The organism is Pseudomonas sp. NPDC086251, from assembly GCF_044746405.1.
In the GTDB taxonomy this organism is placed as follows: Bacteria; Pseudomonadota; Gammaproteobacteria; order Pseudomonadales; family Pseudomonadaceae; genus Aquipseudomonas.
This window is the reverse complement of sequence record NZ_JBIVBY010000014.1, coordinates 108199-162789: the sequence shown is the minus strand read 5'-3', so window position 1 is coordinate 162789 and position 54591 is coordinate 108199. Positions and strand designations below refer to the sequence as shown.

61 protein-coding genes and 1 pseudogene (1 of these 62 only partly in view) are annotated in these 54591 nt (G+C 61.0%); 15 read left to right on the top strand and 47 right to left on the bottom strand.

The features are described from left to right. The 8 genes from gcl to ACIPL2_RS18460 form a co-directional block, all read left to right on the top strand. A protein-coding gene (gene gcl, locus ACIPL2_RS18495; protein WP_401358414.1) for a glyoxylate carboligase crosses the window boundary here: on the top strand, positions 1-1065 show its 3' portion. Its footprint begins 711 nt before the window's first position; 1065 of the gene's 1776 nt are visible here — the last part of the coding sequence; its start codon lies beyond the left edge, outside the window; it ends in the stop codon at positions 1063-1065. A 135-nt stretch (positions 1066-1200) separates the two neighbouring features. Continuing rightward, positions 1201-1983 (top strand): hydroxypyruvate isomerase, encoded by a 783-nt coding sequence (hyi, locus tag ACIPL2_RS18490; RefSeq protein WP_401358413.1) that lies wholly within the window; start codon positions 1201-1203, stop codon positions 1981-1983. Positions 1984-2130: 147 nt separating this feature from the next. Then, entirely contained in the window at positions 2131-3021 is an 891-nt protein-coding gene (locus ACIPL2_RS18485) for a 2-hydroxy-3-oxopropionate reductase (protein ID WP_401358412.1), read from the top strand. A gap of 152 nt (positions 3022-3173) precedes the next feature. Next, on the top strand, positions 3174-4454 hold the full coding sequence (locus ACIPL2_RS18480; protein ID WP_401358411.1) for a glycerate kinase: 1281 nt from the start codon (positions 3174-3176) through the stop codon (positions 4452-4454). Then, positions 4444-5859 carry a pyruvate kinase gene (gene pyk / locus ACIPL2_RS18475; protein ID WP_401358409.1) on the top strand — a complete coding sequence of 472 codons (1416 nt, stop codon included), beginning with the start codon at positions 4444-4446 and terminating at the stop codon, positions 5857-5859. Before ACIPL2_RS18480 ends, pyk begins: the two co-directional genes overlap by 11 nt. Positions 5860-5974: 115 nt before the next feature. Further along, entirely contained in the window at positions 5975-6889 is a 915-nt protein-coding gene (locus ACIPL2_RS18470) for an urea transporter (protein WP_401358408.1), read from the top strand. Positions 6890-6910: 21 nt separating this feature from the next. After that, a complete protein-coding gene (locus tag ACIPL2_RS18465; RefSeq protein ID WP_401358406.1) occupies positions 6911-7735 on the top strand; it encodes an ion transporter in 825 nt (274 codons plus the stop codon). 92 nt (positions 7736-7827) lie between these two features. Beyond that, entirely contained in the window at positions 7828-8826 is a 999-nt protein-coding gene (locus tag ACIPL2_RS18460) for a sulfate ABC transporter substrate-binding protein (protein WP_401358405.1), read from the top strand. A gap of 242 nt (positions 8827-9068) precedes the next feature. Here the strand turns inward: ACIPL2_RS18460 and ACIPL2_RS18455 are convergent, their stop codons facing one another. Next, positions 9069-9698: a hypothetical protein gene (locus tag ACIPL2_RS18455; protein WP_401358404.1), complete on the bottom strand. Its 630-nt coding sequence runs from the start codon at positions 9696-9698 to the stop codon at positions 9069-9071. A gap of 234 nt (positions 9699-9932) precedes the next feature. Here ACIPL2_RS18455 and ACIPL2_RS18450 point away from each other — a divergent pair, with 234 nt between their 5' ends. Continuing rightward, positions 9933-11138: an MFS transporter gene (locus ACIPL2_RS18450; RefSeq protein WP_401358403.1), complete on the top strand. Its 1206-nt coding sequence runs from the start codon at positions 9933-9935 to the stop codon at positions 11136-11138. A gap of 98 nt (positions 11139-11236) precedes the next feature. Here ACIPL2_RS18450 and ACIPL2_RS18445 read toward each other — a convergent pair whose 3' ends face one another. Both ACIPL2_RS18445 and ACIPL2_RS18440 read right to left on the bottom strand, forming a co-directional pair. Next, positions 11237-11641, bottom strand: a complete 405-nt coding sequence (locus tag ACIPL2_RS18445) for a type II toxin-antitoxin system HicB family antitoxin (protein ID WP_401358401.1) — start codon at positions 11639-11641, stop codon at positions 11237-11239. Continuing rightward, on the bottom strand, positions 11641-11853 hold the full coding sequence (locus ACIPL2_RS18440) for a type II toxin-antitoxin system HicA family toxin (protein WP_401358399.1): 213 nt from the start codon (positions 11851-11853) through the stop codon (positions 11641-11643). The genes ACIPL2_RS18445 and ACIPL2_RS18440 overlap by 1 nt, the downstream gene beginning before the upstream one ends. 279 nt (positions 11854-12132) lie before the next feature. On the opposite strand from ACIPL2_RS18440, the gene ACIPL2_RS18435 reads away from it, so the two are divergent. From ACIPL2_RS18435 to ACIPL2_RS18425, 3 genes are all read left to right on the top strand, one after another. Further along, positions 12133-13020 (top strand): LysR family transcriptional regulator, encoded by an 888-nt coding sequence (locus tag ACIPL2_RS18435; protein WP_401358397.1) that lies wholly within the window; start codon positions 12133-12135, stop codon positions 13018-13020. A gap of 84 nt (positions 13021-13104) precedes the next feature. Next, complete coding sequence (locus tag ACIPL2_RS18430; protein WP_401358396.1) at positions 13105-13572, top strand: helix-turn-helix domain-containing protein; 468 nt, start codon at positions 13105-13107, stop codon at positions 13570-13572. After that, on the top strand, positions 13569-14144 hold the full coding sequence (locus ACIPL2_RS18425; RefSeq protein WP_401358395.1) for a PIN domain-containing protein: 576 nt from the start codon (positions 13569-13571) through the stop codon (positions 14142-14144). The genes ACIPL2_RS18430 and ACIPL2_RS18425 overlap by 4 nt, the downstream gene beginning before the upstream one ends. Before the next feature lie 9 nt (positions 14145-14153). Here the strand turns inward: ACIPL2_RS18425 and phnP are convergent, their stop codons facing one another. The 23 genes from phnP to ccmA form a co-directional block, all read right to left on the bottom strand. Then, positions 14154-14903, bottom strand: coding sequence for a phosphonate metabolism protein PhnP (gene phnP / locus ACIPL2_RS18420; protein ID WP_401358394.1), 750 nt, complete (start codon positions 14901-14903; stop codon positions 14154-14156). Beyond that, a complete protein-coding gene (gene phnN, locus ACIPL2_RS18415; protein WP_401358393.1) occupies positions 14894-15463 on the bottom strand; it encodes a phosphonate metabolism protein/1,5-bisphosphokinase (PRPP-forming) PhnN in 570 nt (189 codons plus the stop codon). The genes phnP and phnN overlap by 10 nt, the downstream gene beginning before the upstream one ends. Next, positions 15463-16608: an alpha-D-ribose 1-methylphosphonate 5-triphosphate diphosphatase gene (locus tag ACIPL2_RS18410; protein WP_401358392.1), complete on the bottom strand. Its 1146-nt coding sequence runs from the start codon at positions 16606-16608 to the stop codon at positions 15463-15465. Before ACIPL2_RS18410 ends, phnN begins: the two co-directional genes overlap by 1 nt. After that, positions 16598-17317 carry a phosphonate C-P lyase system protein PhnL gene (phnL, locus tag ACIPL2_RS18405; RefSeq protein ID WP_401358390.1) on the bottom strand — a complete coding sequence of 240 codons (720 nt, stop codon included), beginning with the start codon at positions 17315-17317 and terminating at the stop codon, positions 16598-16600. Before phnL ends, ACIPL2_RS18410 begins: the two co-directional genes overlap by 11 nt. Before the next feature lie 28 nt (positions 17318-17345). Continuing rightward, the gene (gene phnK, locus ACIPL2_RS18400) at positions 17346-18155 is read right to left on the bottom strand and encodes a phosphonate C-P lyase system protein PhnK (RefSeq protein WP_401358388.1); all 810 of its coding nucleotides are present in this window, start codon (positions 18153-18155) and stop codon (positions 17346-17348) included. After that, on the bottom strand, positions 18152-19024 hold the full coding sequence (locus tag ACIPL2_RS18395) for an alpha-D-ribose 1-methylphosphonate 5-phosphate C-P-lyase PhnJ (protein ID WP_401358387.1): 873 nt from the start codon (positions 19022-19024) through the stop codon (positions 18152-18154). Before ACIPL2_RS18395 ends, phnK begins: the two co-directional genes overlap by 4 nt. Then, positions 19017-20093: a carbon-phosphorus lyase complex subunit PhnI gene (locus tag ACIPL2_RS18390; protein WP_401358385.1), complete on the bottom strand. Its 1077-nt coding sequence runs from the start codon at positions 20091-20093 to the stop codon at positions 19017-19019. The genes ACIPL2_RS18395 and ACIPL2_RS18390 overlap by 8 nt, the downstream gene beginning before the upstream one ends. After that, complete coding sequence (phnH, locus tag ACIPL2_RS18385) at positions 20093-20683, bottom strand: phosphonate C-P lyase system protein PhnH (protein WP_401358384.1); 591 nt, start codon at positions 20681-20683, stop codon at positions 20093-20095. Before phnH ends, ACIPL2_RS18390 begins: the two co-directional genes overlap by 1 nt. After that, the gene (gene phnG, locus ACIPL2_RS18380; protein WP_401358382.1) at positions 20683-21132 is read right to left on the bottom strand and encodes a phosphonate C-P lyase system protein PhnG; all 450 of its coding nucleotides are present in this window, start codon (positions 21130-21132) and stop codon (positions 20683-20685) included. The genes phnH and phnG overlap by 1 nt, the downstream gene beginning before the upstream one ends. A gap of 11 nt (positions 21133-21143) precedes the next feature. Further along, positions 21144-21848, bottom strand: a complete 705-nt coding sequence (gene phnF, locus ACIPL2_RS18375; RefSeq protein WP_082378001.1) for a phosphonate metabolism transcriptional regulator PhnF — start codon at positions 21846-21848, stop codon at positions 21144-21146. 37 nt (positions 21849-21885) lie between these two features. After that, entirely contained in the window at positions 21886-22668 is a 783-nt protein-coding gene (phnE, locus tag ACIPL2_RS18370; protein WP_059407529.1) for a phosphonate ABC transporter, permease protein PhnE, read from the bottom strand. A gap of 155 nt (positions 22669-22823) precedes the next feature. After that, positions 22824-23834, bottom strand: a complete 1011-nt coding sequence (gene phnD / locus ACIPL2_RS18365; RefSeq protein WP_401358381.1) for a phosphonate ABC transporter substrate-binding protein — start codon at positions 23832-23834, stop codon at positions 22824-22826. Positions 23835-23876: 42 nt separating this feature from the next. Further along, on the bottom strand, positions 23877-24710 hold the full coding sequence (gene phnC / locus ACIPL2_RS18360) for a phosphonate ABC transporter ATP-binding protein (RefSeq protein WP_401358379.1): 834 nt from the start codon (positions 24708-24710) through the stop codon (positions 23877-23879). Positions 24711-25134: 424 nt separating this feature from the next. Continuing rightward, positions 25135-25539 (bottom strand): hypothetical protein, encoded by a 405-nt coding sequence (locus tag ACIPL2_RS18355; protein WP_401358378.1) that lies wholly within the window; start codon positions 25537-25539, stop codon positions 25135-25137. A gap of 14 nt (positions 25540-25553) precedes the next feature. After that, positions 25554-26756, bottom strand: a complete 1203-nt coding sequence (ccmI, locus tag ACIPL2_RS18350; protein ID WP_401358377.1) for a c-type cytochrome biogenesis protein CcmI — start codon at positions 26754-26756, stop codon at positions 25554-25556. After that, complete coding sequence (locus ACIPL2_RS18345; RefSeq protein WP_401358375.1) at positions 26749-27222, bottom strand: cytochrome c-type biogenesis protein; 474 nt, start codon at positions 27220-27222, stop codon at positions 26749-26751. The genes ccmI and ACIPL2_RS18345 overlap by 8 nt, the downstream gene beginning before the upstream one ends. Next, positions 27219-27755, bottom strand: a complete 537-nt coding sequence (locus ACIPL2_RS18340) for a DsbE family thiol:disulfide interchange protein (protein WP_401358373.1) — start codon at positions 27753-27755, stop codon at positions 27219-27221. The genes ACIPL2_RS18345 and ACIPL2_RS18340 overlap by 4 nt, the downstream gene beginning before the upstream one ends. After that, on the bottom strand, positions 27752-29755 hold the full coding sequence (locus ACIPL2_RS18335) for a heme lyase CcmF/NrfE family subunit (RefSeq protein WP_401358371.1): 2004 nt from the start codon (positions 29753-29755) through the stop codon (positions 27752-27754). Before ACIPL2_RS18335 ends, ACIPL2_RS18340 begins: the two co-directional genes overlap by 4 nt. Before the next feature lie 3 nt (positions 29756-29758). Beyond that, positions 29759-30214: a cytochrome c maturation protein CcmE gene (gene ccmE / locus ACIPL2_RS18330; RefSeq protein WP_401358369.1), complete on the bottom strand. Its 456-nt coding sequence runs from the start codon at positions 30212-30214 to the stop codon at positions 29759-29761. After that, positions 30211-30387, bottom strand: a complete 177-nt coding sequence (ccmD, locus tag ACIPL2_RS18325; RefSeq protein WP_008145547.1) for a heme exporter protein CcmD — start codon at positions 30385-30387, stop codon at positions 30211-30213. Before ccmD ends, ccmE begins: the two co-directional genes overlap by 4 nt. Continuing rightward, positions 30384-31139, bottom strand: a complete 756-nt coding sequence (locus ACIPL2_RS18320; protein WP_059407538.1) for a heme ABC transporter permease — start codon at positions 31137-31139, stop codon at positions 30384-30386. The genes ccmD and ACIPL2_RS18320 overlap by 4 nt, the downstream gene beginning before the upstream one ends. A gap of 79 nt (positions 31140-31218) precedes the next feature. Beyond that, entirely contained in the window at positions 31219-31887 is a 669-nt protein-coding gene (ccmB, locus tag ACIPL2_RS18315) for a heme exporter protein CcmB (protein WP_401358368.1), read from the bottom strand. After that, positions 31884-32519 carry a cytochrome c biogenesis heme-transporting ATPase CcmA gene (gene ccmA / locus ACIPL2_RS18310; protein ID WP_401358367.1) on the bottom strand — a complete coding sequence of 212 codons (636 nt, stop codon included), beginning with the start codon at positions 32517-32519 and terminating at the stop codon, positions 31884-31886. The genes ccmB and ccmA overlap by 4 nt, the downstream gene beginning before the upstream one ends. Before the next feature lie 197 nt (positions 32520-32716). On the opposite strand from ccmA, the gene ACIPL2_RS18305 reads away from it, so the two are divergent. Next, complete coding sequence (locus tag ACIPL2_RS18305; protein ID WP_401358365.1) at positions 32717-34291, top strand: flagellar hook-length control protein FliK; 1575 nt, start codon at positions 32717-32719, stop codon at positions 34289-34291. Beyond that, positions 34288-34617: an EscU/YscU/HrcU family type III secretion system export apparatus switch protein gene (locus ACIPL2_RS18300; RefSeq protein WP_401358363.1), complete on the top strand. Its 330-nt coding sequence runs from the start codon at positions 34288-34290 to the stop codon at positions 34615-34617. The genes ACIPL2_RS18305 and ACIPL2_RS18300 overlap by 4 nt, the downstream gene beginning before the upstream one ends. 113 nt (positions 34618-34730) lie before the next feature. Here ACIPL2_RS18300 and ACIPL2_RS18295 read toward each other — a convergent pair whose 3' ends face one another. From ACIPL2_RS18295 to flhA, 14 genes are all read right to left on the bottom strand, one after another. Then, the gene (locus tag ACIPL2_RS18295) at positions 34731-35123 is read right to left on the bottom strand and encodes a DUF2802 domain-containing protein (protein WP_059407543.1); all 393 of its coding nucleotides are present in this window, start codon (positions 35121-35123) and stop codon (positions 34731-34733) included. Further along, a complete protein-coding gene (locus ACIPL2_RS18290; RefSeq protein WP_131061597.1) occupies positions 35124-35609 on the bottom strand; it encodes a chemotaxis protein CheW in 486 nt (161 codons plus the stop codon). A gap of 73 nt (positions 35610-35682) precedes the next feature. Next, entirely contained in the window at positions 35683-36558 is an 876-nt protein-coding gene (locus tag ACIPL2_RS18285) for a CheW domain-containing protein (RefSeq protein ID WP_401358361.1), read from the bottom strand. A 117-nt stretch (positions 36559-36675) separates the two neighbouring features. Then, on the bottom strand, positions 36676-37464 hold the full coding sequence (locus ACIPL2_RS18280) for a ParA family protein (protein WP_401358360.1): 789 nt from the start codon (positions 37462-37464) through the stop codon (positions 36676-36678). Between the two features lie 39 nt (positions 37465-37503). Then, a complete protein-coding gene (gene motD, locus ACIPL2_RS18275; protein ID WP_401358358.1) occupies positions 37504-38394 on the bottom strand; it encodes a flagellar motor protein MotD in 891 nt (296 codons plus the stop codon). Between the two features lie 15 nt (positions 38395-38409). Continuing rightward, positions 38410-39150 (bottom strand): flagellar motor protein, encoded by a 741-nt coding sequence (locus ACIPL2_RS18270; RefSeq protein WP_401358357.1) that lies wholly within the window; start codon positions 39148-39150, stop codon positions 38410-38412. Then, on the bottom strand, positions 39150-40280 hold the full coding sequence (locus ACIPL2_RS18265) for a chemotaxis response regulator protein-glutamate methylesterase (protein ID WP_401358356.1): 1131 nt from the start codon (positions 40278-40280) through the stop codon (positions 39150-39152). The genes ACIPL2_RS18270 and ACIPL2_RS18265 overlap by 1 nt, the downstream gene beginning before the upstream one ends. A 49-nt stretch (positions 40281-40329) precedes the next feature. Next, positions 40330-42579 (bottom strand): chemotaxis protein CheA, encoded by a 2250-nt coding sequence (locus ACIPL2_RS18260; RefSeq protein WP_401358355.1) that lies wholly within the window; start codon positions 42577-42579, stop codon positions 40330-40332. Between the two features lie 13 nt (positions 42580-42592). Next, positions 42593-43381, bottom strand: coding sequence for a protein phosphatase CheZ (locus ACIPL2_RS18255; RefSeq protein WP_401358354.1), 789 nt, complete (start codon positions 43379-43381; stop codon positions 42593-42595). 22 nt (positions 43382-43403) lie between these two features. Further along, complete coding sequence (locus ACIPL2_RS18250; protein WP_003183998.1) at positions 43404-43775, bottom strand: chemotaxis response regulator CheY; 372 nt, start codon at positions 43773-43775, stop codon at positions 43404-43406. A 168-nt stretch (positions 43776-43943) separates the two neighbouring features. Next, on the bottom strand, positions 43944-44684 hold the full coding sequence (fliA, locus tag ACIPL2_RS18245; RefSeq protein ID WP_007975362.1) for an RNA polymerase sigma factor FliA: 741 nt from the start codon (positions 44682-44684) through the stop codon (positions 43944-43946). Continuing rightward, on the bottom strand, positions 44681-45511 hold the full coding sequence (fleN, locus tag ACIPL2_RS18240) for a flagellar synthesis regulator FleN (RefSeq protein WP_008001746.1): 831 nt from the start codon (positions 45509-45511) through the stop codon (positions 44681-44683). Before fleN ends, fliA begins: the two co-directional genes overlap by 4 nt. A 115-nt stretch (positions 45512-45626) precedes the next feature. Beyond that, positions 45627-46955, bottom strand: a complete 1329-nt coding sequence (gene flhF / locus ACIPL2_RS18235) for a flagellar biosynthesis protein FlhF (RefSeq protein ID WP_401358353.1) — start codon at positions 46953-46955, stop codon at positions 45627-45629. Between the two features lie 11 nt (positions 46956-46966). Next, positions 46967-49096 carry a flagellar biosynthesis protein FlhA gene (gene flhA / locus ACIPL2_RS18230; protein WP_059407553.1) on the bottom strand — a complete coding sequence of 710 codons (2130 nt, stop codon included), beginning with the start codon at positions 49094-49096 and terminating at the stop codon, positions 46967-46969. 322 nt (positions 49097-49418) lie between these two features. Between flhA and ACIPL2_RS18225 the strand changes: the two genes are divergently transcribed. Next, positions 49419-49973, top strand: coding sequence for a cytochrome b (locus ACIPL2_RS18225; protein WP_401358351.1), 555 nt, complete (start codon positions 49419-49421; stop codon positions 49971-49973). A 107-nt stretch (positions 49974-50080) separates the two neighbouring features. Here ACIPL2_RS18225 and flhB read toward each other — a convergent pair whose 3' ends face one another. From flhB to ACIPL2_RS18190, 7 genes and pseudogenes are all read right to left on the bottom strand, one after another. Further along, positions 50081-51220 (bottom strand): flagellar biosynthesis protein FlhB, encoded by a 1140-nt coding sequence (gene flhB, locus ACIPL2_RS18220; RefSeq protein ID WP_401358349.1) that lies wholly within the window; start codon positions 51218-51220, stop codon positions 50081-50083. Between the two features lie 3 nt (positions 51221-51223). Further along, on the bottom strand, positions 51224-52009 hold the full coding sequence (gene fliR, locus ACIPL2_RS18215) for a flagellar biosynthetic protein FliR (protein WP_401358348.1): 786 nt from the start codon (positions 52007-52009) through the stop codon (positions 51224-51226). Between the two features lie 3 nt (positions 52010-52012). Continuing rightward, the gene (gene fliQ, locus ACIPL2_RS18210; protein ID WP_007948918.1) at positions 52013-52282 is read right to left on the bottom strand and encodes a flagellar biosynthesis protein FliQ; all 270 of its coding nucleotides are present in this window, start codon (positions 52280-52282) and stop codon (positions 52013-52015) included. Further along, complete coding sequence (gene fliP / locus ACIPL2_RS18205) at positions 52279-53037, bottom strand: flagellar type III secretion system pore protein FliP (protein WP_401358347.1); 759 nt, start codon at positions 53035-53037, stop codon at positions 52279-52281. The genes fliQ and fliP overlap by 4 nt, the downstream gene beginning before the upstream one ends. Further along, positions 53037-53483 (bottom strand): flagellar biosynthetic protein FliO, encoded by a 447-nt coding sequence (fliO, locus tag ACIPL2_RS18200; protein ID WP_401358346.1) that lies wholly within the window; start codon positions 53481-53483, stop codon positions 53037-53039. Before fliO ends, fliP begins: the two co-directional genes overlap by 1 nt. Next, the gene (gene fliN / locus ACIPL2_RS18195) at positions 53484-53942 is read right to left on the bottom strand and encodes a flagellar motor switch protein FliN (RefSeq protein ID WP_008151080.1); all 459 of its coding nucleotides are present in this window, start codon (positions 53940-53942) and stop codon (positions 53484-53486) included. It lies immediately after the preceding gene. 70 nt (positions 53943-54012) lie between these two features. Continuing rightward, a pseudogene (locus tag ACIPL2_RS18190) lies at positions 54013-54591 on the bottom strand (FliM/FliN family flagellar motor switch protein); the annotation flags it as partial.

The following is a 54591-nucleotide window of genomic DNA, read 5'->3' as shown; positions in this document are numbered from 1 at the left end:
CTGATGGGCTGGGGCACCATCCCGGACGATCACCCGTTGATGGTCGGCATGGTGGGCCTGCAAACCTCGCACCGCTACGGCAATGCGACGATGCTCAAGTCTGACCTGGTGCTGGGTGTCGGTAACCGTTGGGCCAACCGCCACACCGGTTCGATCGACGTTTACACCGAGGGCCGCAAGTTCATTCACGTCGACATCGAACCGACCCAGATCGGCCGCGTGTTCACCCCGGACCTGGGCATCGTTTCCGACGCCGCTGCCGCGCTGACCGTGTTCATCGAAGTCGCTCGCGAATGGCAAGCCGCCGGCAAGCTGAAAAACCGCAGCGCCTGGTTGCAAGACTGCCAGCAGCGCAAATCCAGCCTGCAGCGCAAGACTCACTTCGACAACGTGCCGGTCAAGCCGCAACGCGTCTACGAAGAGATGAACCAGGTGTTCGGCAAAGACACCTGCTACGTCAGCACCATCGGTCTGTCGCAGATTGCCGGCGCGCAGTTCCTGCACGTCTACAAGCCGCGTCACTGGATCAACTGCGGTCAGGCCGGCCCTCTGGGCTGGACCATTCCGGCGGCACTGGGCGTGGTCAAGGCTGATCCGACCCGCAAGGTCGTGGCGTTGTCGGGCGACTATGATTTCCAGTTCATGATCGAAGAATTGGCGGTGGGCGCGCAGTTCAAGCTGCCGTACATCCACGTGGTGGTGAACAACTCGTACCTGGGGCTGATCCGTCAGGCGCAGCGCGGTTTCGACATGGATTATTGCGTGCAGCTGTCCTTCGACAACCTGAACGCACCGGAACTCAACGGTTACGGGGTCGACCACGTCGCAGTGGCTGAAGGCCTCGGCTGCAAGGCGCTGCGTGTGTTCGAACCGGCTCAGATCCAGCCTGCCCTGCGCAGGGCTCAGGAGCTGATCGAAGAGTTCAAGGTGCCGGTGATCGTCGAGATCATCCTGGAGCGCGTGACCAACATTTCCATGGGCACCGAGATCAACGCCGTCAACGAATTCGAAGACCTGGCACTGGTCGGCAACGATGCGCCGACTGCCATTTCGCTGCTGGACTAACAGCTGACCGCTCCCCCTGTGGGAGCGGGCTTGCTCGCGAAGGCGGTCTGACATTCACCATTGATGTCGACTGACACTCCGCCTTCGCGAGCAAGCCCGCTCCCACAAGGGACCTCACATATATGGGAGACCACCATGCCGCGTTTCGCAGCCAACCTGTCCATGCTGTTTACCGAGCAGGATTTTCTTGCCCGCTTCGAAGCGGCCGCCAAGGCCGGCTTCAGTGGTGTCGAATACCTGTTCCCTTACGACTTCAGCTCCGCCGACATCAAAGCCAAGCTCGACGCCAACGGTCTGACTCAAGTGCTGTTCAACTTGCCAGCCGGTGACTGGGCCAAGGGCGAACGCGGTATCGCGTGCCTGCCGGACCGGGTTGAAGAATTCCGCGCCGGGGTCGACCTGGCCATCGCTTACGCCAACGTGCTGGGCAACACTCAGGTCAACTGCCTGGCCGGTATCCGTCCACAAGGCGTCGACGCTGCCAGCGTGGAAAAAACCTTCGTCGCCAACCTCAAGTACGCGGCCGACAAGCTGCAAGCGGCGGGCATCAAACTGGTGATGGAAGCGATCAACACCCGCGACATCCCGGGTTTTTACCTGAACAACACGGCGCAAGCCCTGTCGATTCGCGAACAGGTCGGCAGCGCCAACCTGTTCCTGCAATACGACATCTACCACATGCAAATCATGGAGGGCGACCTGGCCCGCACCCTGCAATCGCACCTGAGCGAAATCAATCATGTGCAATTGGCGGATAACCCAGGACGCAACGAACCGGGCACCGGAGAAATCAACTACCGCTTCCTGTTCGAACACCTGGACCGCATCGGCTATCAGGGTTGGGTTGGCTGTGAATACAAGCCGCTGACCACCACGGAAGCGGGTTTGGGCTGGCTGAAAACCCATAACGCGATCTGATCAGGGACCGCGTCATCGTTCTTCGCGGGCAAGCCTCGCTCCTACGGGGGCCGGGTTGTCTGTAGGAGCGAGGCTTGCCCGCGAAGGCGTCCTCGCTGACACCCCACGAATTTTGCGAACAGAGCAATAAAACAAGAGGATTTTCTCATGGCTAAAATCGGATTTATCGGCACCGGCATCATGGGCCACCCAATGGCGTTGAACCTGCAGAAAGCCGGTCACAGCCTGTTCCTGTCGGCGCACCACGATGCTGCCCCGGCCGACCTGATCGCCGCTGGCGCGGTCGCGCTGGCGAACCCGAAAGAAGTCGCGCAAGAAGCCGAATTCATCATCGTCATGGTGCCGGATACCCCGCAGGTCGATGACGTGCTGTTCCGCGCCGACGGCATTGCGGCGGGTGTTGGCAAAGGCAAAATCGTCATCGACATGAGCTCGATTTCGCCCACCGCCACCAAAGCCTTCGCGGCCAAGATCAACGAGAAAGGCGCGCAGTACCTCGACGCGCCGGTGTCCGGCGGTGAAGTCGGCGCCAAGGCGGCGACCCTGAGCATCATGGTCGGCGGCGATGCCGACGCCTTCGAACGCGCGCTGCCGCTGTTCCAGTCGATGGGCAAGAACATCACCCTGGTCGGCGGCAACGGCGACGGTCAAACCGCGAAAGTGGCGAACCAGATCATCGTTGCGCTGAACATCCAGGCCGTGGCTGAAGCCCTGCTGTTCGCGGCGAAAAACGGTGCCGATCCAGCCAAAGTGCGTGAAGCGCTGATGGGCGGTTTTGCTTCGTCGAAGATCCTCGAAGTGCACGGCGAACGCATGATCAAGGGCACCTTCGACCCAGGCTTCCGCATCAGCCTGCACCAGAAGGACCTGAACCTGGCCCTGCAAGGCGCCAAGGAACTGAACATTAACCTGCCGAACACCGCCAACGCCCAGCAAGTGTTCAGCACCTGCGCGGCCATCGGTGGCAGCAACTGGGACCACTCGGCGCTGATCAAGGGCCTGGAACACATGGCGAACTTCTCGATTCGCGATAAGTAAGCCCTGCACAAAACCCTGTGGGAGCGGGCTTGCTCGCGAAGGCGGCTGTCCAGTCAATGAATAGGTTGACTGACACACCGCTTTCGCGAGCAAGCCCGCTCCCACAAGGAACCGAGTTGCCCTTCAAATAACAAGAATTCCGGGAGCCCGCCATGTCGGTCGATCCGCAACAATTCCTGCGCGCGCTGTTCGCCACAGCCATCGACGCCGCCCATCCGCAGCACGTCCTCGAAGCCCATCTGCCCAAAGATCGCAGCGGTCGGGTGATCGTCATCGGCGCCGGCAAAGCCGCGGCAGCCATGGCTCAGGTGGTCGAGCGTTGCTGGCAGGGTGACGTGTCCGGTCTCGTGGTCACCCGCTACGGTCACGGCGCCCCCTGCGAAAAAATCGAAGTGGTCGAAGCGGCTCACCCGGTGCCTGACGCGGCTGGACAGGCCGTTGCCAAGCGCGTATTCGAACTGGTCAGCAATCTGACCGAAGACGACCGCGTGATCTTCCTGCTCTCGGGCGGTGGCTCTGCTCTGCTTGCACTGCCGGCCGAAGGCATCACCCTGGCCGACAAGCAATCAATCAACAAAGCCTTGCTCAAGTCCGGCGCCACCATCGGCGAGATGAACTGCGTGCGCAAGCACCTCTCGGCGATCAAGGGCGGTCGTCTCGGCAAGGCCTGCTGGCCTGCCACTGTGTATACCTACGCGATTTCCGACGTGCCGGGCGACCTCGCGACCGTCATCGCTTCCGGCCCCACCGTGGCCGACCCGAGCACCTCCGCCGAAGCGCTGGCGATCCTCAAGCGCTACAACATTGAAGTCCCGGCCTCGGTGCGCAACTGGCTGCAAAGCCCGGAATCGGAAACCGTCAAACCCGGTGATCCGAGCCTGGCGCGCAGTCATTTCCAACTGATCGCCCGCCCTCAACAGTCGCTTGAAGCCGCTGCGGTGAAAGCCCGTCAGGCCGGTTTCAGCCCGCTAATCCTCGGTGATCTGGAAGGCGAATCCCGCGAGGTGGCCAAGGTTCACGCCGGCATCGCGCGTCAGGTCGTGCTGCACGGCCAGCCGCTGGCGGCGCCGTGCGTGATTCTCTCCGGCGGCGAAACCACCGTCACCGTGCGCGGCAATGGCCGTGGCGGACGCAATGCCGAATTCCTCCTGAGCCTGACCGACAGCCTCAAAGGCCTGCCCGGCGTCTACGCGCTGGCCGGTGATACCGATGGCATCGACGGCTCCGAAGACAATGCCGGCGCGATCATGACCCCGCACAGCTACGCCCGCGCCGCCGCCCTCGGCCTGAGCGCCAGCGACGAGTTGGACAACAACAATGGCTACGGCTATTTCGAGGCGCTGGACGCCTTGATCGTCACCGAGCCGACCCGCACCAACGTCAACGACTTCCGCGCCATCCTGATTCTCGAGAGCACAAAAAATGACGCCTGATAAAAAGGTCAAAATCCTCGCCACCCTCGGCCCTGCCATCGACGGGATCGATGACATTCGTGAGCTGGTGCAGGCCGGGGTCAACATCTTCCGCCTGAACTTCAGCCACGGCGATCACGCCGACCATGCCCAGCGCTATCAGTGGATTCGTGAAGTCGAACGCCAGCTGAATTATCCGCTGGGCATTCTGATGGACCTGCAAGGCCCGAAACTGCGGGTCGGCAAGTTCGCTCAGGGCAAAGTGCAGTTGCATCGCGGTCAGGCCCTGCGCCTGGACCTGGATCCGACGCCGGGCGATGAGCGCCGGGTCAACCTGCCTCACCCGGAGATCATCGCGGCGCTGGAGCCGGGCATGGACCTGCTGCTGGACGACGGTAAGTTGCGCCTGCGGGTGATCACCAAGTACGCCGACGCCATCGACACCACGGTGCTCAATGGCGGGGAACTGTCCGACCGCAAAGGCGTGAACGTGCCGCAAGCGGTGCTGGAACTGAGCCCGCTGACCGCCAAGGATCGTCGCGACTTGAGCTTCGGCCTGGAGCTGGGCGTGGACTGGGTGGCGCTGTCGTTCGTGCAACGTCCGGAAGACATTCGCGAGGCGCGCGAACTGATCGGTGATAAAGCCTTCTTGATGGCCAAGATCGAGAAACCCTCGGCGGTGACTCAGCTGCGCGAGATCGCCGAGTTGAGCGATGCGATCATGGTCGCGCGCGGTGATCTGGGCGTGGAAGTGCCGGCCGAAAGCGTGCCGCAGATTCAGAAAAACATTATCAGCAGGTGCCGCGAGCTCGGTAAACCGGTGGTGGTGGCGACGCAGATGCTCGAGTCGATGCGCTTCTCCCCGGCCCCGACTCGCGCCGAAGTCACTGACGTGGCCAACGCCGTGGCCGAAGGTGCCGATGCGGTGATGCTGTCGGCAGAAACCGCGTCCGGAGAGTACCCGCTGGAAGCGGTGCAGATGATGAGCAAGATCATCCGCCAGGTGGAAAACGGCCCGGACTATCAGGCGCAACTGGACGTGAGTCGGCCGAAAGCCGAGGCGACTGTTTCCGATGCCATCAGCTGTGCGATTCGTCGCATCAGCAATGTGCTGCCGGTGGCGGTGCTGGTGAATTACAGCGAGTCCGGTACCTCGAGTTTGCGTGCGGCGCGGGAGCGGCCGACGGTGCCGATCCTGAACCTGACGCCGAACCTGCAGACCGCTCGCCGCTTGACGGTGGCTTGGGGCGTGCACTCGGTGGTCAACGATCGGCTGCGGCAGGTGGATGAGGTGTGTTCGACGGCGCTGGAGATTGCACAGGCGCAGGGCATGGCGCAGCGTGGCGACACATTATTGATCACCGCGGGTGTGCCGTTTGGGCAGCCGGGGTCGACTAACTCTTTGCGCATCGAGACGTTGATTTAGCGCTCTCACCGGCACCTTCGCGGGCAAGCCTCGCTCCTACGGGAGCCGGGCTGTCTGTAGGAGCGAGGCTTGCCCGCGAAGAACGATGACACGGTCCCCCCTGACATAGATAAAAATGCCTGCCAACCATTTCAACACCCACTGCCCCGATTGGGCGGAAGCTTTGCTTAACGGCTTCAGTCAAATATTCCTCCAGCGCAATCCGCTGTGCGGTCTGCTGTGCCTCAGCGCCATCCTGTTTACCGCACCCGCCTTATTGGGCGGTGCATTGCTCGGCGGTGTCGCCGGGTTGCTCACCGCGCAACGCCGCAACTATGCCAAGGCTGATCGTCAGGCCGGGTTGTTCAGCTACAACGGTGTGTTGCTCGGTCTGCTGCTGAGTCTGTATTTCCCCTGGTCGGCGATGATGCCGCCGCTGATTCTGGCCGCGGGCGGCCTCAGCGCGATGCTCACCCAGCAATGGCTCAAGCGCGCCCGAATCAGCCAATACCTGCCCGCCTACACCACGCCATTCGTGGGGCTGAGCTGGTTGTTGCTGTGCTTCGCCACGCCCTCGACACAGGCGCACTTGATCGAAATCAACACGCTGAACATGCTCGCCGCTCCCCTCAAAGGCATCAGCCAGGTGATGTTCCTCGGTCATCCGCTGGCCGGTGCGATGATTGCCGCCGGTTTGCTGATCGCTGATCGCCGTGCCTTCTGCTGGGCGTTGTTCGCGTCTGTCGCGGGCATGGGCTGGAGCCTGCTGCACCACGACTTCTACACGGCATTGCTCGGTCTGGGCGGCTATAACGCCGTACTCGCCGCCCTGGCCTTCAGCTCACAGCGCCAGCAGCCGTGGCTGCCACTGGTCGGCATTGCCTTCGCGCTGTGGCTGACGCCCATGTTTGCCGCCATCGGCCTGCCCACGCTGACCGCGCCGTTCATCCTCGCCTGCTGGCTGATCCGCACGGCTGTCCAAGTATTCGGTAAAGCCACGGGCGCCGATGCGCCTTGCGCTACCGGGGAGAATCAACCTAGGCTTCGCTGATTCTCGGTTCAGGCGTTTTCCATGGACAGCAGCAAAAACTGGCGTGAAGAGCTTTACGTCATGGTTTTCCAGAGCGACACCAAGGCCGGGCGGCGCTTCGACGGCATTCTGCTGTTGATCATCCTCGCCAGCATTGTGATCGTGATGCTCGACAGCATTGACAGCATTCACCAGAACTACGCCAACGTGCTGGCGTACATCGAATGGGGCTTCACCGTCATTTTCGCCATCGAATATGGCCTGCGCCTGTACTGTTCGCCCAAGCCGTTGCGCTACGCGTTCAGCTTTTACGGGCTGGTGGATTTGCTGGCCATCGTGCCCGGTATCCTCGCGCTGTATTACGCCGATGCGCAATATTTGCTGATCATCCGGATCATTCGGATGCTGCGGATTTTCCGCGTGCTCAAGCTCAGCCCGTACCTCAAGCAAGCCAATTACTTGATGGCGGCGTTGCGCGGCAGCAAGCAGAAAATCGTGGTGTTCCTGGTCAGCGTCTGCACGCTGGTCACGGTGTTCGGCACCCTGATGTACGTGATCGAAGGTCCGGAACACGGCTTCACCAGCATTCCCAAAGGCATCTACTGGGCCATCGTGACGCTGACCACCGTGGGCTTTGGCGACATCGTGCCGAAGACGCCCTTGGGCCAAGTGATTTCGTCGCTGGTGATGATCACCGGTTACTCGATCATCGCCGTGCCGACGGGCATCTTCACCGCCGAATTGGCCAACGCCATGCGCGGCGAACAATTGCAACACGACTGCCCGGTGTGCAAGAAGAACAGCCACGAACACGGCGCCGCATTTTGCTCCCGGTGCGGTAATGCACTGTTCAAGAAACTGGAATAAGCAAAGTGCTTTTTAATCTTTAAAGGACTATGCGAGCCCAGTTATAGTCGCTGGCAAATTGCCTCATTTTTAAATAGAACAAGGAATTCGCAGTGAAAAAACTCTTTGGCGCCTCACTTCTGGCCGCTGGCCTGGCACTGACCAGCGTGGCTCAGGCCGCACCGACGTTGCTCAACGTTTCCTACGACGTGATGCGCGATTTCTACAAGGACTACAACACTGCGTTCCAGAAACACTGGCAAGCCGAGCATAACGAAAACATCACCTTGCAGATGTCCTTCGGCGGCTCCAGCAAACAGGCGCGTTCGGTCATCGATGGCTTGCCGGCTGACGTCATCACCATGAACATGGCCACCGACATCAATGCCCTGGCGGACAACGGAAAACTGGTCCCGGACAATTGGGTAACACGCCTGCCGAACAACAGCGCGCCGTTCACTTCGGCGACGGTGTTCATCGTTCGTAAAGGCAACCCGAAAGCCCTGAAAGACTGGCCTGACCTGCTCAAGGACGGCGTGCAGGTGATCGTGCCGAACCCGAAAACCTCGGGCAACGGCCGCTACACCTACCTCTCGGCCTGGGGTTATGTGCTGAAGAACGGCGGTGACGAGAACAAGGCCAAAGCCTTCGTCGGCAAGCTGTTCAAGCAAGCGCCTGTGCTGGACACCGGCGGCCGCGCAGCCACCACCACCTTCATGACCAACCAGATCGGCGACGTGCTGGTGACCTTCGAAAACGAAGCGGAAATGATTGCCCGTGAGTTTGGCCGCGATCAGTTCGAAGTGATCTACCCAAGCGTTTCCGCCGAGGCGGAGCCACCGGTATCGGTGGTCGACAAAGTCGTCGAGAAGAAAGGCACTCGCGCCGCAGCCGAGGAATATTTGAAGTACCTGTGGTCGCCGGAAGGTCAGGAAATTGCGGCGGCTAACTACCTGCGTCCGCGTGACCCGGCGGTGCTGGCCAAGTACACCGATCGTTTCCCGAAAGTTGATTTCCTGTCGGTAGAGAAGACCTTTGGCGACTGGCGCACGGTGCAGAAGACTCACTTCAATGATGGTGGGGTTTTTGACCAGATCTACAGCGGCCAGTAATTCCTGAGTGACAATGAAAAGGCGACCTGAGAAGGTCGCCTTTTTTGTGCGGACTCGGCTGCTCGCGATGGCTGTCGTCCAGTCGATTATCTGTTGCCTGACACTTCGCATTCGCGAGCAAGCCCGCTCCCACATTTGATCTCTGTTGAACACAAATTTGTGTCCGCTGAAGATCAAATGTGGGAGCGGGCTTGCTCGCGAAGAACGATAACGCGGTGTTACTGCAGGATTGCAGGTCAGCGTTACATCGGTGGTGTCACACCGTCCTTGCCGGCAGAGATGGATTGCGCGGTCAGTGTGCCGTCAGCGTTTTGGGTGACGAACGTGACGATCTTCACCCCCACTTTCAGCAAGCTGCGATCCCCCGGCACCAGGTTGACGATCGGCACGTCCTCCGGCACCAGGATCTTCTGCTGGCCGCCCTTGTAATTGACGGTCAACACCCGGCCGTTGCTGACCACCAGATCACCGACGCTGCCATTGGTCATGCTGCTGCCCTTGGCCAGATCGAACGGTCGGTGGCCGTCGCCGCTGCCGGCCAGTTCCGGTGGGAAGACGTGGACTTCCAATGCCTTGAGGGTGCCGTCCTCCTGTGGGACGGCGGCCGAGCCGATGTAGCTGCCAGGTTTGATGTCTTCAATATTGGCCAAGGTAACGGCGCGGACTTTGGTGTCCTGGGTCAGGTTGATCACCACGTTTTCGCCGCTGTTGACGTGGACCTTCAACACGTCCGGGCTCACGCCGGTGATCTCGCCGCGCACGCCAAGGCGCGTGCCCGGCGCGTCAGCAGCCTGCGCGAGACCCACCGTGAACAAGGTGATCAAAGTAATCGCTGAAACGCCGCGAATCAGGTGACGGAACATCGCGTTCATGGAAGTGCCTTCCGGTTGAGAATCGTGAAGAGACAACATAAGCACGCTATCGAACTAGATGTAAGTGAATGTATCATCAGACCTCAACGTTTTGACGCAAGGTTCACCGAGGGACATCACAGACGTCCGTCACTCATTCCGCAAAGGAATGATTGCTATCACTCCAATCCCACTTCCGCCGTTCCGGTCAGCCCATTAGCCTGCGTGCATTCCTTCTGTTCAGCGAGACACGTTATGAACCCAGCAACCCAGGTGCCCCATGGCACCGCGACAATGACCCGAGGCATGGTGCTGCTGTTCGCCTTTTGCTGCGGCGCGATCGTCGCCAACATCTATTACGCCCAACCGATCATCGGCCTGATCGCGCCGGACATCGGCCTGACCAGCACCATGGCCAGTTTCATCGTGTCCTTGACCCAGATTGGTTATGCGCTGGGCCTGTTCTTTCTGGTGCCGCTGGGCGATCTGCTGGAAAACCGCCGGTTGATGATCATCACCACGGTGGTGGCGATTGCCAGTTTGCTGGGCGCTGCGTTTACCGATCAGCCGAACGTGTTTTTGTTGATCTCGTTGCTGGTGGGTTTCAGTTCGGTGTCGGTGCAGATCCTGATTCCGCTGGCGGCGCATTTGGCGCCGGAGGAATCGCGTGGCCGTGTGGTCGGCGGGATCATGGGCGGTTTGCTGCTGGGGATTCTGCTGGCGCGGCCCGTGTCCAGCGTGGTGGCCGACCACTTCGGCTGGCGGGCGATGTTTGTCATTGCGGCGGCGTTGATGGCAGCGATCAGCATCGTGCTGGCCCTGACGATTCCCAAGCGTCAGCCTGACCACAGTGCTTCTTATGGCCAGTTGTTGGGGTCGCTGTGGACGCTGTTGCGTCAACAACCGGTCTTGCGTCAGCGTGCGTTTTACCAAGGTTGCATGTTTGCCACGTTCAGCTTGTTCTGGACCGCCGTGCCGCTGGAGCTGGCGCGCAATCATGGCTTGTCGCAAACCCAGATCGCGATCTTCGCCCTGGTCGGCGCCATTGGTGCCATCGCCGCGCCCATCGCCGGTCGCCTCGCCGATGCCGGCCACACGCGCGTCGCCTCACTGCTGGCCCTGCTGTTTGCCAGTCTGAGTTTCCTGCCCGCCTTCATCCATCCGGCCTACAGCGTCATTGGCCTCGCGGTGACGGGCGTGGTCCTCGACTTCTGCGTGCAGATGAACATGGTCCTCGGCCAGCGCGCCGTCTACGCCCTCGACGCCAAGAGCCGCAGCCGCCTGAATGCGCTGTACATGACCAGCATATTCATCGGCGGCGCGTTTGGTTCTTCGGTGGCCAGCGCGGTGTATGAGCATGGCGGCTGGTTGTGGATCGTGATGGTGGGTAGCGCGTTTCCGCTGTTGGCGTTGTTGCGGTTTTTGAGTGTTTCAGAAAAGCGTTCGCTCGCTACCGCGTGAACCGGCAAAAGCTTCGCGGGCAAGCCTCGCTCCTACAGGGTTAGCGAATAACCTGTAGGAGCGAGGCTTGCCCGCGAAGGCGATTTGACTGACGCCACTCAATGCCGAACCAGCTTCTCCATCGCCGCATCCGCCAGAAAGGAAGAGCGACTTTTGACATTGTGCTCTCGCACATACCGGTCAATGCGCTGAATCACGTAGCCGGGCAGCGTCACGTTGACCTTCTCGGTCTTGCCCATATAGGGCGAGATGTCCAGCTCCAGCATTCCCCAGCCCATCTCGGCAAACTCTGGATTGCCACGGTGCGCAGCCGCAGAAGTCGGCATGGGAATCGGCTCCCCGTCCGCCGTCATCTCTTGCAGCATGATGTGGGCGACTTCCACTGCCGCGTTGTAGGCATCTTCAAAGGTATCCCCGGCCGTAACCGCGCCTGGGATATCGGGGATCTGAATACCGATGGCGGTGTTCTCGTCGCCCCACTCGATACAGATTGGATATTGCATTATGGATCTCCTGCGTAACTGGCTTGCGGGCAGTAAAGCCCGGCTCGCCTCCTGATGCTTTTGACCGTCCCGATCGGTAAATCCTTTTTCGGATGGGGCACGGGAATCGTGTATGGGTTGTAACGGTGAGTGAAGATGTGATGGCTGCCGGTGACCCTATCCAGCGTCCAGCCCGCCTCCATCAGTTCCTTGATCAATAACCTGCTCTGCACCACCAGCCTCCTTGCTCCGGCCAAACAAAAGTAACCCTAGAGTTATCTTTACTCAAGCACAAAAATGCGGATTACGACGCTCGGTTGTTTTACAGAGTGTGATTGCGGGCCGCGCTTGGCGTGATCCGTTACAGTTCTAACCGACAACACACCTCCAATGTGGGAGCGGCGGTGCGACTTGCTCGCGAAAGCTGACTGACATTCAGCATTGATGTCGACTGACACGCCGCCTTCGCGAGCAAGCCCGCTCCCACATTTTGATCTTCACAAGGACTTTCGATGGATCGCCTGGCCGCAATGGAAACCTTCGTCTATGTGGTGGAAACCGGTTCGTTTTCCGCCGCCGCACGACGCCTGAATATCGGCCAGCCCGCCGTGTCGAAAACCATCGCGCAACTGGAAACACGGCTGGCGGTTCGGCTGCTGTTGCGCTCCACCCGTGGCCTGACACCCACCGAAGCCGGCCTGGCCTTTTTCGAGCGGGCCAAGCGGGCTATCGAAGAAGCCGATGAAGCCGACAATGCCGCTCGCGGTGCCGCCAGCGGCCTGACCGGCAACCTGCGAATCTGCGCCGCCGTGACCTTCGGCCGGCTGCACATCGTTCCGCACCTGGGGCCATTTCTCGAACAGAACCCGGCGCTGAACATCGACCTGATGCTGGATGATCGCAACGTCAATCTGGTGGAAGAAGGCGTCGATGTTGCCCTGCGGCTGGGCGCGCAGAGCGATTCAGGCCTCACTGCCCGCAAGATTGCCGAATGCCGGCGCGTGGTGCTGGGTACGCCCGCCTATTTTGAAAAGCACGGCGAGCCCACCTGCCCTGCCGATCTGGGCAAACATCAAGCAGTCGTTTATTCCTTGGGTGGCGGTGCCCATTGGCAGTTTCAGAAGGCCGATGAAGAGCAGTCAGTCGCCATCAGCGGCAGGATTCGCATCAACGCCGCCGAGGGTCTGCGTGCAGCCGTCTTGGCCCATCAGGGGCTGACCCTGGCATCCGAATGGATGTTCGCGCCGGAGTTGGCCAACGGTGACGTCAGGGCAGTAATGACGGACTGGACGCTGGCCAATCAGGACCTGTGGGCGGTGTTTCCGACCGGAAGAATGGCCAGCGCCAAGGCCCGGGCGTTTGTTGAGTATGTGCAGGGGTTGCTGGCAAAAGAGGTCTGATTTTTCGATTGTTTCGTTTATTGCGATTTTCGATTGATTCGAATAGCCTGCCAGCATCGCTCATACAAAACATTGGAAATCATCATGCAAACGGTCATTCATCCACCGATCAACTTGCCCATGGAGCGCGAAGTCAAGGCGGCCATTGAAGGCCAACGTGCCTTGGCGGCTTACCTTGCCACTCAATTCGAAACCCAGCACATCCAGATTTTCGATGAGCAAAACGAAGCTCATCGCGTCGAACTCCCGACCTCGGCGCTTCGATTGCTGGTCGATATCCTCGCAGCGCTGGCAGAAGGCAATGCGGTGAAAGTGGTCCCGGTTCACGCCGAACTGACCACCCAGGAGGCAGCAGACCTGCTCAACGTCTCACGCCCACACCTCATCAAACTGCTTGAAACTGGCGAGTTGTCCTACCACAAAACCGGCAAGCACCGACGTGTGCGTTTTGCCGATTTGATGGACTATAAAAACCGGCGCGACACTGCCAGCGAGCAAGCAATGACGCTTCTTGCGGAGCAGGCACAAGCGTTAAGGACAGGATACGAGTGAGGCACTCCTCTTTTACCGCTGTATATGACGCCTGTGTGCTGTACCCCGCGCCCCTGAGAGATTTTCTGATGTGGCTCGCGCTCTCTGGGCGTTTCAGGGCGAAATGGTCTTTGGAGATACACAACGAATGGAAACGCAATCTGCTGAAAAATCGTCTGGATCTCACTGCAGAACAATTGAACCGCACATCCGAGCTGATGGATCAGGCCTTACCCGATGCTTGTGTAGCGGGTTACGAAGACCTGATCGAAGGATTAACCCTTCCCGACATCAATGATCGACATGTGCTGGCAGCCGCCATTCGCTGCAATGCCAGCGTCATCGTCACGTTCAATCAGAAAGACTTTCCCTGTTCAGCATTGGGGCCTTTTGGTATCGAGGCCCAGCATCCTGATGAGTTCGTTGACAACCTCTTTGGCCTGGATCCGGCAGCGGTAGTCGCGGCGGCGCAACGCCAACGAAAGCAGCTAAAGATGCCGCCGATGAACGTCAGCACCTACCTTGATCTTTTGCTGCGCCAAGGCCTGGTTCAATCGAGCAAGGCATTGACCCGGTATCGGGCCATTCTCTGAACTCCACTGCTAAAGCACACACCCATCAAATCCAACCCTGACATTCCCCGGCAACTCGCTCTGGTGCTGCATCAACCACGCATCCAGCGCATGCCCGACATGCGTCAACACCGCCAACGCCGGTTGCAACGCCTCGATACAGCGCAGCGCCAGGTTCAGGTCGTTGTGGTTGCGTGGCGTTTGGGGCTGCGGCGGCATTGAGCAGTCGAGGACCAGCAGATCCAGTGGTTCGCGTTGCAACCGGGCTGTTGTGGCTGGCGGCAGGCCCACGGTGTCGGTGAGGTAAGCGATCCGTCGCCCCTCGCCTTCCAGCAGATAACCCATCGTCGGTTTGGAGTGTTGCAGCGGTAACGCCGTGACGCTGAGCGTTGCGAACTGCCGGGTTTCGAAGGCGTTGAACGGTTGGCTGAAATCGAGAATTCCGGGATGTTTGTAGAGATCGGCCAGGCCTTCCGGGTCCGCCGGGCCGTGCACTGGAATCACCAGGCCCTGGCCCCAGCGCAGGTGCAGCAACCCCTGGGCGTGATCGGCGTGATAGTGGGTCTGGAAGATGCCGTTGAAGCTGCGCGGCGGGAAGCGTTGGGTCAGGTCGGGCAGACCGCTGTCGATCAGCCAGCGTTGATCGCCGCATTCGATCAACGCGCTGCACGGGCGGCGCTTGCGGCGTTCATCGTTGCGGGCCAGGTTGCAGGCCGCGCACTCGCAGCCGTAGACCGGCACCTGCCGGGCGTCTCCGGTGCCCAGTAATGTCAGGCGCATACGGCTTGCCCGTCGACGCAGGCCAGTAGCGTTTCGACGGTGTGCTGCAACGGCCCGGAATTGTCGATCAGGCACAACGCCGGATCATTGCCTTCGAGCAGGCGCTCGCTGAAACGGGCATTGCGCGCCAGCCGCGCCTCAACCTCGGCGACGGATTCACGCCCCCGGGCCAGCAAACGCTGACGCAAGACCGCTTGATCCACGGTCAGCAACACCACCAGCACGTTCGGATAACGCAGGCGAGTGGCCGGCAGATGACCGCGCGAGCCGTTGACCAGCACGTCCTGCCCCGCCGCCAGCCACTCGTCGATTTCGCGAGGGATGCCATACGCCAGACCATTGGCGTGCCAGCTCAGGGCAAACGCGCCCCGAGCCTCCATCTCGGCGAACTGTTGCGCACTGACGCCCAGCGCCGCCTCCCCGACGGCTTCCGCCGAACGCGTGATGACCCGCCGCACAATGCAGCAACCGCGTTCGTCCAATCGCGTTCGCGCGGCATCCAGCAGGCTGTCCTTGCCGGAACCCGAAGGGCCGATGAGATAGATCAACCTGCCCGCCATCAAAACACCCTCTTCGCTTGTCGCCAGACTTGTTGCACCACCGGCAATCCGTCTTGAGTCTTGGCTTGCAGCAGATCCGCGCGCAAACCGACAGCAATCTCGCCGCGATCACTCAGCCCCGCCGCTCGGGCCGGTGCCAACGTGACCATGCGCACCGCCTCGGCCAGGTCGCACTGATTGTCCAGGGCGGCCAAAGCAAACGCCGCTTGCAGCAGACTGGCCGGGTAATAGTCACTGGAAAGAATATCCAGCAACCCTTCAGCGGCCAAGTCTGCGGCGGCGACGTTACCCGAGTGAGAGCCGCCGCGAACGATGTTCGGTGCGCCCATCAGCACGCTCATGCCCAACTGCTGGCAGCCGCGCGCCGCCTCAAGCGTGGTCGGGAATTCGGCGATGGTCATGCCGTAGCGCGCCGATTCTTCGACGTGCTCCAGGGTCGCATCGTCATGGCTGGCCACCGACAAGCCACGCGCCAGGCAATGCTCGACAATCGCCGCGCGATAGCGGGTGCTGTACTCGCGGGAATTGGCCTTCTGCAGGACGATGAATTCATCCATCAGCGCCGTACTCAGGTGGTACTTGCCCATGTAGTACTCACGGTACTTGGACTCCAGAACGAATTGACGCTGGCCCGGCGAGTGGTCCATCACCGACACCAGTTGCACCAGCGGATGCTCCACCAGATCGCGGAATACGCTCAAGGTGTCGGGATGGCAGAGCTCGCAACGCAGGTGCAAACGGTGCTCGGCGCGGGTCAGGCCGGCATCGGATGCACCGGAGATCGCCTCGAGCATGGCCGGCAATTTCTGCATGCGATTGCCCTTGGGATTCACATCGCCGATGGACACCGCATCGAACACCGTGGTGATGCCGGCCGCGATGATTTGCGCGTCGTGGCTGAGCACCGCCGAGGTCGACGGCCAGTCCACGCCGGGACGCGGGGTCATGTGCCGTTCCAGGTTGTCGGTGTGCAACTCCACCAATCCCGGCAGCAGGAAATCACCGTTGAGGTCTTGCGCCTGGGGCAACTGGCTGAGGCCTTCGGCGATGTCGGCGATCAAGCCATCACGCAGCACCAGAGTGCCGAGGAACACACGGTCAGCGGTGACCAGTCGGGCATTGCTGAGGATCTGTTCAGCGGGCATCGGCGTATTCCTCGTGGTTCACGGCAGCAGGGGTCATGTCGAGATGGCGATCGGCAACCGCCTCACGGGCAGCGCGGTCGTGGAAAATGCCGATCAGCGCGGCACCCGCCTCTTTCGCTTCATTCATCAGTTCCAGCACAACCTGGCGATTGGTCTCGTCGAGGGAAGCGGTGGGTTCATCGAGCAACATCACCGGCCAGGCCACCATGAAGCCACGGGCAATGTTGACCCGCTGCTGCTCGCCACCGGAAAAGGTGCCGGGCGCCAATTGCCAAAGGCGTTGAGGAATATTCAGTCGACTCAGCAACAGCTCGGCACGCGATTGCGCCAGCGATCTGGACCAGCCGCGAGCCAGCGCCGGCTCCATCACCACGTCCAGGCACGCGACGCGCGGGATCACCCGCAGAAACTGGCTGACATAGCCCAGCGTCTGCTTGCGCACCTGAAGAATGTCCCGGGGCTCGGCGCCCACCAGCTCCAGCCAACGGCCTTGGTCCTGCACACGGATGCTGCCGCCCGCTGGCAGATAGTTGCCGTACAGAGTGCGCAACAAGGTGCTTTTACCGGCACCGGACTGGCCATGCAGCACCAGGCACTCACCGGCCTGCACGCTGAAATTCACCCCGCGCAGCACGTTCAGGACCACGCCATTCTGTTGATGCAGAGTGAAGGTTTTCGAGAGGTCACGGACCTCGATCAAGGTATTCATCGCTCGGATTCCACAGATTGACGGGACTTCACGGCTGCAACACCGAAGACACCAGCAGTTGCGAGTAAGGGTGCTGCGGATCGTCGAGGATCTGGTCAGTCAGGCCGGTTTCCACCACCCGCGAGCGCCGCATCACCATCAACCGATCGGCCAGCAGACGGGCCACGGCCAGGTCGTGGGTGACGATCACCACCGCCAGGTCTAGCTCACGCACCAACCCGCGCAGCAGGTCGAGCAAACGGGCTTGCACCGACACATCGAGGCCGCCTGTCGGTTCGTCCATGAACACCAGGCGCGGGCTCGACACCAGATTGCGGGCGATTTGCAACCGTTGTTGCATGCCGCCGGAGAAGGTCCGGGGCAAGTCGTCGATGCGCAGCGGGTCGATTTCCACCTGGCTCAGCCAGTCGATCCCTGCCCCGCGCAGTTGCTGGTAATTGCGTACGCCTTGGGCCATCAAGCGTTCGCCGATGTTGGCGCCGGCGGACACGCCCATGCGCAAACCGTCGCGAGGGTTCTGTTCGACGAAGCCCCATTCGGTGCGCAGCAAGGTCCGGCGTTCGGCTTCGCTGGCGCTGTAGAGGTCAAGCCACGCGCCGTCCTTGCCGCGATAGCCGATGCTGCCGCGCTGGGGTGACAAGCGTCCGCTGAGCAACGAGAGCAAGGTCGATTTGCCGGAACCGGATTCACCGACAATCCCCAGCACCTCACCGGGATACAGGTCGAAACTGACGTCCTGGCAACCCTTCTCCGGGCCGTACAACAGCGACAGATCGCGCACTCGCAGCATGGGCTCGGCCGTCGCGGTGGACAGATGGTTTTTCAGCGCCTGGTTCATTGGCCCTGCTCCTGCTGGCTGACGCGCTGGGCGCAGTAATAGGTGTCGGAACAGACGAAAAGCTGGGTCCCGGCGTCGTCGATGATCAGCTCGTCGAGGAACGAATCGTGGCTGCCACACATGGCGCAGCACTCGTCCCACTGCTGCGCTTCGAAGGGGTGATCCTCGAAGTCGAGGCTGGTGACTCTGGTGTACGGCGGCACCGCGTAGAGACGCTTCTCGCGACCGGCGCCGAACAGCATCAGCGCCGGGCTCATGTCGAGTTTCGGGTTGTCGAATTTGGGGATCGGCGACGGGTCCATCACGTAGCGTTCATCGACCATTACCGGGTAGGCGTAGGCCGTGGCGATGTGGCCGAAGGTGGCGATGTCTTCGTAGAGTTTGACGTGCATGACCCCGTAATCATTGAGGGCGTGCATGGTCCGGGTCTCGGTTTCCAACGGCTCGATAAAGCGCAACGGCTCCGGGATCGGCACCTGATAGACCATGATCTGATCGGCGTGCAGCGGCGTTTCCGGGATGCGGTGGCGGGTCTGGATCACCGTGGCGTCCGGGGTGCTTTCGGTGGTCGCGACGCCTGCGGTGCGCGCAAAGAAGCGGCGAATCGACACGGCGTTGGTGGTGTCGTCGGCGCCTTGGTCGATGACTTTGAGCACGTCGTCAGCCCCGAGAATCGCCGCGGTCAATTGCATGCCGCCAGTGCCCCAGCCGTAAGGCAACGGCATCTCGCGCCCGCCGAACGGCACCTGATAACCGGGGATCGCCACGGCCTTGAGCAAGGCGCGGCGGATCATCCGTTTGGTCTGTTCGTCGAGGTAGGCGAAGTTGTACGCGGTGTCGCGCACTGACGCCTGGGTCACGTCATTCATGGCTGTGGCCCTCGGCAGGCTTGCGCAGTTTGCGGATCAGTTCCAGTTCGGCCTGGAAGTCCACGTAGTGAGGTAATTTGAGGTGCGAGACAAACCCGGCGGCCTCGACGTTGTCGCAGTGCATCAGCACGAATTCTTCCTGCTGCGCCGGGGACTCGATCTCTTCGTTGAACTCCTTGGCGCGCAGTGCGCGGTCGACCAGCGCCATGCTCATGGCCTTGCGTTCGGCATGCCCGAAGGCCAGGCCGTAGCCGCGCGTGAACTGCGCCAGCTCAGTGGCCGAGCCGACGAACTGGTTGACCATCTCGCACTCGGTGACTTCGATGCTGCCCAGGTTGATCGGGAAGCCCAGCTCTTCCGGATCGATCCACACCTCCACTTCACCGATGCGAATCTCGCCGGCGAACGGGTGGTTGCGGCCATAACCGCGTTGGGTCGAATACCCCAGCGCCAGCAGAAAACCTTCATCGCCACGGGCCAGTGCCTGCAACCGCTGGGCGCGGCTGGCCGGCAGTTCCAGCGGATCGCGGGTGATGTCCGCCACCGTGTCGCTGTTGTCGGATTCGTTCTTGATCAAGCCTTCCTTGGCCAGCAAACCGAGGACCCGAGGGCACGGTTCGAGGCTGGCGTTCGGGGTGGTTTGCGGTCCCGGGTATTCGCCTTCGGCGAGCAGTGCAAAGTCCAGCAGGCGATGGGTGTAATCGAAGGTCGGACCCAGCAACTGGCCGCCCGGCACGTCCTTGAACGTGGCCGACAGACGCCGGCTGAGTTGCATGTTCGACGTGTCGATCGGCAGGCTCGGGCTGAAACGCGGCAACGTGGTGCGATAGGCGCGCAGCAGGAAGATGGCTTCGACCAGATCGCCCGCCGCTTGCTTGATCGCCAACGCAGCCAGTTCTTCGTCGTACAGCGAGCCTTCGCTCATCACCCGCGCCACGGCCAACGGCAGTTGCTGACGGATCTGCTCGACGCTCAGCTCAGTGATCGAGGTGTCGCCCCGGCGCTTTTTCGCCAGCAGACGGTGGGCATTGTCGATGGCCTGTTCGCCACCCTTGACGGCTACGTACATCAGACACGCTCCTGTGCGATGCGGGTGCTGCGTGGCAGGCCGATCAGGTCATGGCCGGCGGCGAATAACAGGTCCAGCCCGCGGGGGAATTCGTTGCGTCGTTCGCGTTCGGACCAGAAGCCTTCGGCCACCGGTAGCGCGACGCCGTGCGCGGTCTCGATCCCCGGCCCGCGCCACGCCAGCCCTGCCCCGCCGTCGAGGTTCGGCAGTTGAACCAGCAAGGTGCAGGACTGATCGGGGTAGCGGTCGTTGCCGTGATCGAAGCCGCTGAGGTCGAGCAGGTCCTCGGCAGTGAGCAAGGCGAACCGCGCGTCTTCGCGATTGGCGGTCAGCGGGCAGCCGCAGTGGAACGCCAGGTTGGCGCGAATCAGCGGCGTGTCGAAGGACGGCGCTAGCCACAGCGGCGTGTCGACATCCAGCAAGGCCAGGCACAACGCGTAGGTCGCTGGCGCCAGGCCTTCAAGGCTCGGCGTGGCGTGCAAGGTCTGGATCAAACCGGGACCGGCGAGTGCCTTGAGTGCCGCGCGAAAACTGCGTTGGGCCTCCAGCACCGGGTCGGTAAACGCCGGTTGCAACAGCTGTGCGCTCATCAGTTTTCTCCTCGCACGAGGGTGAAGAATTCGACTTTGGTAGCGGCGGTGTCCGCCTCTTTTTGCGCCCGGCGGTCGGCCTGGGCCTTGGCCAGCGGCGTGATCACTTCATCGAGCCAATGACGCTGTTGCGTGCCTTGCAAATGCGCGTCGGCCAGGGCGGCCAGTTCGGCGTGGACCTTGTCGCGCCCCGCCAGGTAGCTGTAGCCGGTACGGCCATCGGCCAGGCGCACCACACAACGGGTCACGCTCATTTCGCCGACGTTGAACGGCGCACCGTTGCCGCCCATGCGACCACGAACCAGGGTCATGCCGATTTCCGGGGCGCGGATCAGTTGGTATTCGATGTCGCGCAGTGCGGCTTCGTGGGGCTGCAATTCACTGCGACGGGCGCGGGCCAGCACGCCGATCCAGTGTTGCCGCTCGGTGTGCGGAGCAAGGTTCTTCATTGAGTTCTCCATCAAGTGACGACCTGATACTGGAAGCGATCCGAACGGCTGGTAGACTGGGCCAGCTCCACCGGGTGACCGTCGCGGTCGCGGGAAAGGGTGAACACACTCAGCGCCGGCAAATGCCGGGGCATCATCAGCAACGCGGCTTCTTCGCGACTCGGCAAACGGGCGCCGATCAGGCTCAGGGTGCGGGTCAGCGGCATGTCGCGTTCGCTCAGGTACTGGCGCAATGAGCCGCCGGTGTAGTCCGCCAGCAGCGGCGCGTGACTGGCGCAGTAGCGATGGCGGATCAGGCTGACGGGCTGGTGATCGAGCTTGCGCAGGGTCTGCAGTTCGATCATCGGCGCCATCTCGGCAAGCCCCAGGTGTGCCGCTTCTTCGCGGCTGGCGAAGCAGTAACGGCGCTTGAGCAGCACCGCTTCGACGCCCAGCCCCTGAGCCGACAACGACTGGCTGTAGGCGCTGTCGGCGGCCATGGGGTAAATCAGCGGGCGCTCCAGCACCTGCGTGCCTTTGCCCTGGCGGCGCAACAGGCTGCCTTCGAACACCAGCTCGTCGATGGCGCGGCGCAAGGTATGGCGGTTGACGCCGAAACGCTCGGCCAACTGCACCTCGGCCGGCAGGAAGTCCCCGGCCTGATAATCGGCCAGTTCACGGCGCAGGATGTCGGCCAATTCGCGGTACACCGGCTCATCTTGTCTAGACAACTGCATGCTTAAAAAAAAGCGCCCAGGGGCACCCCTCCGAAATTCAGATGAACTGCTTGCGCAGGCGTTGCGAGAGGATGTCGATCAGACTCACGACCACGATGATCACCAGCAAGACCGCACACGTCTGAACGAACTGGAAGGCGCGAATGTTCTCCCAGAGAATCACCCCGATCCCGCCGGCACCGACCATTCCGACCACCGTCGCCGAGCGCACGTTGGCCTCGAAGCGGTACAGCGCGTAGGACACCCACAGCGGCATCACTTGCGGAATCACCCCGTAGATGACTTCTTGCAGGGCACTGGCACCGGTGGCGCGAACCCCTTCAACCGGGCCCGGATCGATCGCCTCGACGGCTTCGGCAAACAGCTTGGCGAGCACGCCGGTGGTGCTGATCCACAGCGCCAGTACGCCGGCGAAGGGGCCCAGGCCAACCGCCACGACGAACAACATGGCGAAGACCATTTCGTTGATCGAACGGAAGGCGTCCATCACCCGACGCAGCGGCTGGTGGATCCACCACGGGGTGATGTTTTCCGAGCAGAGAATCCCCAGGGGGATCGAGCAGACAATCGCCAGTACCGTGCCCCACAGGGCGATTTGTACGGTGACGATCATCTCCTTGAGGTAGGAGCGCCATTCGTGGAAGTCCGGCGGAAAGAAATCGGCGGCGAAAGTCGCCATGTTGCCGGAGTCGCGGTACAGCGCCATCGGGTTCATCTCGGCGCCGTGCCAGGCCCAGGCCAGCAGGACCAGGAACAGGCCCCAACCGGCGTACTGCGGCCAGGTGCGCTTGCCGACAGCTTCAGCGTGCAGAGTGGTCATGAGGGTTCCTTGAAAAGTACGACACATGCGTAATGCCAGATGCAAACCTTGTGGGAGCGGGCTTGCTCGCGAAGACTGAGTGTCAGTCGACATCAATGCTGCCTGTCACGCCGCCTTCGCGAGCAAGCCCGCTCCCACATTTGTCCTGCGGTGAATCAGCCGGCGTTGGCGGTCTTTTTGTCGCTCTTCTCGAGCAAGGTGATGCGCTCTTGCAGCTTGGCCAGTTCGGCATCGATATCGGCCAGGCGCTTGGCCTTGTCGGCCGCCTCAAGCTTGGTGTCGGCGCTGATGGTGGTGCGCTGCTTGAACAGTTCAAGCTGACGGATCGGCAGCAGTTGGTCGTCGCTGGACTTGAGGAACTTGCCCAGTTGCATGCCCGCGAGCACGGCTTTCTCGGAATCGGTGTTGCCGTAGTTGAAGATGAAATTGCGGATCTTGGTCTTCTCGCTGTCGCTCAGGGCCTTGCTCCACACCAGTGGGTCAGCAGGGATCAGCGGCGACTTCCAGATCACCTTGAGCAGTGCAGCCTTGTCCGGCTGGGTGACTTCCAGACGGTCCCAGCTTTCGGTGTTGAAGGTCGCGACATCCAGTTGCCCTTTGGCCACGCTCAAGGCGTTGACCTCATGGCTGGAGTTGAGGGTGCGCTTGAACGCGGTGGCCGCATCGACGCCGTTCTTGGCGAACACGTAGTAGCCCGGCACCAGGTAGCCGGACGTCGAGTTCGGATCACCGTTGCCGAAGGTCAGGGACTTGGCGTTCTTGAGCATGTCTTCCACGGAATTGATCGGGCTGTCCTTGCGCACGATCAGCACGCTCCAGTACCCGGCGGCACCGTTGGCGGCGGCGGTCTGGGCGAAAATTTCGCCGTTGGAACGGTCCACCGCTTCCATGGCGGCCTTGTTGCCCAGCCAGGCCACATCGACCTTGTTGAAGCGCATGCCCTGGATCAGCCCGGCATAGTCCGAGGCGAAGGTGGCGTTGATCTTCAGGCCGGTTTTCTTCTGCATGTCATCGAGAAACGGCTGCCAGATGCTCTTCAGGTTCTGCGAAGATTCAGTGGACATGATGCCGAAGTTGATGGCTTTTTCTTCAGCCTGGGCGGTGCCTAGTACGCAACTGGCGAGCAACGCGGCGCCAGCAAAAACGCGACCGATACGGTTCAACATGGAAAGGATTCCTTGGGGTGCGCTATAGGAAAAAGTGGGTGTTCACACGCGAGCCAGCACCAATCGGGGGACGGGTTCGGTGCGGCGGGTCTGGTCGGAAAACATCAGGCTGGTGTCAATGTCGGCACCGTACAAATCGTTGAGAAACTGGCTGCTCAGGTCAGCCGCGAGGCCGTCGAAATGAATGCGTCCGCCCTTGAGCGCCACGGCGCGGGGGCAATAACGCGTGGCGTAATCGACTTGATGCAGGGTGACTACCACGGTCTTGCCGTCGCGACGGTTGATGTCGGCGAGGATTTCCATGACCTTGCGGGCGGATTCCGGGTCGAGGGAGGCGATGGGTTCGTCGGCCAGAATCACTTCGGCGCGCTGGGTCAGGGCTCGGGCGATGGCTACCCGTTGTTGCTGACCGCCGGACAGGGTCGAGGCCCGTTGCGCCGCCAGATCGGCCAGGCCGACGCGATCCAGCGACGCCATGGCGAACTGTTTTTCTTCGGTATTGAACAGGCTCAAATTGCCACGCCAGCGCGGCATGCGCCCCAGGCAACCGAGCAATACGTTGTCGAGCACGCTGAGGCGGTTGACCAGGTTGAACTGCTGGAAGATGTAGCCGATGTCGGCGCGCAAGCGGCGGACCTTGCCATTCAGCCGGCCGGAAGCTTGCACTTCACGCCCGAGCACCTTGACGCTGCCGCCGTTGTGGCGATCGCAACAGGCCAGGCCCGCGAGGTGGCGCAGCAAAGTGGACTTGCCGGAGCCGGAAGCGCCAATCAGCGCGACCATCTCACCGGCCGCGATGGTGAGTTCGAGGTCGACCAATGCGCTTTTACGCGCAAAGGTCTTGTTCAGATGATCGACATGGATAGCTGCGTTCATGGGCTTCTCTGTCTGGTTGAACAGCCGTCCATGGCCGCTTTGAAGTTCAACCGACTTTAGGCACGGGCTGTGTCAGCCCTATGACTCGCACAAGTCGCTGGAATAACTATTTGATGAAGGTTTTGTGAAAGGTTGAGCCGAATCGACCCCGCAACCAGTCCAGGGATTTCACGATTCCGGGTTCATTGGAGATCCCTGTGGGAGCGGGCTTGCTCGCGAAGACGGTCTGACAGCCAACCCATCTCCCGCAGGTGCACCGCATTCAAATGTGGGAGCGAGCCTGCTCGCGAAGGTCGTCAACGATGACGCGTTTAAACAGGATAAACGCCGCGCATTCAAAACCTTCGCGAGCAAGCTCGCTCCTACAGGGTTCAACCACGATCCTGCGCCCACAAAAAAAGGCGACCCGAAGGTCGCCTTTGTGTCACTGCCCGAACTGCCGTCCCAACCCACCCGGCACCCCATGGATATCCGTCTCTTCCCATGGCCCTTCAGGACTGATCGACCGGCTCCAGCCGTTATCCCAGCGGTAGTAGGTCCGCTGGCGGTAGAACGTGTTCGGTTGACCATCCAGCACATACACCCCGAGCTTCGGATCCCAGTGACTTTCACCGCCCGGTGGGGGCGCGAAGCTGGCCGATGTGCGCGGCAATGGTTTGGCAGGCTTGGCCGGAATGCTCGGCTTGCTCGGCGTCGGTGATGTCGACGGCGTGGGCTTGGGCTGCGACGGCGGGATCGGCGGCAGCGACGTCGGCTCGGGTCGCTGGACCGCACAAGCGCTCAGCCCCAAAACCAGACTGAGCAGGGTGATACGAGCGATGGCGGTCATGGTGGCGTTTCCTGTTATTTATCCGGGCTGTCGATGGTCAGTTGTTGCTGCGCAGTCGTGCTGCTGGCCAGAGGCTGGCTGCGACCGACCCACTCGCCGGCAGTCGGTTGGCCAGCGCGGGAGATGCGCGCAACCAGTTGGACTTCAGGGAAGTTCGACAGTTTCAACTGCGGCATCATTGCGTCGGCATCGCCCAGTTCGACAGTGACGGGCAAGTCGGCTACGGTCAGGCGTTTCGCGGCCAACGGCGCCGGTGGGCCAGAAGTGGCGCGGGCGAAGATGAACACGCTGTCGCCCGGCTGGACCTTGGCTTTGAGCTCAGGCGCCAGGTCCACACGCACCTTGAGCAGCGCGGCGACCTTGGCCGCCGGTGCCTCGGCAACCTTGCCGCCGCTGGCGACCAGTTTCTCAGTGGCCCGTTTGATCCCGCCTTCCAGCGCGGCACGGGAACTGTCCGCCGGCGGCAATTGCGCCAGCAGTCGATTCCAGTAGTCGATGGCGTCCTGATAACGCTGGCTTTCAAACGCCGCGATACCCAGCAGGCCCAGGCTGGTGACTTCTTTCGGATCGGCCTTGAGCGCTTCGTCGGTCAGGGCTTGAACCTTGTCCGACCATTTCTTGCCGTCGGCGAAATACTGCGCCTGCGCCCATTGGCCGAGCAGCTCCGGTTGGCGACCGGCAAGGGTCACGGTGCGTTCGAAGAGCTTCGCCGCGTCGCCAGGACGATCCTGAGCCATGTAAGTGCGCCCAAGGAAGTACAAGCCTTCAGCGGAATCCGGCTGAGCCTCGACCGCGCGCTCCAGGCGACGGGTCATCTCTTCCATCGACTGCGGCGCCTGGGCAAATTCCCGGGTCAGCTCGACCTTGTCGCTGGCACCGAAATGCAGGTAAAGCCCAAGCCCCAGCACCGGCACCAGAATCGCCGCCAGCAGTGGCAACGGTTTGCCCAGGCGCGACACGCGCGGCGCCTCGACGCCTTCGGTATCCGCGAGCAATTCACGCGCCGCTTCGGCGCGACCGGTGTCCAGTTGCGCGGCGTCGAGCACACCCTCTTCCTGCTGAGTCTGCAACTCAGCCACGCGCTCCTGATACAGCGCGACGTTCAGGGCAGTACGATCCTCTTCCAGCTGGGCGCGACGGCCACGCAGGACAGGGATCAACAGAAAACTCAGGGCAACCAGAAGTAGCAGACCTGCAGCGAGCCAGAAATCAATCATTCTTGGTTTTATCCAACAGGTGGTCGAGGCGCTCGCGCTCCTCGGCAGAAAGCTCATCCTTGGTGTCAGCGCGTTGCACGCGACGACGGCGGACGATCACGGCGATAATCACAAAACCACCCAGCAACAGGCCGGCGGGGCCGAACCAGAGCACAGCAGTCTTGGTGGTCAGAGCAGGTTTGTAGCGGACGAAATCACCGTAGCGATCGACCATGAAGTCGATGATCTGCTGGTTGTCCTTGCCCTCGCCGAGCATGCGGAAAATCTCTTTGCGCAGGTCCGCGGCGATCGGTGCATTGGAATCGGCGATGTCCTGATTCTGGCACTTGGGGCAACGCAGTTCCTTGGTCAGTTCGCGAAAACGCTCGCGATCACTTTCCTTGGCGAACTCATAGGTGTCGATGGCCGCGTGCGCCACGCCGGCCATGCTCAAGCCCAACACCGCAGCGGCTATCCAGCGCTTCATGGCTTGGCCTCATCAACCAGCGCCTGATACTTGGCCGCCAGTTTTTCACGCCAGACCTGCTCGTCGATCACCCCGACGAACTTGTCGCGGATGATGCCCTTGGCGTCAATGAAGAAGGTTTCAGGAGCGCCGTACACACCCAGGTTCAAACCCAAGGTGCCTGCGTCGTCACGGATGTCCAGCTGATACGGGTTGTGGAATTCCACCAGCCACTTCAAGGCGTCGGCGTTGACGTCCTTGTAATTGATGCCGTAGATCACCACGCCCTTCTCGGCCAGTTTGTTCAGCACCGGGTGCTCGACCCGGCAGGAAATGCACCAGGTGCCCCAGACGTTGACCAGCGCCGGTTTACCGACAATGTCCGCCTTGGTCAGGGTCTTGTCGCCCTGCACTGCCGGCAGGGAAAACTCCGGGAACGGCTTGCCGATCATCGCCGAAGGCAACTCGGCCGGGTCCAGATACAGCCCGCGATAAAGGAAAACAGCCACCACCAGGAAAATCGCCAGTGGCAACAGCATCAACCAACGTCTCATGCAGTGGCTCCCGACATGCCCAGTGCTTCACGCACGCGGCTTTTCACCTTGACCCGATAACGCCGATCCAGCGCCGCCAGCACACCGCCCAAACCGGTAAGCAAGCCGCCGAACCAGATCCAGCGCACGAACGGTTTGACGTGCACGCGCACGGCCCAGGCGCCATCACCCAGCGGTTCGCCGAGGGCGACGTAGATGTCACGGGTGAAACCGGCGTCGATCCCGGCTTCGGTCATCACCGAGTTCTGCACGGTGTACAGACGTTTTTCCGGGTGCAGCACGCTGACTTCCTTGCCGTCGCGGACGACCCGCACGGTGCCCTTGTCGGAGGTGAAGTTCGGCCCCTCGAAGTGCTTGGCGCCTTCGAAAATGAAGTGGTAACCGGCCAGGTCCATGGACTCGCCCGGTGCCAGGCGCAAGTCGCGCTCGGCACTGTTCTGGCTCGACAGCACGACACCGAGGGCACACACGGCGATACCGAGGTGCGCGATCTGCATGCCCCAGTAGCTGCGGGTCAGGGTCGGCAGGCCTTTGATCAGGCCTTTGTGGCGCGTCTTGTCGACGATGTCACGCACACCGGCCAGCAACACCCAGGCGGCGAGCATGAAGGTCGCGATCACCGCCCAGTTGAAATCGCCGTAAGCGACGCCCGCCACCACGGCTAACGCGGCGCTGCCGAGCAATACGGGCGTGAGCATGTTCACCAGCCATTTCACCGGGGTGTCTTTCCAGCGCACCAGCATGCCGACCGCCATCACCACCATCAGCAAGCCCATCAGCGGAATGAACAGCGCGTTGAAGTACGGCGGGCCGACCGACAGCTTGGCGCCGGTCATTGCATCAAGAATCAGTGGGTACAAGGTGCCCAGCAGGATCATCGAGGCGGCCACCACCAGCACCAGGTTGTTGCCCAGCAACAGGGTTTCCCGGGACCAGAGGTTGAAGCCTACGTGGCTCTTCACCACCGGTGCGCGCAAGGCGAACAGCGTCAACGAACCACCGACCACAAACAGCAGGAATATCAGGATGAACACGCCGCGCTCCGGGTCGGAGGCAAAGGCGTGCACCGAGGTCAGCACACCGGAGCGCACCAGGAAGGTACCGAGCAAACTCAACGAGAAGGCCGCGATGGCCAGCAACACGGTCCAGCTCTTGAACACGCCACGTTTTTCCGTGACCGCCAACGAGTGAATCAGCGCGGTGCCCACCAGCCAAGGCATGAACGAGGCGTTTTCCACCGGGTCCCAGAACCACCAGCCGCCCCAGCCGAGTTCGTAGTAGGCCCACCATGAGCCAAGGGTGATGCCGATACCGAGGAAGGCCCAGGCGACAATGGTCCACGGACGCGACCAACGTGCCCACGCCGCATCAAGACGACCGCCGAGCAGCGCGGCAATGGCAAAGGCAAAGGCCACCGAGAAACCGACATAACCCATGTACAGCATCGGCGGGTGCACGATCAGGCCGATGTCTTGCAGCAACGGGTTGAGGTCACGACCGTCCGCCGGGATCTGCGGCAGGATGCGCGCGAACGGGTTCGAGGTGAGGATCAGGAACAACAGGAAACCGGTGCTGATCATGCCCATCACCGCCAACACGCGAGCGAGCATGACTTGCGGCAACTGCCGGGAGAACACCGACACCGCGAACGTCCAGCCACCGAGGATCAACGCCCAGAGCAGCAACGAACCTTCATGAGCGCCCCAGACCGCGCTGAACTTGTAGTACCACGGCAAGGCGCTGTTGGAGTTGCTGGCGACGTAGTCCACCGAGAAGTCGTCGGTCATGAACGCGTAGGTCAGGCAACCGAAGGCGAACACCAGAAAGGTGAACTGGCCCCAGGCTGCGGGTTGAGCGAGGCTCATCCACAAGCGGTCGCCGCGCCAGGCGCCGAGCAACGGCACCACGGCCTGAACCAGCGCGAAGCACAGCGCCAGAATCATGGCCAGGTGGCCCAGCTCTGGTATGAAGAGCACGGGAATAAAGTTGCCGGAAGTCATGAATCAACCCTCCTTCGCGGGTGTTGGGGCGGATTGACCACTGTCTTTCAAGGCTTTGGTCACTTCCGGCGGCATGTACTTCTCATCGTGCTTGGCCAGTACTTCGTCTGCCACCACCACGCCGTCGGCATTGATCTTGCCCAGGGCAACAATGCCCTGCCCTTCGCGGAACAGGTCCGGAAGGATGCCGCGGTAGCTGATGGTCACGGATTTGTTGAAGTCGGTGACGATGAATTTCACGTCCAGCGAGTCGCCGGAACGTTGCAGCGAACCTTTCTCGACCATGCCGCCGGCGCGGATCCGCGTGTCTTGCGGGGCTTCGCCATTGGCGATCTGGGTCGGGGTGTAAAACAGATTGATGTTCTGCTGCAGGGCGCTCAGGGCCAGGCCGACGGCAGCGCCGACCCCGACCAGGATCGCGAGAATGATGATAAGACGCTTTTTGCGCAGCGGATTCACTTGCCGTTCTCCCGGCGCAAACGACGCGCCTCTTGTTGCAGATACCGCTTGCGGGCCAGGATCGGCGCCGCCACGTTGAGGGCCAGCACCGCCAGGCAGATGCCATAGGCTGACCAGACATACAGGGCGTGATGGCCCATGGCGAGGAAGTCGCCGAATGAAGCAAAACTCATCGAACGGCCTCCAGACTGTTTTGTACTTCGGCCTTGACCCAACTGGCGCGAGCCTCGCGCTTGAGCACTTCAAGGCGCATGCGCAGCAACAGCACGGCGCCGAAGAAACAATAGAAACCCAGCGCCGTCAGCAGCAGTGGCAGCCACATTTCGGCGGGCATCGCCGGTTTTTCGGTGAGGGTGAAGGTCGCGCCCTGGTGCAGGGTGTTCCACCACTCCACCGAGTATTTGATGATCGGGATGTTGATCACGCCGACAATAGCCAGCACCGCGCAGGCCTTGGCGGCACTGTCACGATTGCTGATCGCATTGCCCAGCGCAATGAGACCGAAGTACAGAAACAGCAGAATAAGCATGGACGTAAGTCGCGCATCCCAGACCCACCACGAGCCCCATGTCGGTTTGCCCCAGATCGCCCCGGTGACCAGCGCCACGGCGGTCATCCAGGCACCGATCGGGGCCGCGCATTGCAGGGCAACGTCGGCCAGTTTCATCTTCCAGACCAGCCCGACGATGCCGCACACCGCCAGCATCACGTAGATGGACTGCGCCAGCATGGCGGCCGGAACGTGGATGTAGATGATGCGAAAGCTGTTGCCTTGCTGGTAGTCAGGCGGCGCGAAGGCCAGGCCCCAGACCACGCCGACGCCGATCAGCAGCAACGCCGCGACGCTCAGCCACGGCAGTAATTTGCCACTGATGCCGTAAAACCATTTGGGTGAGCCGAGCTTATGAAACCAGGTCCAGTTCATTACTGTTTCCATCACGGTTGCTGCTCGTCATCACGAGTCAGCCAAGGGTCTTTACTGATCAAATTTTGACCAGACCTCATTATTCGCCGACGCTGATCTTCAGGCCAGCGGCTATTGCAAAAGGTGTCAGGGTTATCGCCAGGGCGGTCAGGCTACCAAGCCACAAGAGATAACCGGTCGCCGGCATCCCCTGCAAGGCAGCCTGCAAGGCGCCACTGCCGAGAATCAACACCGGGATGTACAGCGGCAGAATCAGCAACGCCAGCAACAGGCCGCCGCGCTTCAATCCCACCGTCAGGGCCGCGCCTACCGCACCGAGCAGGCTCAGCACCGGTGTACCCAGCAATAAAGAAAGCAGCAACACCGGCAGACAAGCGGTGGGTAAACCGAGCATCAACGCCAACAGTGGCGCGAGCAAAACCAGTGCCAGGCCGGAAAACGACCAGTGTGCCAGCACCTTGGCCAAAACCAGAAGAGCCAGGGGGTGCGGCGAAAGGACCCACTGCTCGAGGGATCCATCTTCGAAATCACTGCGGAAAAGCCCGTCCAGCGAGAGCAAAACCGATAAAAGGGCCGCTACCCAGACCAGTCCCGGAGACAAGGTTTGCAACAATTGAGACTCGGGTCCGACCGCCAACGGGAACAGCGAAACCACAATCGCGAAGAATACCAGCGGATTGGCCAGCTCCGCAGGACGGCGGAACAGCAAACGAGCCTCACGGGCGACCAACAGGCCGAAAACACTCATACGGCCCAGTTCCCCAGATCAATCTCGCGGTAGCTGGCCGGCATCCGGCTCAGCGTGTGGTGAGTGGTCAACACCACCATGCCGCCGCGTTCACAGTGCGCGGCCAGGTGTTCTTCGAGTTGCGCCACGCCTTGTTTGTCGAGGGCGGTGAACGGCTCGTCGAGGATCCACAGCGGCGGACTGTCCAGATACAACCGCGCTAACGCGACGCGACGTTGCTGGCCGGCGGACAGGGTGTGGCAGGGAACATCCTCGAAACCGCGCAGCCCGACAGCCGCCAGCGCTTGCCGGATCGCCTCATGAGAGGCCGGTTGATGCAGGGCGCAGAGCCAGCTGAGGTTTTCCTCGGGCGTCAGCAAATCCTTGATCCCGGCGGCATGACCGATCCACAGCAGATTGCGCGCGAGTTCGCTGCGTTGTTCGTTCAACGGCTGGCCATTGAGCAGCACTTGACCGGCCGTCGGCTGCATCAACCCGGACAACAAGCGCAGCAAACTGGTCTTGCCGCTGCCGTTGGGGCCACTGATTTGCACCATTTCGCCACTGGCCAGTCTCAATTCGAGATTTTCGAAGAGCAGCCGAAGGTCTCGCTCACAGGCGAGGGCAACGGTTTGCAGGACAGGACTGGTCAAGAGATCACGGGCCTTTAAGGTTCAAGTCGGCAGTGGAGCGGCCGTTAAAGCTATGCAGGATAAATGCATTGGCGGCCCGTTCTAGGGAGCTGGATCAAGTATTTGAAATGTTTTCAGCGCCCCGGCTACAACGGGGCGGCATTATACATGCCACGCCCCGCTCTAAAGAGGGCAATTTCCTCAGGTTGTGACCGCGTATGACAGGCGAAATGAACATCCTCCCGCTCCCGCCGACCGTGCCTGCGACTTCTCGTCCGCAGACGGTCAGCGGCGAATTGCTCAAGCTGCTGACGCCAATGGAGGGCCTGATCAGCGCCGGTCAGACCGCCAAGGCCGAAGTGCTATCGCTGAAGCAGGCGGATCAGACCTTTCAACTGTTGCTCAAAGTTACCCTCGACAGCGGCCGCCAGACCACGGTCCAGGCCACCAGCACGCAGCCGCTGCCTCAGGGCACCAGCCTTGCGATCACCCAGCCGTCGGCGGGCAACCTGGCCATCACCGTGCAACAGGCCATCGCCTCCAGCGTCGCCACCCTCACCCGCCTCGACACATCGCAATTACCCGTCGGTACCCTGTTGCAAGGCAAAGTACTGACCTCCCAGGTGTTGCCGCAAGTGCCGGGCCAGCCCACGGTGTTTCGTTCGATGGTGAGCCTGCTCAATACTGCGTTGAGCGGCAGTACGCTGAGCATCGACAGCCCGCAGCCACTGCGCATCGGCACATTGTTGAGCGCGCAGGTGCAGGACAGCCAGACGTTGAAATTCGTGCCGTTGAGCAGCCGTCAGGAGCAATTGGCGGTGACCCAGCAATTGGTCAGCCAACAGAGCCGCCAAGGCTCGCTGGACGGCCTGCTCAAACTCCTGCAAAACCTGCCGGCCTCAAGTCAGACTTCCAGTGACCTGCGCGCTGCCGTCGACAAGTTGCTCTCCGGCCTGCCTGATGTTCAGCAGCTCAGCACGGCAAAAGGCCTGGCCCTGGCGTTGGCCAATAGCGGCGTGTTCCTGGAAAGCAAACTGCTCGCCGGACAGAACCCGACGCTGACCCCGGACATGAAGGGCGATCTGCTCAAACTGATCGCGCAACTGACGCCGGGGCTGCCGGCCAACAGCAGTTTCAACGCAATCATTGCCGCCAATACCCTGGCCCAGGCGATGCCAAGTTTTGTCCGTAACGCCCTCGGCATGCTCGGGCAGGTCAGCGCCAAACCGTCGCCGACCAGTTTCCCGCTGCCCGAGCGACTGTTGCAGAGCTCGGACGACGAAGGCGACCTTGAGCACCTGCTACGCCTGGCCGCCGCCGCGGTTTCTCGCCTGCAAAGCCATCAATTGTCGAGCCTGGAACAAACTGGCGTTACCAGCGACGGGCGGCTGATGAGCACCTGGCAACTGGAAATCCCGATGCGCAATTTGCAGGACATCGTGCCGTTGCAGGTCAAGTTCCAGCGCGAAGACGCCCCCGAGAAAGAACCGCCAAAAGAACGCAATGAGGAACGCCCACCCAAACAACAGCTGTGGCGGGTCGAGCTGGCGTTCGACATGGAGCCGCTGGGGCCGTTGCAGATTCAGGCGCAATTGATCAAGGGCAGCCTCTCCAGCCAGCTCTGGGCCGAACGGCCGTACACCGCCAGCCTGATCGAAAACAACCTGGCCGCACTGCGCCAACGCCTGTTGGCATCCGGGCTGAACGTCGGTGACATCGATTGCCACCTCGGCACACCGCCCCAAGGGCCCCAAACCAGCCTCGAACAACGTTGGGTCGACGAAACAGCATGAAAAACCCCAATACCCCGCGCCAGGCCATCGCCCTCAAATACGACGGCACCCACGCCCCTACCCTCACGGCAAAAGGTGACGAGGAACTGGCCGAAGCCATTCTGAAAATTGCCCGCGACTGTGAAGTGCCGATCTATGAAAACGCCGAGCTGGTGAAACTGCTGGCACGGATGGAATTGGGGGAGAGTATCCCGGAGGAGTTGTACCGCACGATTGCCGAGATCATTGCGTTTGCGTGGAATTTGAAGGGCAAGTTTCCGCAGGGGCAGGATCCGGATGCGCCGAGGGTCGAGAAGGATGTGACCGAGCGTGGGGATGATTATTGAGTTGGGTTGTATGTAAAAAGATCGCAGCCTCGTTGCACTCGACAGCTCCTACGGGGTGTACGCCATCCCATGTAGGAGCTGTCGAGTGCAATGAGGCTGCGATCTTTTGATCTTCAGTTCTTGTGCAACTTGCTCATCAATTCCGCCTCAGCTTGGGTCAATCCGCAGGACTGAGTCAGTTCATCGACGCTCGCGCCCATCCCCACCAATCGCGCCGCCTGGGCAAACGACAGGCTCGACGGGTCACGCTGTTCCAGCTGCGCCAGTTTGTCCGGCAACGGCCCGACCACCGCGCGCAGTTCGTGCAGATCTTCACCCATGCGCACGTTGCCGCTCTGGTAGTTGTCAACGCGCTTGGCCAGGTCCTTGATGCGCTGATCGCGCAGCGCATCGCCCTCGGCCTGTTGCGCCGCGATCACACGCTGAGCGCGGATGTACGACACAAACATCGCCAGCGTGCCTGCCCAGAAGAGGAACAGGACAATAACCGCCACCTCAAGAATCAATCAGATGTTCTCCAGGTCCGACCATTCTTCTTCGCTCATCATCTTGTCCAGTTCGACCAGGATCAGCAATTCGTTGTTCTTGTTGCACACGCCTTGAATAAACTTGGCGGACTCTTCGTTACCGACGTTTGGCGCGGTTTCGATTTCCGACTGACGCAGGTAAACCACTTCGGCCACGCTGTCGACCATGATCCCGACCACTTGCTTGTCGGCTTCGATGATGACGATACGGGTGTTGTCGCTGATCTCGGCATTCATCAGGCCGAAGCGCTGTCGGGTGTCGATCACGGTGACCACGTTGCCGCGCAGGTTGATGATGCCCAGCACGTAGCTCGGGGCACCCGGGACTGGAGCGATTTCGGTGTAACGCAGGACTTCCTGAACGCGCATCACGTTGATGCCGTAGGTTTCATTGTCCAGCTTGAAGGTCACCCATTGCAGGATCGGATCTTCAGAACCCTTTGCAGACGACGCCTTATCATTCATACCCTGACCCCTCGAAAAACCGCCCTAGCGGTGTGTGTTCTGTGCGACGGCACTGGATGCCGTCGCGTGTTTGTTATGTCGGTTTGTGAGCCGGCTTGATGCTGCTCAGGTGCTTGGCCCCGCCGCTGGCGATCAACTCGGCCAGCGCCGAAACGTCGAGCAACGCACACATGTGTTCAATCACCGTGCCCGCCAGCCATGGCCGTTGACCTCGATGACTTCTCCATTTGATTTCGTTGGGGTCCAGGCGCAACGAGCGGCTGACCTGATGCACCGCCAGCCCCCACTCGTAGCCCTGAACCGATATGACGTATTGCAGGCCCTGGCGGAAATCGTCGCGATAACGATCAGGCATGACCCAGCGCGCGGTATCCAGCACTTTCAGGTTGCCGGCCTGGCTCGGCAGGATCCCGAGGAACCATTCCGGCTGGCCGAACAGCGGCGTAAGTTCGTGACCGGCCAGGGAATAAATCGAACCCAGGCACACCAGCGGCACCGCCAGGGTCAACCCGGCGACATCGAACAACAGGCATTCGAACGGTTCGGCAGCCCAGGACGGACGGCCATCGGTTTCCACCGGTGGCGGCGTGTTGCTCGGCGGCAGATGGACTTCGACCACCGGTGGCACCAGGGCTTGCAGCAGCGGTGCGATGGTCGATACCGGCGCAAGAATGGGCGCTGGCGCTTCGATGACTGCAACCGGTGCTTGCGCGACGACTGGCTCGGCGCCAGCGTCAGGTTTCTGCGCATCCCGCGCCTGCTCTTCGAGCACCGCGGCCTGGAACTCGTCCAGCGCAGCTTCAGCCTCGACCGCTTCGACTACCTCGATCACTTCAGCAACCGCTTCGACTTCCAGCGGCAACGCTTCAGTCGCCTCCATCAGCAAGCTGTCCAGATAAGACTGGAGCGCTAACTGCGGACGCGAAGTGGTTTTTACCGGCCGATTCATACGCCCGCCCCTGTAGGAGCGAGGCTCGCCCGCGAAGAACGAATACGCGGTTTAACTGTGGAGACCGTGTTGCGGCCTTCGCGGGCAAGCCTCGCTCCTACGGGATTTGTGTTCATGTCAGGCCACCTGCGGGACAAGTTGTGCCGCCAACAGGTGCTTGAGCAGCGCGCGGTAGGCGAGAACGCCACGGCTTTTGCCGTCGAATTGCGAAGGCGTCACGCCGGCACGGCTGGCGTCACGCAAGCGCGTGTCGACCGGGATATAACCCTGCCAGATTTCTTCCGGGTACTTGTCGCGTAACACTCGCAACGTCCCGAGGGACGCCTGGGTACGGCGATCAAACAACGTCGGCACGATGCTGAACGGCAGCGCCTGTTTGCGTGAGCGGTTGATCATCGCCAGGGTGTTGACCATGCGCTCCAGGCCTTTGACGGCCAGGTGTTCGGTCTGCACCGGGATCACCAGCTGCTGGCTCGCCGCCAAGGCATTGACCATCAGCACGCCGAGCAACGGCGGGCTGTCGATCACGGCGTAATCGAAGTCCTGCCACAACTGCGCCAGACTCTTGGCGATCACCAGGCCCAAGCCACTCTGGCCCGGCGACTGACGCTCAAGGGTCGCCAGCGCGGTGCTCGACGGCAACAGGGAAATACTCTCGTGACTGGTGGGCATCAACAACTGCCCGGGCAAGCCTTGCGGCACGCTGCCCTTGTGCAGGAACAGGTCGTAGCTGCTGTGTTCCAGGGTGTCGGGGTCGTAACCGAAATAGCTGGTCATCGAGCCGTGTGGGTCGAGATCGACCACAACCACGCGCTTGCCCGCCTCGGCCAGTAAACCGGCTAAAGCGATAGAGGAAGTGGTTTTACCAACACCACCCTTTTGATTGGCAACGGCCCAGACTCTCATTCGGATTGTTCCACCCGGTCGGGTCGACCGGGAAATAGCTCAACGTATTAATGCGGGTGACGGAGAATTGACGGCGCTCTCTCGTACCGGCGACTTGACCGGGGTAGGTGCAGTTTGTGTGCCAGCACGCTTCAACGCGGCGTCCGGTTTCGCATTGGCGGTTCCGGTACCGGTGAGGCTGCGGCGTACATCGAGATTTCGCGACACCACCAGCACCACCCGACGGTTGCGCGCACGGCCTTCTGCCGTGGCGTTATTGGCCACCGGCTGGAATTCGCCGTAGCCCACCGACGCCAGCCGACCGGGGTTCACACCCTGCATCGCCAGCATGCGCACGATGCTCGCCGAACGGGCCGAGGACAGTTCCCAGTTGGTCGGGTACTGCGAGGTGCGGATCGGTTGATCGTCGGTGAAACCTTCGACGTGAATCGGGTTATCGAACGGCTTCAGAATCGCCGCGACCTTGTCGATGATATTGAACGCGATGTCGCTGGGCATGGCGTCGCCGCTGCCGAACAACAGGCTGGAATTGAGTTCAATCTCGACCCACAGCTCGTTGCCGCGCACGGTCATCTGGTTAGAGCTGATCAAGTCACCGAACGCCGCACTGATGTCATCGGCAATGCTTTTCAGCGGATCGCTGGCACCGGCAATACCGGCGTCAACCTGCTCGGCATCCTTGACCAGCGGCTTGGCCGGGGTCACGGTCTTCGGCCGCTCGTCGCCGATCGGAATCGGTTTGAGCGCGCGATCGGTATCGGTGAACACGCCGATCAACGCTTCCGAGATGACCTTGTACTTGCTTTCATTGATCGAAGAGATCGAGTACATGACCACGAAAAAAGCGAACAGCAAGGTGATGAAGTCGGCGTAGGACACCAGCCAACGCTCATGGTTTACGTGTTCTTCAGGTTGCCGGCGACGTGCCATGGTCCATGTCTCCCATCAATCCATGAAGCCCTGAAGCTTCAACTCGATAGAGCGAGGGTTTTCACCTTCGGCGATCGACAGGATGCCTTCCAGCAACATCTCGCGATAACGCGACTGGCGCAGCGCGACGGACTTGAGTTTGGCGGCAATCGGCAGCAGCACCAGGTTGGCACTGGCCACGCCGTAGATGGTGGCGACGAAGGCTACGGCGATGCCGCTGCCCAGTTGCGATGGATCGCCAAGGTTGCCCATGACGTGAATCAGGCCCATTACCGCACCGATGATGCCGATGGTCGGCGCGTAGCCGCCCATGCTTTCGAAGACTTTGGCGGCTTCGATGTCGCGGCTTTCCTGGGTGTAGAAATCCACCTCGAGGATGCTCCGGATCGCTTCCGGCTCGGCGCCGTCCACCAGCAATTGCAGGCCTTTGCGCGAGTAGTTGTCGGGTTCGGCGTCGGCCACCCCTTCCAGACCCAGCAGACCTTCCTTGCGCGCGGTCAGGCTCCAATTGACGACGCGATCGACGCCGCCGGCCAGGTCCACACGGGGTGGAAACAGGATCCAGGCCAGAATCTGCATGGCGCGCTTGAACGCGCTCATCGGCGATTGCAGCAGTGCTGCGCCGATGGTCCCGCCGATCACGATCAACGCTGCCGGGCCGTTGGCCAGGGCGCCGAGGTGACCGCCTTCAAGGTAGTTGCCGCCAATGATCGCGACAAACGCCATGATGATCCCGATAAGGCTTAGAACATCCATCAGATGCAAGCCTCGACCAGATGCTTGCCGATGTCGTCCAGGCCGTACACCGCGTCGGCGAGTTCGGCTTTGACGATGGCCATCGGCATGCCGTAGATCACGCAGCTGGCTTCATCCTGGGCCCAGATCGAGCTGCCGCCCTGCTTGAGCAGACGCGCGCCTTCGCGACCGTCGGCGCCCATGCCGGTCAACACCACCGCCAGAACTTTGTCACCATAGGACTTGGCCGCCGAACCGAAGGTGATGTCCACGCACGGCTTGTAATTCAGACGCTCATCGCCGGGGAGGATTTTCACCGCGCCACGGCCGTCGATCATCATTTGCTTGCCACCCGGCGCCAACAGCGCCAGGCCCGGACGCAGGATGTCGCCATCCTCGGCTTCCTTGACGCTGATGCGGCAGAGCTTGTCCAGACGCTCGGCGAAGGCCTTGGTGAAGGCGGCCGGCATGTGCTGGATCAACACGATCGGTGCCGGAAAGTTGGCCGGCAATTGCGTCAGGACCCGCTGCAGCGCAACCGGACCGCCAGTGGATGTACCGATGGCGACCAGTTTGTAGGCTTTGCGTTTCGGCGCGGGCGACGACGGGCTGGCCGCGTGCGTACGCGTCGGCAGCGGCGCAGGTGCCGGACGTGCAGGCGCACTGCTGCCATAACTGCCGACGCTTGAAGGCGCAGGCGTCGGAGCGGGTGCAGCGACAGGAGCCGGGGCAGCGTAGGCGCTGACTCGGCGGTTGCTGCGCGAAATGCTCAGAATCTTCTCGCACAGCAGTTGCTTGACCTTCTCCGGGTTGCGGGAGATGTCTTCGAAATTCTTCGGCAGGAAATCCACCGCGCCAGCGTCCAGCGCATCCAGGGTGACCCGGGCGCCTTCGTGCGTCAGCGAGGAGAACATCAACACCGGGGTCGGGCAGCGCTGCATGATGTGCCGCACCGCCGTGATGCCATCCATCATCGGCATCTCGTAGTCCATGGTGATCACGTCTGGCTTGAGGGCCAGGGCCTGATCAATCGCCTCTTTTCCGTTGGTCGCCGTGCCGACGACCTGGATATTCGGATCCGCTGAAAGAATTTCCGAGACGCGGCGGCGGAAAAACCCCGAATCGTCCACCACCAGGACTTTGACTGCCATAAACACTCCGTTAGACGGAGCGAGGCTCAGTCGCCCCGCTCCACCAGAATCAAATACGCCGTGCGGCGTAACGCTTGAGCATGCTCGGAACATCGAGAATCAGCGCAATGCGGCCGTCACCGGTGATGGTGGCGCCGGACATGCCCGGGGTTCCCTGGAGCATTTTGCCCAATGGCTTGATGACCACTTCTTCCTGGCCCACCAACTGGTCGACGACGAAGCCGATCCGTTGAGTGCCCACCGAAAGGATCACCACATGGCCTTCACGCTGCTCTTCGTGAGCGGCGGAGCTGACCAGCCAGCGTTTGAGGTAGAACAAAGGCAGCGCCTTGTCCCGCACGATCACCACTTCCTGGCCGTCCACCACGTTGGTGCGCGACAGGTCGAGGTGGAAGATCTCGTTGACGTTCACCAGCGGGAACGCAAACGCCTGGTTGCCGAGCATGACCATCAGCGTCGGCATGATCGCCAGGGTCAACGGCACCTTGATGACGATCTTCGAGCCCTGGCCCTTGGTCGAGTAGATGTTGATCGAGCCGTTGAGCTGGGAAATCTTGGTTTTCACCACGTCCATGCCCACGCCACGACCCGACACGTCGGAGATCTCGGTTTTGGTCGAGAAGCCTGGCGCGAAAATCAGGTTGTAGCATTCGGTGTCGCTCAGGCGATCAGCGGCATCCTTGTCCATCACACCGCGTTTTACCGCGATCGAACGCAGGACGTTCGGGTCCATGCCTTTGCCGTCATCGGAGATCGACAGCAGGATGTGGTCGCCTTCCTGTTCGGCGGCGAGAATGACCTTGCCACCGCGGGACTTGCCCGAGGCTTCGCGTTCTTCCGGCGACTCGATGCCGTGGTCGACCGCGTTGCGCACCAAGTGGACCAGCGGGTCGGCCAGGGCCTCGACGAGGTTCTTGTCGAGGTCGGTTTCTTCGCCGACCAGTTCCAGGATGATCTCTTTCTTGAGCTGGCGAGCCAGGTCGCGAACCAGGCGCGGGAAGCGCCCGAAGACTTTCTTGATCGGTTGCATCCGGGTCTTCATGACCGCGGTTTGCAGGTCGGCCGTGACCACGTCGAGGTTCGACACGGCTTTGGACATGGCCTCATCGGCGCTGTTGGCACCCAGGCGCACCAGGCGGTTACGCACCAGCACCAGTTCGCCGACCATGTTCATGATTTCGTCGAGACGCGCGGTATCGACCCGCACAGTGGTCTCGGCTTCGCTGGCCGGTTTTTCCGGTGGCGGCGCAGCCGGGGCACGGGCCGGAGCCGGTGCGGCAGCGGCAGCCGGTTTCGGCGCTTCGGCTTTTGGCTCGGGCGCTTTCGCAACGAGTTTCGGTGCAGCAGCTTTCGCCACTGGCGCCGCAACAGAAGAGGCCGCCGAACCGGTGCCGACTTCAGTGAACTTGCCTTTGCCGTGCAATTCGTCGAGCAGCGATTCGAACTCGTGATCGGAGATCAGATCGCCGCCCACCGCTGCTGCGGTCGGTGCGGCCGGTGTCGGTACCGAAGCAATCGCCGATTCCAGCGCATCGACCGCAAAGTTGCCTTTGCCGTGCAACTGATCGAGCAGTGCTTCGAACTCGTCGTCGGTGATGTCGGAGCTGTCGCCTGGCGCTTTCGGGGCTGCAGGAGCTGCTGGCGCCGGGGCCACCGCATCGACCGCAAACTGGCCTTTGCCGTGCAGTTGATCAAGCAACGACTCGAACTCGGCATCGGTAATTTCGTCGCTGCCAGCGGCATCGCCGGCAGGCGGCGGCGCAACGACTGGCGTCGCTTCGGCTTGTGCCTTGACGGCATTCAGCGAGTCCAGCAGTTGTTCGAATTCGTTATCGGTGATGTCGCCCGATTCGCTTTCAGCAGTCGGTTCTTCGACCACTTCAGCGACCGGAGCCGCTTCATCAGCCGTTTGCGGCTCGGCCAGACGGGCCAGGGCTGCAAGCAATTCAGGCGTGGCAGCCGTGACCGGGCTGCGCTCGCGGACTTCGGCAAACATGCTGTTCACCGCGTCCAGCGCTTCGAGAACCACGTCCATCAGTTCCGAGTCGACGCGTCGCTCACCCTTGCGCAGGATGTCGAACACGTTCTCGGCGATGTGACAGCACTCCACCAGCTCATGGAGCTGGAGGAAGCCGGCGCCCCCTTTTACAGTGTGAAAACCGCGAAAAATTGCATTGAGCAGGTCCGCATCATCCGGTCGGCTTTCAAGCTCGACCAGCTGTTCGGACAGTTGCTCTAGAATCTCGCCGGCCTCAACCAGGAAATCCTGAAGGATCTCTTCATCGGCGCCGAAGCTCATGTATGGGGTGCTCCTAGAATCCAAGGCTGGAAAGCAAATCGTCTACATCGTCCTGACCGGACACAACGTCTTCTCTTTTATCGGCATGAATCTGCGGACCTTCACCCTGAGAGAGATGTTTTTGCGGATCTTTTTCTGCCAGCATCGCTTCACGGTCATGTTCGATGCCCGCAAAGCGGTCCACCTGACTGGCCATAAGCACGAGCTTGAGCAGGTTGCTTTCAACTTCGGTGACCAACTGCGTCACGCGCTTGATTACCTGACCGGTGAGGTCCTGGTAATCCTGGGCGAGCAGGATGTCGTTAAGGTTGCTCGACACCACGCGATTGTCTTCGCTGCTGCGTGTCAGGAAACCGTCGACTCGCCGCGCCAGTTCACGGAACTCTTCAGCTCCGACTTCGCGACGCATGAACCGTCCCCAATCGGTGCTCAAGGCCTGGGCTTCAGTGCTCAGGCTGTTGACCAGCGGCGTGGCGTTTTCCACCAGGTCCATGGTGCGGTTGGCCGCCGCCTCGGTCAGTTTGACCACATACCCCAGGCGCTCGGTGGCGTCCGTGATCTGTGACACTTCCTCGGCTTGCGGCATGTTCGGGTCAATCTGGAAATTGACGATCGCACTGTGCAGCTCGCGAGTGAGCTTTCCCACTTCCTGGTACAGGCCGCGGTCACGGGTCTGGTTGAGCTCATGGATCAGTTGCACAGCGTCGCCGAACTTGCCTTTTTCAAGGCTTTCGACCAGTTCGACGGCGTGTTTTTTCAGGGTCGACTCGAAGTCACCCTGTGAAGATTCGATATGCTCCATAGCTTCCCCGTGGCGCAGTTGCTCAACCGATGCGTTCGAAAATCTTCTCGATTTTTTCTTTCAACGCCTGGGCCGTGAAGGGTTTGACCACATAGCCGTTTACACCGGCCTGGGCCGCTTCGATGATCTGCTCGCGCTTGGCTTCAGCGGTCACCATCAGCACGGGCAAGTGCTTGAGCTTTTCATCGGCGCGCACGTGGCGCAGCAAGTCGATACCGGTCATGCCAGGCATGTTCCAGTCCGTTACCAGAAAGTCGATGCTTCCGCTGTTGAGAACCGGAATGGCGGTTGTGCCATCGTCAGCCTCGACCGTGTTGGTGAACCCAAGGTCACGCAACAGGTTTTTTATGATCCGCCGCATCGTTGAGAAGTCATCAACGATGAGGATTTTCATGTTCTTGTCCAATTCGACCTCCAAGCAGTCTTAAACGCGCCCAGCACCTGGACGCGCCATTTCAATCAATCCGGCAAAGCACTCAATGACTGTCTGGAGCACAACAGATCGAGACCGGCGCAGTTTCAACACCACACCAGCCACGTTCGCAGTGTCCCCACACTGCCTTCAGCGCGCTCGCCACTCCCCCAAACGCCCCCGCAAACGGGCCGCGCACTGGCTGTGTAACTGGCTGACCCGAGATTCGCTGACTCCCAGGACTTCGCCGATTTCCTTGAGGTTCAACTCTTCGTCGTAGTACAGCGCCAACACCAGTCGCTCACGCTCCGGCAAATTGGCAATCGCGTCCGCCAGCGCCGCCTGGAAGCGTTCATCTTCCAGATCGCGTGACGGCTCCGTATGTGCACTCGCGCCATCCTCGTGCAGCCCTTCGTGTTCGCCGTCCTGCAACAGATCGTCGAAACTGAATAACCGGCTGCCCAGGGTGTCGTTCAAAATCCCGTAATAATCGTCGAGACTCAATTGGAGTTCGGCCGCAACTTCGTGATCTTTAGCGTCACGACCGGTTTTAGCTTCAATCGAGCGAATGGCGTCGCTGACCATCCGGGTATTGCGGTGGACCGAACGTGGCGCCCAGTCCCCCTTGCGCACTTCATCGAGCATCGCGCCGCGGATGCGGATGCCCGCGTACGTCTCGAAACTCGCGCCTTTGCTGGCGTCGTATTTGGTCGACACTTCAAGCAGGCCGATCATCCCGGCCTGGATCAGGTCTTCGACCTGGACACTGGCCGGCAGACGCGCCAGCAAGTGGTAGGCAATGCGTTTAACCAGTGGCGCGTAACGCTCGATCAGCTCGTACTGCGCGTCACGTGCCGATTTCTTGTAGAGGTTGTAACCGCTGGCTGTCATAGCACCGGTCCTGCCGTTTGTTGCACGAGGCGCTCGACGAAAAACTCCAGGTGCCCACGCGGGTTGGCCGGCAGTGGCCAGGTATCGACCTTCTGCGCAATCGCCTTGAACGCCAGCGAGCACTTGGAACGCGGGAACGCTTCATACACGGCGCGCTGCTTCTGCACGGCCTTGCGCACGCTTTCGTCGTACGGCACCGCACCGACGTATTGCAAGGCAACGTCGAGGAAGCGATCCGTGACTTTGGTCAACTTGGCAAACAGGTTGCGACCTTCCTGCGGGCTCTGGGCCATGTTGGCCAGGACGCGGAAGCGGTTCATGCCGTAATCGCGGTTCAGCAGTTTGATCAGTGCGTAGGCGTCGGTGATCGACGTCGGTTCGTCACACACCACCAGCAAGACTTCTTGCGCGGCGCGAACGAAACTGACCACCGAATCACCAATGCCCGCCGCGGTGTCGATCACCAATACGTCGAGGTTGTCGCCGATATCGCTGAACGCCTGGATCAGGCCGGCATGTTGAGCCGGGCTCAAATGAACCATGCTCTGGGTACCGGATGCGGCCGGGACGATGCGGATGCCGCCAGGGCCTTGCAACAACACGTCGCGCAGCTCACAGCGGCCTTCGATCACGTCGGCCAGGGTACGTTTGGGTGTCAGTCCCAGCAGAACGTCGACGTTCGCCAGCCCCAGATCGGCGTCCAGCAGCATCACGCGCCGGCCGAGCTCCGCTAGAGCCAGGGACAAGTTCACTGACACGTTAGTCTTCCCGACGCCACCTTTGCCGCCGGTCACCGCGATCACCTGTACGGGATGCATGCTGCCCATGAATTTCTTTACCTTGTCTTACTTAGACGGAGGCCACATTACTGGCTGCGCGTTCACAAACGGAACAATGCATGGCAGACCATCGATGTAGGTACAAAAACTGTTCATTAATACCTCAGCCAACCTGCTTGGTCGGGCTGTGGTAAATATCAGCGAACATGTCAGCCATGGCTTCTTCGCTGGGTTCTTCTTGCATTTGCACGCTTACGGCGCGACTGACCAACTGATGACGACGCGGCAGATGCAAATCATCCGGAATCCGCGGGCCATCGGTCAGGTAGGCCACCGGCAATTCATGACTGATGGCCAGGCTCAACACCTCGCCCAGACTTGCCGTTTCATCCAGTTTAGTCAGGATGCAGCCAGCAAGCCCGCAGCGTTTGTAACTGTGATAAGCGGCGGTTAGAACCTGTTTCTGGCTGGTGGTTGCCAAAACCAGATAATTTTTCGATTTGATGCCACGACCGGCCAGGCTTTCGAGCTGCATCCGCAGTGCCGGATCGCTGGCCTGGAGGCCCGCGGTATCGATCAGCACCACGCGTTTGCGCAGCAAGGGTTCCAGCGCCTGCACCAGGGACTGGCCCGGGTCGACGTGGGTCACAGAGACGTTGAGGATGCGCCCCAGGGTCTTGAGTTGTTCCTGGGCGCCAATGCGATAGCTGTCCATGCTCACCAGCGCGATGTTCTGCGCGCCGTACTTGAGCACGTAACGGGCCGCGAGCTTGGCCAGCGTGGTGGTCTTGCCCATGCCGGCAGGGCCGACCATGGCGATCACACCGCCCTCTTCCAGCGGCTCGACTTCCGGGGTGGCGATCATCCGTGCCAGGTGCGCCAACAGCATCCGCCAGGCCTGACGAGGTTCTTCAATATCACTGATCAGTGCCAGCAGGTCCCGCGACAACGGGCCGGACAGGCCAATGCGTTGCAGGCGGCGCCAGAGGTTGGCCTGGGCCGGACGGCTGCCTTGCAGCTGATTCCAGGCCAGCGAGCCCAGCTGCACTTCCATCAATTCACGCAGGCTATTGAGTTCGAAACGCATTGAGTCGAATGCACGCGGGTCGACGCCATTCGACGCTGGCGCAGGAGCCGGCGCAGGACGACGCGGTTCGGCGTAGGTCGGCTCGATCAGCGGTTCGGCGGCGGTCAGCGGCAGGCCGGCGAACAACTGGCGATTAGTCGCCTTGTCGCTCTCGCCTTCGCTGCGCAGGCTCAGTTCGGCCTGGGCGGTGACGATCCGCGACTGGGTCTTGCGCAGCTCGTCTTCGAGTTCCATGTTCGGCACACGCGGCGCCAGCGCCGACAGCTTGTAATCCAGGGCAGCCGTCAGCTCGACACCACCGGCGATCCGGCGGTTGCCAATGATGGCGGCATCGGCGCCCAGCTCATCACGAACCAGTTTCATGGCCTGACGCATATCGGCGGCGAAAAAACGCTTAACTTGCATAAACCACTACCTCAGCCGTTGGGCCCTACTGTCGCAACGATGGTCACTTGCTTGTTGTCAGGAATTTCCTGATACGCCAACACGTGCAAACCCGGGACTGCCAGTCGGCCGAATCGCGACAACATCGCGCGAACCGGACCGGCCACCAGCAGAATCACCGGTTGACCTTGCATTTCCTGACGCTGCGCCGCATCGATCAACGAGCGCTGCAACTTCTCAGCCATGCTTGGCTCCAGCAGAACGCCCTCTTCCGAGCCTTGTCCTGCCTTCTGAAGACTATTGAGCAATATCTGTTCCAACCTTGGCTCCAGCGTGATCACAGGGAGCTCGGAGTCAGTGCCTACAATGCTTTGGACGATAGCGCGAGATACGCCGACGCGCACGGCGGCCACCAACGCGGCAGTATCTTGACTCTTGTTGGCATTGTTGGCGATCGCCTCGGCGATGCTGCGAATGTCCCGTACCGGTACTTGTTCGGCCAGCAGCGCCTGCAACACCTTGAGCAGTTGCGACAACGACAGCACGCCCGGCACCAGTTCTTCCGCCAGTTTCGGCGAGCTTTTGGCCAGCAATTGCATGAGTTGCTGCACTTCCTCGTGGCCGATCAGCTCACTGGAGTGTTTGTACAAAATCTGGTTCAAGTGGGTGGCCACGACCGTACTGGCATCGACCACGGTGTAACCGAGCGATTGCGCCTGCGCACGCTGGCTGATTTCGATCCAGACCGCCTCCAGGCCGAAAGCCGGATCTTTGGCGGTAATGCCGTTCAACGTACCGTAGACCTGTCCCGGGTTGATCGCCAGTTCGCGGTCCGGGTAAATCTCGGCTTCGGCCAGGATCACGCCCATGAGGGTCAGGCGGTAGGCGCTCGGCGCCAGGTCGAGGTTGTCACGGATATGCACCGTCGGCATCAGGAAGCCCAGGTCTTGCGAGAGCTTCTTGCGCACGCCCTTGATCCGCGCCAGCAATTGACCGCCCTGGTTGCGGTCCACCAGTGGAATCAGGCGATAACCGACTTCCAGGCCAATCATGTCGATCGGGGTCACGTCGTCCCAGCCCAGTTCCTTGGTTTCCTGGGCGCGGGCCGGGGACGGGAGCATTTCCTGCTGACGCTTGATCTCTTGCAGGGCCTGGACCTTGACGGTGTTCTGCTTCTTCCAGAACAGGTACGCACCGCCCGCCGCCAGCGCCGCCATGCTCAGGAAGGAGAAATGCGGCATGCCCGGCACCAGGCCCATGACCGCCATCAAACCCGCTGCCACCGCCAACGCCTTTGGCGAAGCGAACATCTGGCGATTGATCTGCTTGCCCATGTCTTCGGAACCGGAAGCACGGGTCACCATGATCGCGGCCGCTGTCGATAACAACAGTGATGGCAATTGCGCCACCAAACCGTCACCGATGGTCAACAGCGCGTAGACCTTGCCGGCATCGCCGAAGGTCATGCCGTGCTGAAAGATACCGACCGCCATGCCGCCGATCAGGTTGATGAACAGAATCAGCAGGCCGGCGATGGCGTCACCGCGAACGAACTTGCTGGCACCGTCCATGGAACCGTAGAACTCGGCTTCCTGGGCCACTTCCATCCGGCGCAGTTTGGCCTGGTTCTGATCGATCAGGCCGGCGTTCAAGTCGGCGTCGATGGCCATCTGTTTGCCGGGCATCGCATCGAGGGTGAAACGCGCGCTCACCTCGGAAATCCGCCCGGCACCCTTGGTCACCACGACGAAGTTGATGATCATCAAAATCGCGAAGACCACGATACCGACCACGTAGTTGCCGCCGATCACCACCTCACCGAAGGCCTGGATCACCTTACCGGCGGACGCGTGCCCATCCTGGCCGTGAAGCATCACCACCCGCGTCGAAGCCACGTTCAACGCCAGTCGCAACAGCGTCGCCACCAGCAGAATGGTCGGGAACACCGCGAAATCCAGCGGGCGCAAGGCGTAGACGCAGACCAGCAGGACGACAATCGACAGCGCAATGTTGAACGTGAAAAACACGTCGAGCAGGAACGGCGGGATGGGCAACATCATCATCGCCAGCATGACCAGCAGCAACAACGGCACGCCCAGATTGCCCCGACTTAAATCGGCAACGTTTGTGCGAGCACTGTTGAGTAACTGAGAGCGATCCACCGGTTTTCCCCGTTCCTTTAAAGCAAACTTTTGACGCCTGAAGCAGGCGCAAAGCGGCTACTGCAAGAAGCCTTCCAACTTTTGCCGGGGGGTTAAACAGTCGGGGGGATTTGTGTTGGCAGTACCGGCCCCATCGCGAGCAGGCTCGCTCCCACAGGGGAACGCATTCCAATGTGGGAGCGAGCCTGCTCGCGATGGGGCCGGAACAGCCAACAAAAAATCTTGAGGGTCACAGCGTTCTGATGCCCTCCCTAATACCTCGTTAATGCCACCTCTGGACGATGAAAAATCGAGAAGGTCTGGAAAACAGGTAGAAAGAGAAATGCTGGAGACAAAACCCACGGAGTACACCAGCACCGCCAAATGGCTGCACTGGGGCATGGCGCTCGTCTGGATGACGAGCTGGACACTGGGCATTCTGGCCACCCACTGGCGTGATGAGCTGAACCCGCATCACGAACTGACCTTTCTGCACAAGGCACTGGCCAGCACCCTGCTCTTGATGATTGTCGTACGCGTTGCCTGGCGACTGAAGAACCGACCGCCAGCCCTGCCGGACAGCATGACGGCGGCGATGAAGCGCGGAGCCATGATTGGCCATGTTCTGCTCTACGCCATTGCCTTGATTGCCCTGCCCGTTTCCGGCTGGTACTGGAGTTCGGTCGCCGACAAACCCATTCTCGTGGCGGGCCTGTTCTTCCTGCCGCCACTGGTTGATCCCGATCCAGATCTCTACGACCTGGCCAAGTACATTCATACCTGGACGTCGTGGTTCTGCGGCGCGTTGGTCGGTGGGCATCTGTTGATTGCGTTGAAACACCAACTGATCGACAAGGACAACATCCTGGCCGGGATGCTGCCGAAGATCAGGCGTTGAGTTGAATTGGGGTTGGCGCAAGAAAAAAGATCGCAGCCTTCGGCAGCTCTACAGGGAAACGCATTCCAATGTGAGCTGCCGCATGCTGCGATCTTTTGATTTTCGAATCAGGCATCCCGGCGCAAATCCGGCGGAATCGGCAGATCATCCTTAAGCGGATCCGGTCGTTTGCCTTTACCGGCGCGGTACTGCCGAATCTGGTAGACATACGCCAGCACCTGCGCCACGGCCAGATACAACCCACCCGGAATTTCCTGCTCCAGCTCCGTGGAGTAGTAAATCGACCGCGCCAGCGCCGGTGACTCCAGCAGCAGCACATTATTCGCCACTGCAATTTCACGCATTTTCAGCGCCAGGAAATCACTGCCCTTGGCCAGTAGCACCGGAGCAGCGCCCTTGTCCGGGTCGTACTCTAGCGCCACGGCGTAATGGGTCGGGTTGGTGATGACCACGTCCGCGTCGGGCACCGCCGCCATCATCCGCCGCTGGGACATTTCGCGTTGCAGTTGGCGGATTCGTTGTTTGACCTCGGGGCGTCCTTCCTGGTCCTTGTGCTCGTCGCGCACTTCCTGCTTGGTCATCTTCAGTTTCTTGATGCTTTCCCAGAGCTGGATCGGCACGTCCACGGCGGCGATGATGATCAGCCCGCAAGCCATCCACAAGGTGCTCCAGCCGACCACTTGCAGGCTGTGAATGATCGCCATGTCCAAAGGTTCGTGGGCGATGCGCAGCAGGTCGTCAATGTCCGAGGACAACACCACCAGGGCGACAAACAATACGATGAAAAACTTTGCCAGGGCCTTGAGCAATTCCGCTATGGCCTTGGACGAGAACATTCGCTTGAGGCCAGCACCGGGGTTCATGCGGCTGAACTTGGGCGCCATGGTGCCGGCGGAGAACAGCCAGCCACCCAGAGAAATCGGGCCGATCAACGCGGCGAGCAATAAGGTGATCATCACTGGCTGAATCGCCAGCAAGGCAATCTGCCCCGAGTGCAGCAGGTAGGTGCCCATGGAGCGCTGATCCAGCAACACCTCCCGCGACAGCGTGAAGTTCAGGCGCATCAGCTCCATCAATTCCTGCGCCAGCGCCCCACCAAAAATCAGCAGCCCACCGGCACCGGCGAGCATGATCGCCAGGGTATTGAGCTCTTTGGAGCGGGCAATCTCACCCTTCTCACGGGCGTCCTTTTTCTTTTTGTCCGTGGGGTCTTCTGTTTTGTCCTGACCGCTTTCGCTCTCAGCCATGACTCAGCGCGCCTTTGCCAGTTCGCGTAGCCACTGCAAGGCTTCGGAAGCCAGCGGTTGGTACTGATTGATGATGTCCGCCAGCCCGACCCAGACGATGAACAGCCCGAGCACCAGGGTCAGTGGAAAGCCGATGGAGAAGATGTTGAGTTGCGGCGCCGCCCGGGTCATCACGCCAAACGCGATGTTGACCACCAGCAGCGCGGTGATTGCCGGCAGTACCAGCATCAGCGCCGCCCCGAGAACCCAGCCGAGTTTGCCAGCCAGCTCCCAGAAATGATTGACCATCAAACCACTGCCCACCGGCAGCGTGGTGAAGCTTTCGGTGAGGACTTCGAAGACCACCAGATGGCCATTCATGGCCAAGAACAGCAGCGTCACCAGCATGGTGAAGAACTGCCCGATTACCGCCACCGACACGCCGTTGGTAGGGTCGACCATGGAGGCGAAGCCCATGCCCATCTGGATCGAGACGATCTGCCCGGCAACCACGAAGGCCTGGAAGAACAGCTGCAAGGAGAAACCCAGCACCGCGCCGATGAGGATCTGCTCGGCAATCAGCAGCAACCCGCTCAAGTCCAGCGCATTGACCGGCGGCATCGGCGGCAGGCCGGGCGCAATCACCACGGTGATCGCCAGGGTGAAGTAAAGACGTACGCGCCTGGGCACCAGGGTCGTACCAAATACCGGCATGACCATCAGTAGTGCGCCGACGCGAAACAGCGGCAACATGAACGTCGCCACCCACGTACTGATCTGGGTATCGGTCAGCTGCAGCAGCGACGGCATGGTTTAGCCAATGACCTGAGGAATGCTGCCGTACAACTGCAGGATGTATTCCATGAAGGTCTGCACCAGCCACGGCCCGGCAACGATCAGCGTCACCAGCATCACCAGCAGGCGCGGCAGGAAGCTCAGTGTCTGTTCGTTGATCTGCGTGGCCGCCTGAAACATCGCCACCAGCAAGCCCACGAGCAAACTCGGAATCACCAGCACCGCGACCATCATGGTGGTCAGCCACAGCGCTTCGCGAAAGATGTCTACGGCAACTTCTGGCGTCATGGCGAGACACCGCCGAAGCTGCTCGCCAGTGTGCCGATGATCAACGCCCAGCCATCCACCAGCACGAACAGCATGATCTTGAACGGCAGGGAAATGATCAGTGGCGAGAGCATCATCATGCCCATGGCCATCAGCACACTGGCCACGACCAGGTCGATGATCAGGAACGGAATAAAGATCATGAAGCCAATCTGGAAGGCGGTTTTCAGCTCGGACGTCACGAAGGCCGGCACCAGAATCGTCAGCGGCGCCTGATCCGGCGTGGCGATGTCGGTACGTTTTGAGAGGCGCATGAACAGCTCAAGATCGCTGCTGCGCGTCTGCGCGAGCATGAAGTCCTTGATCGGTACCTGAGCCTTGGCCACGGCATCCTGAGCGGTGAGTTTCTCTGCCAGATACGGTTGCAAGGCGTCCTGGTTAACCCGGTCGAACACTGGCGCCATGATGAACAGGGTCAGGAACAGCGCCATGCCGGTGAGGATCTGGTTCGACGGTGTCTGCTGCAAGCCAAGGGCCTGGCGCAGGATCGAGAAGACGATGATGATCCGGGTGAAACTGGTCATCAGCATGACGAACGCCGGGATGAAACTCAGCGCGGTCATGATCAGCAGGATTTGCAGGCTGACCGAGTATTCCTGCGCACCCTGTGCGTTGGTGCCCAGGGTGATGGCCGGGATCGACAACGGATCGGCGGCGAACGCCAGCGGCGCGGCCAGCATCAGGACCAGCGTCAAGACGATGCGTAACGCAGCCATTACTTCTTATCCTTATGATCCTTGCCGAGCATCTCCAATAGACGCTGGGCAAACTCCGGAGTCGCTTTTTCAGTACTGCTCGGCACTTGCACCGGCTCCTTGAGCACATGCAACGCGGTGATGGAGCCGGGGCTGAGGCCGAGCAAGATCTGCTCGTTGCCGACTTGCACCAGCATCAATCGGTCACGCGGGCCCAGCGCACGAGAGCCGATCAGTTCGATCACCTGCCCCTTGCCGGCCGGCCCGGCCTGCTGGACCCGGCGCAGCAGCCAGGCGAGGAGGAAGATCAACCCCAGCACCAGCAGCAAGCCGAACACCAGTTGCGTCAATTGCCCGGCCACGCCGCTGCTGACGGCCGGCGCAGCGGCAGCCGTCGCCGTTGTCACCGGCTCGGCAGCCAGAACGCTCAACGGCAGCGCCAACACAAAGCCCAGAACCTTTTTCACTTAGCGCAGCTTCTTGATGCGTTCGCTTGGGCTGATCACGTCGGTCAGGCGGATGCCGAACTTCTCGTTGACCACCACCACTTCGCCGTGCGCGATGAGCGTGCCGTTGACCAGCACGTCCAGCGGTTCACCGGCCAGGCGGTCGAGCTCGATCACCGAACCCTGGTTGAGTTGCAGCAGGTTGCGGATGTTGATGTCGGTGCTGCCGACTTCCATGGAAATCGATACCGGGATATCGAGGATCACGTCCAGGTTCGGACCGTCCAGGGTGACCGGATCGTTGTTCTTCGGCACGCTGCCGAACTCTTCCATCGGCAGACGGTTGGACGGCGAGCTGGCGGCATCGGCGGCCAGCAAGGCGTCGATGTCGTCCTGCCCGGCGTCACCGGTTTCTTCCAGGGCCGCAGCCCATTCATCGGCCAGCGCCTGGTCGTCCTGGGTGTTCATATCGTTAGCCATCAATTTGTCCTCGGCGGGCGACCATTCAATTAGAAGCGGTCAGTCAAAAAGCGAATGTGGGAGGCGCCGCTCAGCGGCGCTCGATCGGCTCGATCACTTGCAACGCGAGGTTGCCTTTGTGCGAGCCCATCTTGACCTTGAACGCAGGCACGCCGTTGGCGCGCATGATCATTTCGTCCGGCATTTCCACCGGGATAATGTCCCCCGGCTGCATGTGCAGGATGTCCCGCAGGCGCAACTGGCGACGGGCGACGGTGGCACCGATCGGCACGTCGACGTCGAGCACGTCCTGGCGCAAGGCGTTGACCCAGCGCTCGTCCTGATCGTCGAGGTCCGACTGGAAACCGGCGTCGAGCATTTCGCGCACCGGCTCGATCATCGAGTACGGCATGGTCACGTGCAGGTCGCCGCCACCGCCATCGAGTTCGATGTGGAACGTGGAGACCACAATCGCTTCGCTCGGGCCGACGATGTTGGCCATCGCCGGGTTCACTTCCGAGTTGATGTACTCGAAGTTCACTTCCATGATCGCCTGCCAGGCTTCCTTCAAATCGACGAAGGCCTGCTCCAGCAACATGCGCAAAACTCGAAGTTAGTTCGTCGAGAAATCACACCAATCAAACAAAGCTAGAAGGCCCACGCAGACGAA

Bases quoted from the DNA above. Each gene is read 5' to 3' on its own strand.
- hyi (WP_401358413.1), top strand. From the start codon at position 1,201: ATGCCGCGTTTCGCAGCCAACCTGTCCATGCTGTTTACCGAGCAGGAT.
- ACIPL2_RS18485 (WP_401358412.1), top strand. From the start codon at position 2,131: ATGGCTAAAATCGGATTTATCGGCACCGGCATCATGGGCCACCCAATG.
- ACIPL2_RS18480 (WP_401358411.1), top strand. From the start codon at position 3,174: ATGTCGGTCGATCCGCAACAATTCCTGCGCGCGCTGTTCGCCACAGCC.
- pyk (WP_401358409.1), top strand. From the start codon at position 4,444: ATGACGCCTGATAAAAAGGTCAAAATCCTCGCCACCCTCGGCCCTGCC.
- ACIPL2_RS18470 (WP_401358408.1), top strand. From the start codon at position 5,975: ATGCCTGCCAACCATTTCAACACCCACTGCCCCGATTGGGCGGAAGCT.
- ACIPL2_RS18465 (WP_401358406.1), top strand. From the start codon at position 6,911: ATGGACAGCAGCAAAAACTGGCGTGAAGAGCTTTACGTCATGGTTTTC.
- ACIPL2_RS18455 (WP_401358404.1), bottom strand. From the start codon at position 9,698: ATGAACGCGATGTTCCGTCACCTGATTCGCGGCGTTTCAGCGATTACT.
- ACIPL2_RS18450 (WP_401358403.1), top strand. From the start codon at position 9,933: ATGAACCCAGCAACCCAGGTGCCCCATGGCACCGCGACAATGACCCGA.
- ACIPL2_RS18445 (WP_401358401.1), bottom strand. From the start codon at position 11,641: ATGCAATATCCAATCTGTATCGAGTGGGGCGACGAGAACACCGCCATC.
- ACIPL2_RS18435 (WP_401358397.1), top strand. From the start codon at position 12,133: ATGGATCGCCTGGCCGCAATGGAAACCTTCGTCTATGTGGTGGAAACC.
- ACIPL2_RS18430 (WP_401358396.1), top strand. From the start codon at position 13,105: ATGCAAACGGTCATTCATCCACCGATCAACTTGCCCATGGAGCGCGAA.
- phnP (WP_401358394.1), bottom strand. From the start codon at position 14,903: ATGCGCCTGACATTACTGGGCACCGGAGACGCCCGGCAGGTGCCGGTC.
- phnN (WP_401358393.1), bottom strand. From the start codon at position 15,463: ATGGCGGGCAGGTTGATCTATCTCATCGGCCCTTCGGGTTCCGGCAAG.
- ACIPL2_RS18410 (WP_401358392.1), bottom strand. From the start codon at position 16,608: ATGCCCGCTGAACAGATCCTCAGCAATGCCCGACTGGTCACCGCTGAC.
- phnL (WP_401358390.1), bottom strand. From the start codon at position 17,317: ATGAATACCTTGATCGAGGTCCGTGACCTCTCGAAAACCTTCACTCTG.
- phnK (WP_401358388.1), bottom strand. From the start codon at position 18,155: ATGAACCAGGCGCTGAAAAACCATCTGTCCACCGCGACGGCCGAGCCC.
- ACIPL2_RS18395 (WP_401358387.1), bottom strand. From the start codon at position 19,024: ATGAATGACGTGACCCAGGCGTCAGTGCGCGACACCGCGTACAACTTC.
- ACIPL2_RS18390 (WP_401358385.1), bottom strand. From the start codon at position 20,093: ATGTACGTAGCCGTCAAGGGTGGCGAACAGGCCATCGACAATGCCCAC.
- phnH (WP_401358384.1), bottom strand. From the start codon at position 20,683: ATGAGCGCACAGCTGTTGCAACCGGCGTTTACCGACCCGGTGCTGGAG.
- phnG (WP_401358382.1), bottom strand. From the start codon at position 21,132: ATGAAGAACCTTGCTCCGCACACCGAGCGGCAACACTGGATCGGCGTG.
- phnF (WP_082378001.1), bottom strand. From the start codon at position 21,848: ATGCAGTTGTCTAGACAAGATGAGCCGGTGTACCGCGAATTGGCCGAC.
- phnE (WP_059407529.1), bottom strand. From the start codon at position 22,668: ATGACCACTCTGCACGCTGAAGCTGTCGGCAAGCGCACCTGGCCGCAG.
- phnD (WP_401358381.1), bottom strand. From the start codon at position 23,834: ATGTTGAACCGTATCGGTCGCGTTTTTGCTGGCGCCGCGTTGCTCGCC.
- phnC (WP_401358379.1), bottom strand. From the start codon at position 24,710: ATGAACGCAGCTATCCATGTCGATCATCTGAACAAGACCTTTGCGCGT.
- ACIPL2_RS18355 (WP_401358378.1), bottom strand. From the start codon at position 25,539: ATGACCGCCATCGCTCGTATCACCCTGCTCAGTCTGGTTTTGGGGCTG.
- ccmI (WP_401358377.1), bottom strand. From the start codon at position 26,756: ATGATTGATTTCTGGCTCGCTGCAGGTCTGCTACTTCTGGTTGCCCTG.
- ACIPL2_RS18345 (WP_401358375.1), bottom strand. From the start codon at position 27,222: ATGAAGCGCTGGATAGCCGCTGCGGTGTTGGGCTTGAGCATGGCCGGC.
- ACIPL2_RS18340 (WP_401358373.1), bottom strand. From the start codon at position 27,755: ATGAGACGTTGGTTGATGCTGTTGCCACTGGCGATTTTCCTGGTGGTG.
- ACIPL2_RS18335 (WP_401358371.1), bottom strand. From the start codon at position 29,755: ATGACTTCCGGCAACTTTATTCCCGTGCTCTTCATACCAGAGCTGGGC.
- ccmD (WP_008145547.1), bottom strand. From the start codon at position 30,387: ATGAGTTTTGCTTCATTCGGCGACTTCCTCGCCATGGGCCATCACGCC.
- ACIPL2_RS18320 (WP_059407538.1), bottom strand. From the start codon at position 31,139: ATGAACTGGACCTGGTTTCATAAGCTCGGCTCACCCAAATGGTTTTAC.
- ccmB (WP_401358368.1), bottom strand. From the start codon at position 31,887: ATGAGTGTTTTCGGCCTGTTGGTCGCCCGTGAGGCTCGTTTGCTGTTC.
- ACIPL2_RS18305 (WP_401358365.1), top strand. From the start codon at position 32,717: ATGACAGGCGAAATGAACATCCTCCCGCTCCCGCCGACCGTGCCTGCG.
- ACIPL2_RS18300 (WP_401358363.1), top strand. From the start codon at position 34,288: ATGAAAAACCCCAATACCCCGCGCCAGGCCATCGCCCTCAAATACGAC.
- ACIPL2_RS18290 (WP_131061597.1), bottom strand. From the start codon at position 35,609: ATGAATGATAAGGCGTCGTCTGCAAAGGGTTCTGAAGATCCGATCCTG.
- ACIPL2_RS18285 (WP_401358361.1), bottom strand. From the start codon at position 36,558: ATGAATCGGCCGGTAAAAACCACTTCGCGTCCGCAGTTAGCGCTCCAG.
- ACIPL2_RS18280 (WP_401358360.1), bottom strand. From the start codon at position 37,464: ATGAGAGTCTGGGCCGTTGCCAATCAAAAGGGTGGTGTTGGTAAAACC.
- motD (WP_401358358.1), bottom strand. From the start codon at position 38,394: ATGGCACGTCGCCGGCAACCTGAAGAACACGTAAACCATGAGCGTTGG.
- ACIPL2_RS18270 (WP_401358357.1), bottom strand. From the start codon at position 39,150: ATGGATGTTCTAAGCCTTATCGGGATCATCATGGCGTTTGTCGCGATC.
- ACIPL2_RS18265 (WP_401358356.1), bottom strand. From the start codon at position 40,280: ATGGCAGTCAAAGTCCTGGTGGTGGACGATTCGGGGTTTTTCCGCCGC.
- ACIPL2_RS18260 (WP_401358355.1), bottom strand. From the start codon at position 42,579: ATGAGCTTCGGCGCCGATGAAGAGATCCTTCAGGATTTCCTGGTTGAG.
- ACIPL2_RS18255 (WP_401358354.1), bottom strand. From the start codon at position 43,381: ATGGAGCATATCGAATCTTCACAGGGTGACTTCGAGTCGACCCTGAAA.
- ACIPL2_RS18250 (WP_003183998.1), bottom strand. From the start codon at position 43,775: ATGAAAATCCTCATCGTTGATGACTTCTCAACGATGCGGCGGATCATA.
- fliA (WP_007975362.1), bottom strand. From the start codon at position 44,684: ATGACAGCCAGCGGTTACAACCTCTACAAGAAATCGGCACGTGACGCG.
- fleN (WP_008001746.1), bottom strand. From the start codon at position 45,511: ATGGGCAGCATGCATCCCGTACAGGTGATCGCGGTGACCGGCGGCAAA.
- flhF (WP_401358353.1), bottom strand. From the start codon at position 46,955: ATGCAAGTTAAGCGTTTTTTCGCCGCCGATATGCGTCAGGCCATGAAA.
- ACIPL2_RS18225 (WP_401358351.1), top strand. From the start codon at position 49,419: ATGCTGGAGACAAAACCCACGGAGTACACCAGCACCGCCAAATGGCTG.
- flhB (WP_401358349.1), bottom strand. From the start codon at position 51,220: ATGGCTGAGAGCGAAAGCGGTCAGGACAAAACAGAAGACCCCACGGAC.
- fliR (WP_401358348.1), bottom strand. From the start codon at position 52,009: ATGCCGTCGCTGCTGCAGCTGACCGATACCCAGATCAGTACGTGGGTG.
- fliQ (WP_007948918.1), bottom strand. From the start codon at position 52,282: ATGACGCCAGAAGTTGCCGTAGACATCTTTCGCGAAGCGCTGTGGCTG.
- fliP (WP_401358347.1), bottom strand. From the start codon at position 53,037: ATGGCTGCGTTACGCATCGTCTTGACGCTGGTCCTGATGCTGGCCGCG.
- fliN (WP_008151080.1), bottom strand. From the start codon at position 53,942: ATGGCTAACGATATGAACACCCAGGACGACCAGGCGCTGGCCGATGAA.